The following is a 57671-nucleotide window of genomic DNA, read 5'->3' as shown; positions in this document are numbered from 1 at the left end:
AGGATTTTGTTATTAGGTGCCTTCATAAAGAATTTCGCTGTATCTTCTGAAAGATCTTTTAGCAACACCGCGCCTAAACTGCTTTTATTTAACAATATCGATTTTCGCAAATCAAGTCGAGCACTAACTAAATCGCTAGCGTAGCAACAAACAATTGCCTATCATCCGAGTCAATAATTTTTTCGAATCAATCGTTTCATATTAATGTGACTCAAGTGATTTTCAGGTTCTTCAATCAAGACTACGTCTAAATTCTTGTCGCGGCTCTTCTTAAGAGCAAATTCAGTCTTAATAAAGCACTGCTTACCCTTGCCTTTATTTTCGATGTTTATATCATTTTCCGAAATAGTTAAATCAGTCTCTAAATTTGCTTTTGAACCCGTTTTTATTGCAAATGAATATTCAGCAGGAATTCGATCTTTTAAATCTACAAGTACACCTTTCCTGAAAGCATTTTATATTTCTGTATTCGTTTTGATGCTTGTTTCTTTCTGCAGGAGAGACACTACCACCATACATAGTTTTAACAAAATCCCTTGTAGCATATTCATTACTAATATGAGAATTGTCAATCAATACATGCCGCAAGTATTTTCGGTACCCAACATACCCATTGTCGGCAAAAGTTTTAAAGCTTATTGAATAAAACTCAAACGGAAAAATTGGCTCGTCTTGCCCAATATCTCTTTTTATTTCTCTACTAAAATATCATCTGGCTCACAAACTAGTCGCAATCCATCACAGACAATACCATCTGAATTATTTTTTCCATTCAAATCCACATTGTCTTGCTCGTCCAGATAAAGTTCAACAAATAAATGAGGTAAGTTTTCCAGTTTTCTATCTGAAGTTAAAAATTTTTGAACAACTTCAGCATTAAATAGACTATCCAACCCTACTGTCTCTACCTTTGTCCTACTTCCACTCAAAACAATATCTATTGCGGAAAGAATAGAACTTTTCCCTGATTCATTATCCCCAATGAGCAGGTTTATCTTATCGTCAAGTTCAACAGAAAAATTCTGAAATCTCTTGAAATTATGCAGTTTGATTTTCTTTATAACCGCCATACAATCAACTCCTTTTATATACCACCGACTTGAAAAGGAAATACAGTATCAAAATCCATTATACATCCAACACTCAAGGAGGAAGGCAAAACCTTCCATCTCTTCGTAAAACACTTGCGTTGTGAGTCACATGTCCACGCCCGAGAAAGACCTGACATGTCTCAACAGAAGACTGGCGTTCGGGGATTCATGTCCGCGCGAGGGTGATAGTCGACGAGTGTTACGATGAGACATGTCAGGTCTAAGTAGTTACACCTACGACAAAAAGACAATATCCATCGGGTGGCGTAGAAGTTGCAAGGCATTATCTTTTATTTGAACGATTTCACTTAACTTCACAAAATCCTGGTCGCTAATAATAAATACAGTGGGGTCGCCGTCTTCAAATAGCCCAGCCAACCTCAGGCTTTTATCATTTTCATCGAAATCATAGCGGCTATTTTCGCGCAAGGCATTCCAATAGCCCTGCATGCGCTGGGAGTACCAGGTTTTGGTAATTTTGCGAAAAAGATACGGGTGAATCTCCATCTCGTCCGTAATGTTTTTGAGGTCAGCGATCTTTATCCCTTCAGCTACGCTTCTATCGTACACCCACAGGTTGGGAATTTTACGGGATCTTTCAGCGGCGCTATTTTCAAGGGCTTGTCGCTTTTGAAGTCCGTCCGCCTGGGCACGGCGAACCGCTTCGATCAACTTATCGCGCAGTCGTCCGGCCAGAGTCATGAAGAAGTAGGGATATACCAATCCATATCGGAGTAGTTGATAGTTGACGCTTTTTTCCAAACGATTGGCGAGCATGTCTTTCGTCAACTCAACCCCGTCAGGGTCATCGGTATCGCCGGGAAATACCCAGGCGAGCGGGCGTCCGTTTTTTTCGATATTGCTGGTGACGATGTAGGCTGGAATGTTGTCTGTCTGTTTCTCGTCCAGCCAAATCTCCTGTCCACTTTGTTCAAAACAGGCTTTGGCAACCCAGGTGGTTTTACCGAATTTGCGCCATTGCGCTTTTTTTACGCCCACCAGCCACATAAAGGCTTCGGCGGCGATTCGTCCGATTTCTTCCGGCTGTTTGTAATGACCCGGTTTCGGCTTCCCTTCCTTGTCTTTTTCTTTGGGTTTCAAGTCAGGCGGAGTAGGCAACGGCATGGGGCCAAAGTGCGTTTCCAAAGCATCAATGCCTTCCAAACGCAATTGAACCGCGCCATTTTCCTTGGTCAACTTTTCGGTAAAGAGTTCTTTGTTCTCGTTTTCCAGTCCATCCCACATGGCGGGGTTGGCAGCCTTGAACATCATCGAGTCGCCGTCCGGCGAATATCCCACAACATGCATTGAACCTTTGATCAATAAGTATTTCATTCGATTTCCTCGGTAAAAAAGGGGGTTTATTTGAAACTGCCTTGCTTCGTCTTGTCAGGGAATTTAGAACAGCTTGCAGTGCCCGATTATAGGGTAAAAGTTAAATAACTCAAGTTGCTACCCGCATCTTTTTGAGTCTCTTTGCGGCTCTGCGTCTTGGCGTTAAAACTTGTGCGAATTCTGCAAGGTCGCAGCCCGGATTACCTGCAAACGCTCAGATTTCGTCCTGCATGTTTGGCCTCATATAAACGACGGTCCGCTTCGATAATGTACCAGTCATAATCATGCTCATCCAAGTTTGGTATTGCAGAAAACACCCCCACGCTTAAAGTAACACTATCACTTATGTCTGATCCGGCATGCGGAATAGTCAGTCCATACACCCCGTTGCGGACTTCTTCCGCAATCACACGGGCATCATCCAGGCTTGTGTTTGTCAGGATAATTGCAAACTCCTCGCCGCCATAACGGGCGATCAGATCTGTGCCGCGCCGGCAATGCTGTTTCAACTCCTGTGCCACTTGAACCAAGCATCTATCCCCATGGACATGCCCGTAATGATAGTTATAATTTTTAAAGAAATCGATATCCACCATCATCAAAGTCAAAGGCTCTGCACGCCGGCGGCTTTCTGAAATTGCATACGTCAGGCGTTCGCTAAACTTACGCCGGTTTGCCAGGCTGGTCAGGCTGTCTATGTGCGCCAGATGCTCAAGTTCCTGATTGGCATCCTGTAACAATTGATCGGTCTGCTCGCGCTGTAAAAGCAAAAAACTGCTTCCGCTAATGATCATAAGAAAAAAAGTCGAGACAAAGGTCAGAGTCTGTGAAAATTCATTGGTCATCAATTTATAGTCCGCGTCTAAAAAGGCATTCGTCCCGCGTACCAGCAAAATGAAACAGGAAAACGCATAAATCGCACTGAGCGAATATCGCAGCACGGATTTTTTTGTTTCACGCAAAAAAAAGACCGTCACAGAAAGGAACATCAAGGCCGCAAAAGCGGATGATATATATACATATTGATTTGACTGCCTTGCATACCCGAAAAAGACGGCGATAAAAACACCAACGATGACCGAATAATAGGTCTCCCATTGTCTTTGCGGCTTTTCAACAGAAATGATCGCCAGCGCTTCCAATGCAAAACCGATTAAAAGCAATGAATTTCCGACATGAGCCGAAATTACATCAGGAATGACGCCGCGCAGCGCGAGCAGTATCCAGGCTCCACCCTGGAGCAATTTACCCGTAATGAACTGAAGATAAGCGCGAAAAGAAATGGACTTGCCTGAATAAACAGCCAACAAGCCTGCGGTAAACAGATTCCCAAAGAACAGAAAGAGCAAAACTGTATGCATATCAATTTCAAAAAACGTCATCATAGTCTCGCTTTAACGTGTGGGATTAATATAATTTTCAAGATACGATTTCCTTATAACGTATATATCACACAAAACAAAGGATGGAAACAGCGTTTATGCCTTCCCGCGTTTGCGGTGACGATACGCATGCGCCAGCCCGCCCACTGACGTTTCACGATAGAGTGAAGGCAGTGCATGACCCGTCTCACGCATGACCGAGACCACTTCATCGTACGAGATGCGATGTGTGCCATCGGTGAAGAGCGCATAATCCGCGCTCGCCAGTGATTGCGCAGCGGCGAAGGCATTGCGCTCAATGCATGGAATTTGCACCAGTCCCGCTACGGGATCACAGGTTAAGCCGAGGTTATGTTCCAGTCCCATCTCGGCGGCGTATTCGATCTGGCGCGCAGTGCCGCCCAGCAATTGCGCCGCCGCACCTGCTGCCATCGCGCAGGCAACTCCCACTTCTCCCTGGCAGCCAACTTCCGCTCCAGAGATTGATGCGTTGTGTTTCGCCAGATTGCCGATCAGCCCTGCAGTCGCAAGTGCCCGTAGAATCGAATCATCCGAACACTTTAACGTTTCCTGCAAATAACGCAGCACCGCAGGCACAATTCCGCACGAGCCGCAAGTGGGCGCGGTCACGATCTCGCCGCCGCAGGCATTCTCTTCTGAAACCGCCAGCGCATACGCAGAGACCAACCCCGCGCGCTGAAGCACCTGCCCCGAAAGCATGGTCTTGCGATAGAACGACCACGACTGGCGCGCCAGCCCCAATCCGCCGGGCGGCACACCCTCCGCGTGCAGACCGCGCTCAATCGCCGCCTGCATCACATCCCACACCTTGCGCAGGTATTCCCAGATCTGCTCGCCCTCGCGCGCTTCCACATATTCCCACAACGCCTGCCCCGTCAGTTTGCATTGATCGAGGATCTCATACATTTTGTTAAGGTCATACACTTGCTGCGGCACAGGCAGACTATCGGCATCACGCAACGCGCCGCCGCCCACGCTGTACACTTCCCAACGCCCAAGCGCTTTGCCATTCGCATCCACTGCTGTAAAACGCATCCCATTCGGATGAAACGGAAGTTCCTTCTCCCGCCAGATCACTTCCAATGCACCCGGCGCAAAAACACTTTTGAGCGCCTCATCAGTCAGATGTCCGCGACCCGTGGCCGCCAGACTACCATAAAGTTTTACACGGTACCCCGCCGCCGATGGATAGCGCGCCGAAAAAATTTCAGCCGCACGCCTCGGTCCCATGGTATGGCTGCTCGACGGCCCCACGCCGATTCGATAAAGTTCCTGAATAGATTCCATTTATTGCTCCTGCTTTATTTGTGGATGAAGATCCGCGCTTCAACCTTAACTGTAAGCTGCTCCCCACTGCGGACAGATTCAGCCACTCTGCGATATCCCCGTTTAATCCAACTCTTCCTGTGCTTTTACCCCGGTCACAAACAGGTAACCTTCACTCAACTCATCCACCATCTGCGGGATCAACATCAGGATATTATCGTGATAAACGGACTTCTGCCAAAAGGTCTGCAACACTGCCCGGGCTTCCTCATTGACATGCACATTATCGTCCTCATCAATTAAAAGCATGGCAACCTGATTATCGCGCTCGGTAATCGCGAAGAAATAATCATCCTGATCTTCCTGCTTCGATTTCAGGAATTCGACGATCTCCTCCTGCAACTCTTCCTCAAAAAGCGCCTTCGACATTGCTCCGTCATTGAGTAATGCTCTAATAAGATATTTTTCCGTGGTCATTTTGCTCATAAGAACTCCAATTTTATTTTTTGTCAGTATACAGCAAAACAGTCAGACCACATATAAAAAAAGAAAAAATACTTCAGAGCATTGACAACTCTCAAAAACACGTGTATATACACTCATTATGTTCAAAGAAATGCCAAAAGAAAGTCTTTACGAATTCGCCCGTCAGGCCGTGCCGTGTGCGGATTCAATACCCGACGCGCCACGCCTTGCACCAACACGACAAGGCACGGCTCCCACGGACTCGTCCACGCAGATCTGCTCAACGCTCTGTCCATGCTGGGCGAAGCCTCCATGCAAGATATGTCCATCATGATGGCAATGGACCGGACGACACTCACCCGCAATTTGAGTCCGCTGTTGAAGAAGGGACTGGTCAAGTACGTGGCCGACCGCCCCCCGCCGATTAAGATCACCAAAATCAGCCGAAGAAGCCCGCCCTACTGGCAAAAGCCAGCCATATTGGATAGTTTCCACAACACAACTGCCGCTGCACAACCAGACAAGAAAATCAGGAGCAAATAGAAAATAAAACCAAGACCCAACTGGTTGGACGAAAAGGAATATCCGTTCAAGGATCACTATTTTTCAACCCCGCAAGGTGACATGCACTACGTGGACGAAGGCACCGGCGACCCGATTCGCAGGCACCGGTGAGTACCAGACAAAGCAGTCTGCACGACGCGCATCCCCCCGATTACATGTTGGCCTTCAGATAAACCCGCGAATTCCGCCAATTAATCACGCCAAACATATCGAAGATTTTCTCGATAGTCTGAATCTAAATAACATCACCCTTGTCTTCAACGACTGGGGCGGTCCGCCCGCAAGCTACGCACAAACACCGAAAGACAAGAAGTCACCAAACTTCTGCCGAAATGACATTCCTAATTTCGAAATTTCAGCGGCATGGCGGCGAGCCATCGGCAAATTCATTGCCGAACTTCAATCTCATTGCTAGAGAACTTTCCGAGCGCCACGGCCCCAGAAAAGCCGGCGCTTGTTCACAAACATTATTACATGCCGCACGAAGAGAACAAAAGCGACCGTATTGGCACATGGGTCTTTCCCGGCCAAATCATTGGCTCAACACCCTGGCTGAAAACTCTCTGGGCACAACGCGAAAAAATCAAGCACATCCCCACTGCCATTATCTGGGCGACTCAGATATTGCCTTCAAGAAAGGTGAATTAAAAGTGTGGACTGATCTAATGGAGAATCATACGTTGACCGTTTTAAACAAGATTGGTCACTATCCGCCCGAAGAAGCGCCGGAAGAAATCATAAAGGTATTAAGATGAATCAAACGCAGAAAGCCATCCCGCTGGCGAAAGAACTTGAAAAACGCCAAAAGCATTGAAGCAGAAGTAAGTGTTCACGGCTGGTTGTTCATATTGAAAGGACGTCCATTTTTCAAACATGCCAAAATCAAAATGGAAGTTGCGCGTCCCTTCTCCAAGTTAACTCCCATCGGGAAAACCCAAAACATAACCGGCGTGCTGGATGGGCACGATGTCCGCCTTGAAGATGCAAGCGGAAAAATCATTGAAGAGCGCAAGAACACACGCGGATATTTCCCCGGCGGCAGACGGCTGTTCTATTGGGACGACCTCGACATGTCCTATTTTGCCAACTACGCCTTCTGGAATTATTTCACCCTGCCCGCCCTATTAATGCATGAAGAAATTAACTGGACGGAGATCGAACCGGGCTGGCTTGAAGCGACTTTTCCTGACTCGATCCCCACGCACAATAAAGTGCAGCGCTTCCGCTTTGACCTGAAAACTGGTCTGCTCCATCAGCATGACTACACCGCAGACATTATCAGCAAACTGGCAACCGCTGCCAATGTTGTCCTTGAGCATAAACAGGGATCAGGCTTTGTATATCCATCACGCAGACTGGTCACACCGCGTGCGCCATCCGGTAAACCATTGCCCGCACCGACATTGATAGACATTACCGTGCATGATTTCCAGATCAAATAAAACCAGCCATCACCCGCCCTGAGAGAATCCCCGATGACAGAATCAGCCCGCCGTTTGTAAAGAAGCCTGAGTCGCCATCCGACAAAAGCAGGCATGCCGCAGACAGCCTGTTTTATGCCGTCCAGTTAATCGTCGTTTACGCGGTAATCTGCATCGTCGAGCGCGCTGCCATATGGATACACAGGGCGTTCCTGCTGCCCGCTGCCGTGGAAGATGCCGGAGAAAAGCGGATGAACGCACAGTTCATCATCCTGCCCGAGATTTAATTGATGTGAGACCGTGTACTCAAAATTGCCTTTGATATACACATCTTTTTCCTTGCCGGGAATCACCCTGCCGATGGCGCCGATCTCCAACAGCATTCGTTGAAACTCAAAAAGATTATCACTGCCAAAGACAGCCTTGCCGTGACGGGTGAAAACGCGGTGCAGGTCACCCATTGTAAATTTATGTCCCAGTTCGGGCAGACAGCGTTTGCAGGTTTCTTCGGCGGTGGGAAAGGTTGGCTTGAAGGCCACGAAGATCTCGCCGATCATATATTCTTCCATCTGTCTGACACCGTTCGTAATGCGGTCTTCACTCACAGGGAATGGAGTCAAGCGCTGGGTGCCGCCCGGGCTCTTAAAGATCGAATTCAATAACATCAGGAAATGCCTAGGCAGCAGCTGGGTATGTCTTAAAATATAAGACATGGTCTCTTCCTGATACCCGGCCTGATTGGTTATTTTTTCAGGCAGCACTGCCTGAAAAAGTTTCATGGCATCGGCGCGTTTGGTCAGATCCAGCGGATAGATGGGTTTCAGAAATTCCTGATAATACAAAGCCAGATAAAACATCAAGCGCTGGGCACCGATCAATACCAACTCACCCGCTGTCCATTGGAGTTTGAGCGCGCGCCGGAAATCCTTGTTTGGGTTGGAGGAAATCGTCAGAAATCGGTGATAGATCTCAGCGGGGATACAGAAGCGGATATCCACCACATCCCTCGGCTTGTTCATGGAGCCGACCAGCTTGAGCAGCCCCTGCAGAGAGCGGGAAACAGAATCCATATCGATCTGAAAATCATCCAGTGAATCCATCAGGATCACGAATGTTTTTTTGGATTTTCCGAAACCATCCACGATCACCGATTTCGCGTTATCAAAAGTGATCCGGTCATATCCACGCAAAATCTCAACCGCTCCGCTGTTGGGATTTTTATTCATCGCATCATCCAGCATGGATGCGAGATTTGAAAAGACTTCATCAACATTGTCACTATCGCGGACGTTGACACTGTCCAGATATGCGCTTACTACATACATATCATCTTCCGATAACAACGAAGACTTCTTCACTTCTGAAAAGACGCTGATCCACAACACCGTTTCCCACAGTTCTGAAACCATCTCCGGGAAAACCGCATCCTTTGTCATGCGCTGAATGACGCGTGTCATCTGTCCCAGCACACGCGCAGTTCTAATTTCGGTATAAAAATCATATTGCTTGTCAAAAAACACACTGCGCAGATAATACGTCTTCCCCGACCCTCTGCGCCCGATAATAATGGATGGTCTGTGACGGAGATTCTTGTATGTCCAGTTGTGTTGTTCAAACAATAATTTCAAGGCGCTCAGGTCGCTCGAATCAATATCCACCGAGTCGATCGTGCCAAACGATTCATCTCTGGTAATGTAAGGGCGTATTGTGTTTAACAATGAATAATTCCTTTTTTACAGTTTGCATCCATCAGAAAATTATACAACAAACCACTTTCTTTTCATCGAAATGAAAAAACACCCAAAGGTCATATTCCCCGACAACAAAAAAGGCGGAAGGATGAAAATTCACCCTTCCGCCTTCATCATTCACCCTTTCCCTTACCCTACGTAATCACACCAGTCTTCATATTTCTTGATCTTACCGCGGATCGCATCGTGATACACGTTCTGAATCTCACGTGTGATTCTGCCTGATCTGCCGTCGCCGATCTTGCGAAAATCAATTTCGCTTAAACCGATACATTCAGCAGCGGTTCCACAGACGAAGACTTCATCCGCGATGTAAAGTTGATCGCGTGAAATGGGCTGCTCCAGAATCTTGTAGCCCAAGTCCTGTGCAATGGTATGAATGGAATGACGTGTAATACCTTCCAAAACAGGCGCGGTCGAAGGTGTGATGATCTTGCCATGCCGTATCATAAAAAAGATTCTCGCCCGTACATTCAGCAATATATCCCTGCGGATCAAGCATGATCGCTTCTTCAAATCCCAAACGCTGTGACTCGGTCTTCGCCAGAATACTGTTCACATAATTACCCGCGATCTTGGCTTTGGTCATTGTCACATTTGGATGGTGGCGTGTAAACGATGAAATGTTGGCACGAATGCCTTTTTCCATCGCTTCTTCACCGAGATAGTTACCCCATTCCCAAACCGCAATTGCCAGGCTTGGTCTGCCGCTATCCACATTTAAGTTCCAGCCGCCGCCATCCAAATAGATCAACGGGCGAATATAGCAGTCCTTGAATTCATTGACGCGCACAGTATCGTTAACAGCTTTGCAAACCTCATCCACTGCCCACGGAAATTCGAGAAACCCCACTACACGCGCCGAATCAAACAGACGCTCAATATGTTCCTTCAAACGAAAAACAGCAGGCCCCTTATCCGTGTTATATGCGCGGATTCCTTCAAATACCGCCGCGCCATAATGCAGCGCAGGTGTGAGGAAATGCAGCGTCGCTTTTTCGTACGGCAGCATTTCGCCGTTCATCCAGACGAATTTCGATTCCATGCCCATAACAATTCTCCTTATATCCGTTTAATAATTTCATCCGCCATCTGACGGGTAGTTAACTTGCCGCCGATATCCGCAGTGCGTGCGCCTTCGGTGATGGTTTCATCCACAGCCTTTTCGATCGCAGCGGCTTCAGCTTCCAACTTCAATGAATGACGCAGCAACATCGCAGTCGATAGGATTGTTCCTGTCGGATTGGCAATCCCCTTGCCTGCAATATCTGGAGCGGATCCATGAATCGGTTCGTACAACCCGACGCCTGATTCGCCCAAACTGGCAGAAGGCAACATTCCCATTGATCCTGCCAAAACCGACGCTTCGTCCGTGAGGATATCGCCGAACATATTCTCAGTGACCACCACATCCATCCACGCGGGACCAGTGATCAGCCGCATTGAAGCGGTATCCACCAGCATGTGATCCAACTCCACGTCAGGATTCTCCGCCCCAACTTTTGTCGCGATCTGACGCCACAAACGCGATGATTCTAACACGTTGGCTTTATCCACAGAAGTTACTTTTTTCTTGCGGCCTTTTGCCAGTTTGAAAGCCAGTTCCATCACACGGCGAATTTCATAATCATAATATTCAAGTGTATCCACGGCGCGCTCGCGGCCATCTTTAATATCGCGTCCCTTGGGCCAGCCAAAGTACAAGCCGCCGGTGAGTTCGCGCACCACAAGAATGTCCACGCCTTGTAATTTCTCAGGCTTGAGCGGTGACCATTCCATCAACGCCGGGTGGACTTTGACCGGGCGCAGATTCGCAAACACGCCGAGACCTTTGCGCAAGGCGAGCAGTCCGCGCTCGGGGCGGTCTTTGGCGGCGGGGTCATCCCATTTGGGTCCGCCCACCGCGCCAAGCAAAACCGCATCCGCCGATTGACAATCGGCGAGGGTTTCATCGGTGAGTGATGAGCCATATTTATCTATGGAACATCCGCCCATCAAGCGTTCTTTATATTCAAATGTATGTTTGTATTTACTGGCAATGTGATCCAGCACGCGCACGGCTTCGCCGACCACTTCAGGTCCGATGCCGTCGCCAGGGAGGAGGGTGATTTTTGCTTTCATAAATAATTCCTTGTTGTTTGACGATGGACAGCGGACGATGGACCATACTGGATAGTCAATGGTCTGTCGTCCATCGTCAGATTTTTAGTGCGCCACCATCAGCCCGTATTCCATTGAATCGGCCAGCGCGCGCCATGAGGCTTCGATGATATTTGTACTCGCACCGACAGTGCTCCAGCGGCCTGTGTCGTTGCGTGTGTCGATCAACACGCGGGTAATCGCTTCGGTGCCATGATCTGAATCCAGAATGCGAACTTTGTAATCAGAGAGATGAAATTTTGCAACTTGCGGATAATAACTCACCAACGCTTTACGCAAAGCATTATCCATTGCGTTGACGGGGCCATTGCCATCGGCTGCGGTATGAAATAACTCACCTTTCACTTTTACCTTTACAGTCGCTTCGGCAAAAATTCCACGCCCCTGACGATGTTCCACGTTGACTGAAAAATCGATCAACTCAAATGGAGCTTTGTAGCCGTATTCCTGACGCTTCAACATCATGGTCACAGAGGCTTCGGCGGCTTCAAAGGAGAATCCGCGTGACTCGAGTTCCTTGATGTCATTCAGCACACCAACGACTTCTTCGCCTTCCACTTCCACGCCGTGTTCTTCAGCTTTGCTTAATAAGTTTCCACGGCCTGAAAGATCAGAGACGACCACGCGCATTTTGTTGCCGATTTTTTCCGGCTCAATGTGCTGATACGATTGCGGTGAACGGCGCATGGCGGCAACATGTACGCCGCCTTTATGCGCAAAAGCAGATTTACCCACGAACGGCAAATGTTCATCTGGGGTGATGTTTGCAACTTCCGCAACAAAATGAGACAGGTCGTATAAATGCTCAAGTTTTCCGGCGGGCAGACATTGATGATCCATTTTCAATTCGAGGTCTGAAATGATCGAGCACAGGTTTGCATTTCCGCAGCGCTCCCCTACACCATTGATCGTGCCCTGCACTTGAATTGCGCCTTCCCGCACCGCCACCAACGAGTTGACCACGGCGCACTCGCCGTCGTTATGGGTGTGGATTCCGAAGGGATGAGCCAGCGCAGGTTTTAATTCGCGGACAATGTTCTCCACTTCCCAGGGCAATGTTCCGCCGTTGGTGTCGCACAGGACGACAGTCTCTGCGCCGCCGCGAATTGCGGCTTTCAAAGTTTCGAGCGCGTAGGATGAATCCGCTTTGTAGCCGTCAAAAAAATGTTCGGCATCATAAATCACACGCTTGCCATTGGCTTTAAGATAGGCCACCGATTGTTCGATGATGCGCAGGTTGTCATCATTGGTGGTGAGCAAAACTTCCTTGACGTGCAGAGTCCATGTTTTGCCGAAGATGGTGCAGACGGGCGTATTGGAATCAAGCAGGGCTTTGATATTGGCATCGTCTTCAGGTCCGCCTTTGACGCGGCAGGTGGAACCGAACGCGGCGATGAGTGCATTCTTCCATTGCATATCACGGGCGCGTTCAAAGAACTCAACATCTTTCGGGTTTGAGCCGGGCCAGCCGCCTTCAATGAAAGCTACGCCGATCTCATCGAGTTTTTGCGCGATGCGGATCTTGTCATTGCTTGAAAGCGTGAAGCCTTCAGACTGTGTGCCGTCTCGCAGAGTGGTGTCGTAGATTTGTATTTTTTGCATAAGTATCTTATCTGACCGTGGACCACAGACAATAGACCATGAAAACTTCCATCGTCTGCGGTCTACTGTCTATGGTCGCTGTTCGAAAGCAGCGATGTCTTTTTCAAAACCGAGGATGTAGCCGAGTTCGTCCACGCCGTTTAATAAACAGGTTTTATTGAAGGGATCGATCGGGAAGGTGACAGAACCGCCAGGGAAAGATAATGTCTGGGCCGCCAGATCAACTGTCAGTTCGGCACGAGGCGCTTCTTCCACAAGTTCAAAGAGCATCTTGTGAGTCGCGTCATCCACGATGATGGGGATTAATCCATTCTTCAAAGAGTTGTTGCGGAAGATGTCTGCGAAGGAAGTGGAGATGACAGCGCGGAAGCCGTAACTGGTGAGCGCCCACGGGGCATGTTCGCGGCTCGAACCGCACCCGAAGTTGTCACCAGCCAATAGGATCTGGCAGCCAGCTGATTCAGGTTTGTTGATGATGAAATCCTTTTTGATGGATTTGTCATCGTTATAGCGCCAGTTGAAGAAAAGCGCGTCGGCGAGATTGTTCTTGTCTGTGACTTTCAAGAACTGCGCAGGGATGATCTGATCCGTGTCAATATCGTTGACAGGCAGAGGCATGACGCGCGAGGTAAGTGTTGTAAAGTTTGCCATGGTACTCCAAATGATGAATGATGAATTCAGAATGATGAGTTTTTTATTCTGCGTTCATCATTTTGCATTCTGCATTAAGAAATTGTGCGCGGATCAGTGACTACGCCACTAATGGCTGTTGCTGCCGCAGTGACAGGGCTGGCTAAGAAAGTGCGCCCGCCTTTGCCCTGGCGTCCTTCAAAGTTACGATTGCTTGTTGAAACCGCATATTGACCTGGCTGAAGTTGGTCTCCGTTCATCGCGATACAAAGGGAACAGCCTGCTTCGCGCCATTCTGCACCAGCTTCTTTGAAAATTTTATCGAGGCCTTCCTGCTCGGCTTGCTTCTTCACATCCTGCGAGCCGGGGACAACCATCACACGTGTCGTTTCAGAGACCTTCTGTCCCTTCAACATTGCGGCGGCGAGACGCAGATCGGAGATGCGTGAGTTGGTACAGGAGCCGATGAAGACCACATCAACTTTTTGGCCGAGCAAAGACTGGCCGGGCTGTAAGCCCATGTAATTCAATGCTTTTTCGAAGGCTGCTTTTGTGAAGGTTCAGTGAATGATTCAGTCATGGGGACTCGGTCTGTGATCTTCATGCCCATGCCGGGATTTGTGCCATAGGTGATCATTGGCTCAAGTTCGGATGCCTCAAGCGTGATGGTCTTGTCGTAGACCGCGCCTTCGTCACTGGGTAATGTTTTCCAGTAGGCAACGGCTTTTTCCCATGCTTCGCCTTGCGGAACAAACTCGCGGCCTTTGAGATATTCAAAGGTCACTTCATCGGGTGCGATCATACCAGCGCGGGCGCCGCCTTCAATGGACATGTTGCAGATGGTCATGCGCTGTTCCATTGTTAATCCGCGGATGGCTTCGCCTGTAAATTCAAAGACGTGACCCGTTCCCCCACCGACGCCGATCTTGGCGATGAGTGCGAGAATAATATCCTTGGCTGAAACGCCATTTGCAAGTTTTCCGTTCACGCGGACTTCGTATGTTTTTGGCTTGCGTTGCAACAAACATTGAGAAGCGAGTACGTGCTCCACTTCAGAGGTGCCAATGCCGAAAGCAAGTGCGCCGAATGCGCCATGTGTGGCGGTGTGACTGTCACCGCAGACGATGGTCATGCCGGGCTGGGTGCGTCCGAGTTCGGGCCCGATGACATGCACAATGCCGCGGTGCGGACTGGTCATGCCGTGCAGGGTGATTCCGAATTCAGCGGCGTTGGTTTCCATTTGTTTGATCTGCGCGGCGGCAAGAGCATCAGCAATGGGAACCTCTATCGGCGTGGTAGGAATCGAGTGATCCATTGTCGCCAAAGTTTTATCGGGGCGGCGGACTTTCAGTCCGCGCTGACGCAGGCCTGTGAAGGCTTGCGGTGATGTGACTTCATGCACGAGGTGCAGGTCAATGTAAAGGATTGCGGGAGATTCAGGTTGTTCTGCAACAACGTGGGATTCCCAAATTTTGTCAAAGAGTGTTTTAGGCATAAGGTTAGTTTGGTGACGAGACTTCGGAAGTCTTTTTAGAACCTTCAAGACTTCCGAAGTCTGATCGTAGGAGATTTAACTTTCAGTGGAGTCATCTGCTTCTTGAACAGGAGCAGGTTCGGGCGTGGAAAGAAACGCGCTCATGTCCCAGCCAGCGGGGATGGTTTGCGGTTCGGGAAACGGGTTGTATGCCGAGTTGTAGTCAATGTCTCGATTTTCATCTTGAGTGTTCATCTTATTTTTCCTTTATCCCAACATCACGCCAATATTATCTTTTGCTTTTCCAGTGCCTTCAGTTTGGGCGATGATGAGTTTGTTTAAGGCATTGATATAAGCTTTGGCGCTGGCGACAATGATGTCGGTATCGGCGCCGTGGCCGCCATATACGCGAGTATACGAAACTTCACTTTGCGCATCCATGGTAGTTGAACCATTGTCACCTTGAATACGGACAGTGACTTCGCCAAGGGCATCAATTCCCTCAGTAATGGCATGGATATTGAACTCCAGCAAAGTACACGGCACACTGACGATCGAGTCAATCGCTTTGTAGGTTGCATCCACGGGACCGGTGCCAATGGAAGCCACAGTATGAATGATCCCATCCGGTCCGCGCAAACGGACAGTGGCGGTGGGCATGCCCATTGTGCCGCACGAAACCTGCATACCGTTGAGCAAATACACATCGCGTGGTTTATAGAATTCGTCGGCGATCAAAGCTTCGAGATCAAGATCGGTGATCACCTTTTTGCGGTCAGCCAGATCTTTGAATCGTGCAAACGCCTTATCGAGTTCAACGTCATCCAGCGAATGTCCCATTTCAGCAAGACGGCTGCGTAGCGCATGACGGCCTGAATGTTTTCCCAACACAAGATTGGTATGGCTCACACCCACATCCTCGGGGCGCATGATCTCATAAGTGGTCTGGTGCTTCAACATTCCATCTTGATGAATGCCCGCTTCATGTGCGAAAGCATTCGAACCTACGATGGCTTTATTCGGCTGCACCACAATGCCCGTGTAATTGCTGACGAGTTTACTAATGCGTGAAAGCTGCTGAGTTTCAATTCCTGTTTCAAGTTGGTAAACAGGATGACGCGTCTTCAACGCCATCACAACTTCTTCGAGCGAGGTATTACCCGCGCGTTCGCCAATTCCGTTTACGGTCACTTCAGCCTGACGCGCACCCGCTTGAATGCCAGCCAATGTATTCGCAGTGGCGAGTCCAAGGTCATCGTGGCAATGCACCGAAACTGTGATGCCATCATGCATTCCGGGCGTGTGCTTGATAATGCCATCGATCAATTTATAAAATTCATCGGGCGTGGTGTAGCCCACCGTGTCGGGAATATTCAATGTGGTCGCGCCCGCTTTGATGGCTTCACCCAAAACCACATACAAGAATTCAGGTTCAGAGCGGCCTGCATCTTCAGGGCTAAACTCAACATCATCACATAATGTCTTTGCGTAGGTCACCATTTCAGAAACACGTTGAACCACATCTTCAGGATCCATCTTTAACTTATGTTTCATATGAATGGCAGAAGTTGCAAGGAAGGTATGGATGCGCGGCCTTTGCGCCTCTTTGACAGCTTCCCACGCCTTATCAATATCAGGTTTATTGGCACGCGCCAAACCTGCGATGACGGGAACCTTCGCATCAGGCGTACCGGCAGCTGGTCGGCCAACTTCAACAGCAATTCGTCTGACGGCTTCCAGATCATCCGGCGAAGCGGCAGGAAATCCCGCTTCGATAATGTCCACGCCCAAACGCGCAAGATTGTGCGCCACTTCCAATTTTTCAGCGGAAGTCATGGTCGCGCCCGGAGATTGCTCCCCATCGCGCAGCGTGGTGTCAAAAATTTTTACATAATTATTTGGCATAAAAACTCCTAAAGTTGGTAGACAGGTAAACATGGAGGCCTGCAATTGAAAGCCATTTACATGTTTACGTGCTACATGTTTACTTCACTATTATTTCTTCCAATTCTCAGGGCGTAACGAGCGGACAGCAGCGCCAGCGCGCCACATTTCAGAATCACGGATGGCAGCAAGTTCCACTTCAAGTTTTGCGCGGTAATCAGGCTGACTGTTGGCTTCAAGAGTAATGCGGGCTTCGTTGCCAGTGATTACGCTCTGATATAGATCCTTGAAAACAGGAGCGGTCGCATCGCGGAACTTATCTTTCCAATCCAATGCACCGCGTTGGGCGGTGGTGGAACAGTTGGCATACATCCAATCCATGCCGTTCTTGCCGACGAGGCGAATGAGAGATTGTGTAAGTTCTTCCACGGTTTCGTTGAAGGCTTCGGAGGGGGAATGTCCATTCTTGCGGAGTTCGTTGTACTGCGCTTCCATCACACCCGCGAGAGCGCCCATCAAAATTCCGCGCTCACCTGTCAGATCGGAATGGACTTCATTTTCAAAAGTGGTGGAGAATAAATATCCTGCACCAATGGCGATACCCAAAGCAATGGTGCGTTCCTTGGCACGGCCTGTCGCATCCTGATGGACGGCGAAGCTGGCATTAATGCCTGAGCCTTCGAGGAAGTTATCGCGGACGCTGCGGCCGGAACCCTTGGGCGCAACTAAAGCCACATCCACGTGTGGAGGAGGAATAACACCGGTCTGATCTTTGAATGCGATCGAAAATCCGTGTGAGAAGTAGAGCATATCGCCTTCGTTGAGATGTTCCACGATCTTCGGCCATTGTGAGCGCTGACCGGCATCGGAAAGCAGATATTGAACAACAGTGCCGCGTTCGGTGGCTTCTTCAACATTGAAGAGAGTCTCACCAGGAACCCAGCCGTCTGCAATGGCCTTATCCCAATTGGAAGTCCCTTCGCGCTGACCCACGATGACGTTGATGCCGTTATCGCGCATGTTCATCGCCTGCGCAGGTCCCTGCACACCATAGCCAAGGACGGCTACCACTTCATTCTTTAATACTTCACGCGCCTTATCAAGTGAAAACTCGTCGCGTGTTACCACTTCTTCTACTGTGCCACCAAAATCGATCTTTGCCATGATTATGTTTCTCCTAGTTTTTATTTTTATCAAATTTTAAATTTCATTTTTCAGGAGTAGGCTCTATTCATCCTTCATCCTTCATAATTCATAATTTCCGTTACGGCGCCATCTCCGCCATTTCAGATACATCTTCGTAGCGGCTTCCGGTGACACCCTGCACACGGCGGACGCCATCTGTCAGACCGCGAGTCATCGCGACCTGGCCGGTGCGTACCATTTCCACGATTCCCAGCGGACGCAGAAGTTCGATCATGCCTTCGATCTTATCTTCGGTGCCGGTGATCTCAACGATCACTGAATCAAAGGCCACGTCCACGATATGAGCGCGGAAAATTTCTGCGAGGCCATTAACTTCAGCACGTTTCTCGGGGCCGACCTTTATTTTGATCAGAGCCAGATCACGGGTTACCGAGGGTTGACGCGTGACATCCTGCACATCGATCACGTTGACCAGTCTATATAGATTCGCTTCGATCTTGTGCGCATCCATATCGCCATTGGGACAATCCACAACCACGGTCATGCGCGAGACTTCGGGGTCTTCCGTGCGCCCGACAGCGAGGGATTCAATATTGAAATTACGGCGGCGAAAGAGCGAAGCCACGCGGTTTAACACGCCGGGTTTGTTTTCTACTAATGCTATGAAAGTGTAGTTCATTCGTTCTCCAATTCATGTGTGCTCTTTTCTTTCTTCTTTCCTCTTTCATTCAGTAAAAGAAGAAAGAGGAAAGAAAACGTGAGCAGGCATGCTCTTATTTCTTTGCCGGTCTCTGCAACATCTGATCCAACGCCGCGCCCGCAGGGACCATCGGGTAGACGGCTTCTTCCATTTCCACTTTGAATTCGATCACGGTCGGGCCTTTGATACTGCGCGCCCATGCAATCGCTTCATCCACTTCTTCACGCTTGGTCACACGCCGAGCAGGGACTCCGTGCGCTTCGGCCAGTTTCACAAAATCAGGGGAAAGCATGTTCACAGCAGAGTAACGCTTCTCAAAGAAGAATTCCTGCCACTGACGCACCATGCCGAGGAAGCTGTTATTCATGATCGCAACTTTCACGTTCGCGCCTTCCTGCACAGCGGTGGTGAGTTCGGCGGCGGTCATCTGGAAACCGCCGTCACCTGCCACAGCCCACACTTCCTGTTCTTTGTTGGCAAACCATGCGCCAATCGCAGAAGGTAAACCAAAACCCATTGTGCCCGCGCCGCCGGAAGTGAGCCAGCGATTCGGCTTATCTAGGGCGTAATACTGTGCTGTCCACATTTGATGTTGACCGACGTCCGTGGTGACGATCGCGCCGCCGCCGGTTGCCTTCCAGATATCGCCGATCAAATGCGGCACATACAACTTGCCGTCATCCGGCCAGTTCATAATGCTGCGTGCGTCGGCTTCTGATTTCCATTCGTTGATCTGCTTTTTCCATTCTTCGTGATCGTATTCATCGACCATCGGCACGAGATCTGTCAGAACGGTTTTCAAGTCACCCACCAGCGGAACGTCCACGGCTACGTTCTTGTGAATTTCAGATGGATCAATTTCAACGTGAATTTTCTTGGCATGCGGTGCGTATGTTTTCAACGTGCCTGTCACGCGGTCATCGAAGCGCATACCGAAAGCCAGGATCAGATCAGAATTCTGGATCGCCAGATTGGTATGGACTTCACCATGCATGCCCATCATGCCGAGGCTTAATTCATGTGAAGCAGGGAACGCGCCAAGCCCAAGCAAGGTGCTGGCAACCGGAGTCTGTGTTTTGACCGCGAAGTTCATCAATGCTTCTTCAGCTTTGGAAACCAGCACACCATGTCCGCACAAGATAACCGGGCGCTGCGCCTTCTCGATCAATTTGACCGCGTTCTCCAATGCTTCCTTCGGTGAATGGTCAACGGGTTGATAGCCGGGGAGTTTTACATTTTCAGGATATTCAAATTCGCAAGACTCGACCTGCGCATTCTTACAAATATCGATCAACACCGGGCCAGGACGTCCACTGCGTGCGATGTAAAATGCCTCACGCACAACTTCTGCAATTTCATCGGCACGTGTTACCAGATAATTGTGCTTTGTGATCGGCAATGTAATACCGGTCATATCCACTTCTTGAAACGCATCCCCGCCGATCAGGTGAGCAGCGACCTGTCCCGTAACGAATACTACAGGAACAGAATCCATCATCGCCGTGGCAATACCCGTCACAAGATTTGTCGCGCCCGGGCCTGATGTGCCCATCGCCATCCCCACCTTGCCCGAAGCACGCGCGTACCCATCCGCCATGTGCGCCCCGCCCTGCTCATGCCGTACCAACACATGATGGATCGGATAACTCAACATCGCATCATAGATCGGCATATTCGCCCCGCCTGGATACCCGAAGACCACTTCCACGCCTTCGCGCACCACGCATTCCCATAAAATTTCTGCACCTGTCTTTTTCATTTGCTCTCCTTAATTTGGAGTGTGGCAGCTTACTGTCACATCGCCAGCAAGCTGGCGGACTCCATAGTTAACTTTCTAATACAGCACCAGTATCCGCGCTCGTCACGAAATGCGAATATCGTTTCAACCACTTGGATGTAACTGTGGATTTGAACGGAGGTAATGCATCCAGCCGACTTTGAATCTCCGCGTCACTTAACTTAACGTTGAGACTGCGTGCCACCAAATCAATTTGGATTACATCCCCAGCCTGAATCGCTCCAATCGGACCGCCCGCAGCGGCTTCCGGTGAAACGTGACCGATACATGCGCCGCGAGTCCCGCCGCTGAAACGACCATCGGTGATCAGCGCAACTTTGTCGCCAAGTCCCTGCCCCATGATGGCGGCGGTCGGCGAAAGCATTTCCTGCATACCGGGTCCGCCTTTTGGACCTTCATAACGCACCACAACACAATCACCGGCTTTGACCTTGCCTGCAATAATGCCAGCCATGGCTTCATCTTGTGATTCGAAGATCACAGCCGGACCTTCAAACTTCATCATGGCCGGGCTCACGCCGCCCACTTTTACAACCGAACCCTTGGGTGCGAGATTACCAAACAAAATAGACAAACCGCCGCGTTTGGAATATGCATTTTCATATTTATGAATGACTTCTTCGTCTTTGATCTCACAACCTTGAATCGATTCCCCCAGAGTCTTGCCTGTTACGGTGATGCGGTCCAAATGCAGCATCCCTGTTCCGCGCTGCACTTCGTTCAAGATGGCAGGGATTCCGCCTGCGCGATGCACATCTTCCATGTGCCATTTGCCCGCCGGACTCACTTTACAGATATGCGGCACTTTATCAGCAACGGAATTGATGCGCTCCAACGGATACGGCACACCTGCTTCGTTGGCTAATGCCAGCGTATGCAGCACAGTATTGGATGAACCGCCCATTGCCATGTCCAACGCAAATGCGTCGTCAATGGCTTCGGCGGTGATGATGTCGCGCGGCTTGATGTCGCGTTCGATGAGGGTCATGACCTGAGTGGCAGCACGTCTGGCGATGTCTTCGCGTTCGGGAGTCTTGGCTAATGCAGAGCCGTTATAAGGTAACGCCAGTCCGAGCACTTCCATCAAACAATTCATTGAGTTAGCGGTGAACATACCGGAGCAAGAGCCACAAGATGGGCAGGCGAATTTTTCCAAAATGGATAAGCGCTTCTCGTCGATCTTGCCTGCTGAAAATGCGCCAACGCCTTCAAAGACGGAGATCAGATCAATCGTTTCACCATCAGGAGTCATGCCGGCTTTCATCGCGCCGCCGGAGACAAAGATGGTCGGCACATTGACTCGCATGGCCGCCAATAACATGCCAGGCACGATCTTGTCGCAGTTCGGGATGCAGACCATGGCGTCAAATCTATGAGCTTCGATCATGGTCTCGACGCAGTCAGCAATTAGTTCGCGAGAGGGAAGCGAGTACTTCATCCCCATGTGGCCCATTGCGATTCCGTCATCCACGCCGATGGTGTTGAACTCGAATGGCACTCCGCCCGCCGCGCGGACAGCATCTTTTACCAGTTTGCCGAACTCCTGTAAATGCACATGCCCGGGGACAACATCCACATACGAATTAACAATGGCGACAAACGGCTTGTTGAAATCTTCATCCTGCAAACCCGTGGCACGCAGCAACGCGCGATGCGGGGCTTTCTCATAACCTTTTTTAACTGTATCTGAACGCATAATGCTCCTTTGATTTTAGACCATGGACGATGGACAATTGACGATGTTTGGTGGTCTGTAGTCTATTGTCTGTGATCAGTTCTTAATTGATATAAAAAGAGCCGCCCGTGGTTAGGGCGGCTCTTCGTACTTACTCAGTGATCTACTTCGTTCTCACCGCAGCCATCCTAACCGAAAATTGATCCTTAATAATAAGGACCGCAAGGACTACTACAATAAGGGAGAGGCTGAACAAAGTTGGATTCATGGGCTGTTGATTTCGTCCGATTATAGGCAGATTCGGAAATCCGTCAAGGGCAGTGATGTAGATTTCGGAAAATCAGATCGATCACATTTTGTCGTTTGGGCATCCGCATCTTGTATAAAATCAAGATCTTCCTGCTACAACTTAATATGCGGTTCGATGATCACAGCCACATTGAGAGACCAATCTACCATCTCTTCCGCGCCGATCCGCAGACACTGACTTGCATTGAGGCAGGCGTAAGCGTAGGTAAACTCCAGCACACGTGAAAAGTCGATCTTGAGTGTATCCGCAAGGATCGCAGCATTCGTCAACAACCTGTTTTCGTTGTGGACAAGTTCGGGCATCGCCGGGTTGCACAGTGTATTGGCGCAGTCGTAAGTGCGCTCACCGATCACACCTTTCGGGTCGAAGGCCAGCCAGCCGCGCGGTGACTGGCGGATATTGCGGTGGTGGATGTCACCGTGCAGTACCCGTATCTCGCGCTGGTCAGCGAGCAGCCGCCGCACGAGAGGCGCGCTCCGCACATAGATAGACTCGATCCCGGCCTGCCTGTCTGCTGCTGCTTTGTTGAACAATTCCACAAACCAGCGATCCAGAGTGAACAAACCATCATGCGGTGAATCCTGAGGGGCACTATGAATCTGTTGAATGACTTGCGCAATGACGCGCGTGGCGTTTTCGTCCTCTCCACGTTCAACCCATGTTACGAGTTCGTCACCTGCGGCATATTCCAGCAAGTGCGCGCCATCGTCATATTGCAAAAGACGCACTGCTCCATGACCATCAAAGCAACGCAACGACACCGCGCCGCGCTGCTCATCCGTCTCTGTTGCAGACAGCAGTTTGAGGATCACTGTTTCAGTATTGTATGTAACCGTGTAGATCTGACCGGTCACTGTTTGCGTGAGCAATTGCGGATTTGAAAGACCCCATGTGTTTAGATAGTAGTCCAGTTTATTGTTATACATGATGCCTTATCCTATAAAAGAGAAGTAAATCTTTCATAGATTTTTTACCTTGTTGTGCAAGGGACGTGCCCCCGTTTGCGTGGACTGTCCGCCGGGGCGTGCGTGGACTCTGCTTGGGGACAGGAAAAACTCGAAGCCAGAAAAATGCGCAGGATGCCAGCGTCTCCGTCCGCGCTTTGTTAGCCCGCTTTTCATTTTTTATTTCTTGTAATGTAATGCAACAACACCCGAACGAAACGTTTTTGATCCAACAAGATTTAATGTAAGGTTCTTGACCGATTCGAACAAGCGGGGACCTTTTCCCGCAATGATCGGGTGAACGACAAAGTGATACTCGTCGATGAGATTCCATTCTGCAACTTGCGATGCGATGTTCAGTCCACCAATGGAAATATTTTTTCCTGGCTGTTGTTTTAACTTCATAATCTCTTCTCGAAGATTTGAGTGGAGGAGCGTCGTGTTGTTCCACTCTACGCTCTTCAACGTCGTTGAAAAGACAATCTTTGGCATGGAATCGAATGTACGTGCGAATTCGTTGGTCACTTTCGTTTCCGATTGATTCACTGCGACATTGTGCCAGTATGGATACATCAAGTGATACGTGTTGCGTCCGAGAATTTCAACGCCTGAATCACGCAAGAGCCCAGTGAAGTACTCGTGCAATTCGTCGTCGACGATCCCCATTTCATGGCCGCAGTAGCCGTCTATTGTGATGTTGATGGCAAAAATAACTTTTCTCATTTGTTGTTCTTCTGACATTATTTTAATCCTTTATTAACTGAGGGAAAGAGTGCCCCCCATTCACGTGGACTGTCCGCCCGTAGACTCTGCTTGGGAGCAGAAAAATCGAAGCCAGAGAAGTTCCCGGAAATGGCGCAGAATCATACAAGTCCGCTGCACACTTTGTTGGGCGGCTCTTAATCGAACGGCTTCGATCATTGCTCAAGTTTAGCAGGAGGCACGGTGATTTTGATGCGGGAGATTTTCCATTTGTCATCGAGCTTCTCAAAGGTAGACTCAAACACACCTTGAATATTTCCTTTGTATGAGATTGTGCCTGAAATTCTTGCAACATCACGAATTGGTTTTTCTGTGCTTACAACAGTGGAGAATCTTGAGACTTGAATAAATAGACTCTGGTATCCATCAAATAGCTCATAAGTATCACCTTTTGTCAGTCCCTCAATATCAGAAAGAGAATAGACCTCCTTAAATTCAGGGGAAAAAAGAGCGTAAGCATTTGTAACATCTCTAGCAGCCATATACTTCATATAGTTATCCAAAACGGATGTTATGGCAGCTTCCTCAACTGCTGTTTTCTTAGAACTAATTATTATGTTAGTAATAACAATTGCTAAACATAAAAAAACTATTCCAGCAATAACACCAAAAATTGTCCAGATAGATATTCGTGGTTTTTTTGTTTGCGTGAGACCAGTATCTATTTGAGTAACTGAAGCAGAATTCTCAGGATTTTGTTCTTGTATGGATTGTTTAGGGTCGTCAACCATGCAAATAACTCCTATTGGTATTCAACGAGCGGAGAGAATGTAGCCGCCCAACGGTTTGCGTTACCTGCGCTGGGGCGGGCGGCGGGACGCCGTCCGACTGGAAAAATGCTGAGGCGTAGAAAAAGGCTTGGAATCGCGCCAGACTCCCCAGCGTCGGGTGCACGCTGGGTTATAGCCCGCTCCCAAACGACGGGCGACTGCTCTACTTGCTGCCACCGAACATGAAATTAATCCGCTCACTTCCCTGAGGTTTCATGATTATTTTCAGAATTTGCCTCAGTATATCAAACAGCACAAGGATCACATATCCAAATAATATACCTGTGTAAAGCGCCATGACAAGCCACCAGAGCCCTGATAATTCTTTTCCACCAATGACCTGGCGTTGATATAGCCAATACGGGAATAACAAATATGTACCACACGCCACGACTAATAACATTCGAGCTAGTACAAGCTCAATACTAAAACTTTGCCCTGTTGTGAGCCCGCTCAACAGCGATAGGACGGCGAGAAACACTCCAAATCCATATGTGCATACCAGCCATGAAACGTTGTTGAACATCGAAAGAACATCTTGCATAGGTAGTAAATCCGACTGAGGTGATTGGGTGAATTGAGACATGAAATACCTTCTCTTGGATCTGGCAGTGTGCTTGCATTGCGTGTAAGCCTAGAACACATCTGGCTCTCTGAGCATGAACTGAAGTTATCCGAGCGATCCTGGTGGTGCGGGCTAACGGTTTGCGTTACCCGCGCTGGGGTGGGGACGGCAAAGCCGTCCAACTGGAAAAATGATAAGGCGTAGAAAACTGCTTGAGATTTGCGCAGAATCCCCAGCGTCAGGGCAAGCTTTGTTAGGCGCGTTCACGGAACGCATATAAAGTAAGGCGGAAATACCTATTTTTCAGCCTTCCATAATATTTGGTTGATATGCCCGTCTTGCGACTTTATATTCTCATATGACCTTTGCATGACTTGTTCGAGGATTGGCAACTCCACATCGCCAAGATGCTTGATATAAACACAGTACCCAGTAGTAGTATGTCTACCTAACTTAGCCAGCAATTCAGAGTAGCGTACCGTGCCGTCCATCAGGTAGACGGTTATCTTACCTTTTCTTGGATAAAAGCCAATGACAAAACTGTCGCCTTCACGCCCACTGTCGTATTTGTAATGATAGGAGTCAAATCCAATCGTGCCTACATTCCATAATTTAGGCTTACTTCCACTAATCCCCTGCATGATTTCAACAAGCACTTTGCTATCTTTTAAGGTTTGCTTATCAAGTGAAGCAATAAACTCTTTAACCGAAGTGGTGTTTTGCGTAGACTTGCTTATAGATGAAATGATTGTTTTTGTCATGGGTATTCTCCTTCATGAAATTGTAGAACTTATGTTCTGTATCGTCAAGAAGGAAATAAACAAGATTCTGAGCCTGCGAAGCGCCTAACTATGTTTTACACGGCGGCGTTCTGTATAACACTTTATATACACCATCATAAAATATTTTTTCTTCGTCATTATACTGTCCCTCATGTAAATCCCCCATATCAAAGCCCTTGACCAATCCCCTGCCCTCGCATAGAATACCGCCCAATGAACAACTTTTATTTCGGCACTATGATGACCATGACCACTACCTCCGGTACATTCCGTGAGGCAATTGTGCTTGGTCAAAAGTAACCGAACAAAACGGATACTCAGAACGCACAACGCCTCACGGAAACGTGGGGCGTTTTTGTTATCACAAAGGAGAAGAACATCATGCCGGAAAATAAAACACTTGTAATGAAATTCGGAGGGACATCTGTCGGGTCGGCGGATGCGCTGACGAAGGCGGCTCAGATCGTAAAGGATGCCCGCGCAGACTATGCACGGGTGGTAGTCATCACTTCCGCGATGTCTGGTGTCACCAACTTATTATTGGACTCTGCCGCATCCGCTTCGCAAGGGAAAACTGATTCGCTTCCGAGTGCAGAATCCACGCTGAGAGAAAAACACTTCGCCGCCGCAGATGCGCTCATCAAAGATGAAACACTGCGCGCAGAAACCAAACACGAGATCGACAGTCTGATCCACTCCTTTGTGGAATTATGCAAAGCGATCGCCATTCTCGGCGAAGCCAGTCCGCGTGCCATGGACGCAGCAGCCTCCATCGGCGAGCGGATGAGCGTCCGCTTGCTGGGCGCAGTGATTGAAAGCGCAGGCGTCAGCGCAAAAGCCATCGAGTCGACAGAGTTCGTCGTCACGAATGCCCACTTCCAAAATGCACATCCTGATTTCAAAGCCACAACTGAAAAGACAAGACAGTTATTAAATCCGCTGCTTGATCAGGGCATTGTCCCTGTCACCACAGGCTTCATCGGCGCAACCCCTACAGGCGCGATCACCACCCTCGGGCGCGGCGGCAGTGACTACTCTGCGGCGATCATCGGCGCAGTCCTGCCTGCTGACGATGTCTGGATCTGGACAGATGTAGACGGCATCATGACCACCGATCCGCGCATTGTGAAAGATGCCAAAACATTATCTGAGATCACTTACAGCGAAGTGGCAGAACTGGCCTATTACGGCGCAAAAGTGCTGCACCCCAAAACGATCCGCCCGGTGGTGGATGCCGGCATCGGACTTCGCATTTGCAATACCTTCAACCCGTCACATCCCGGCACACGCCTGATCGCAAACATCCCATCCGACCTGCAGCCTCGCGATGGACAGATCGTCAAAGCGGTGACAGCCATCCGCAATCAAAGATTAGTAACCATCGAAGGGCGTGGTATGCTGGGCGTGCCCGGCGTGGCAGCCCGCGCATTTGGCGCAGTGGCATCCACAAAAACCAGTGTGCCATTAATTACACAGGCTTCCTCGGAACAGTCCATTTGTTTTGCAGTGCCCTCTGAATCAGCCGATTCGGTCATCAACGCATTACAAGTCACATTTGCAAGCGAGATCGAAGACGAAGATATTGACCGCGTCTGGATGACCGAAGATGTTTCGATCATCACTGTTGTCGGCGTGGGAATGCGTCACACCCCCGGCGTGGCAGGACAGGTCTTTACGCAGCTTGGGAACAACAAAGCCAACGTCCTTGCCATCGCACAAGGCTCATCAGAAGTATCCATCAGTATGGTCGTTGCCGCCGCAGATACAGAACTGGCGGTAAGGTCATTGCATGATTTGATAGCAGGAAAGTAAATAAGTAAACAGGGAAACAAGTAAATAGCGCATCACATGTCTACTTGTTTACCTGTCTACAACCAACCAAACAAAAACCATTAAGGAGTCCCATGTCTCAATCTCAAATTCCCGTAGCAATTCTCGGCGCGACAGGTTCTGTCGGCCAGCGCTTTATTTCTTTGTTGGAAAATCATCCGTGGTTCAAGGTCGTTGCTTTGGCGGCGTCTGATCGTTCAGTCGGGCAGACGTATGCACAGGCCGCACGCTGGGTGCTGGATACGCCCATGCCGGAATATGCACGCGATATGATCGTTGTCCCTGCGAGTACGGATGCAGTGCAGGCGAAGATCGTCTTTTCGGCATTGCACACTGAAATTGCAAATGAACTCGAACCCGCCTTCGCAAAAGCCGGCGCGGCGGTCTGCTCGAATGCGTCATCCTATCGGCGCGGAGAGGATGTGCCGTTGCTGCTGCCCGAAATCAACGCGGACCATATTCAACTGGTCAAACAGCAGCGCATTAACAAAGGCTGGAGCGGATGTATCGTCACAAATCCGAATTGCACAAGCACTGGCTTAACGATTGCGCTCAAGGTTTTGGATGATGCCTTTGGCGTGAAGAAAGTATTCATGGTCTCGATGCAGGCGCTTTCTGGTGCGGGCTATCCCGGCGTGCCGTCACTCGATATTATTGACAATATCATTCCCAATGTTGGCAACGGCGGCGAAGAGGAAAAAGTGGAATGGGAACCGCGCAAGATGCTCGGCAAATTTAACGAAAACAAAATTGATCTGGCGGATATTAAATTCAGCGCGCATACCAATCGCGTGGCGGTGATCGATGGTCACACCGTATGTGCCAGCGTGGCATTGGACAATCCCGTTGAACCGGAAGTTGCGATTCAAGCCTTACGCGATTACGCCGCTCCCCTCTCAGCGAGGAATCTGCCTTCGACTCCGCAACCAGTGATCAGCGTCAGAGATGAAGCGGACAGGCCCCAGCCAAGACTCGACCGATTAACAGGAAAAGGCATGACGACAGTGGTCGGCCGCGTGAGGCGGGATCCAATCCTTGATCTTAAATTTGTTGTTCTTTCCCACAACACGATTCGCGGCGCGGCGGGTGCATCGATCTATAATGCTGAATTATTGGTCAATGAAAATCTTTTGTAATAGAGTGTTTAAAATTAACCACAAAGTCACGAAGGCACCAAGTCACAAAGTTTTTTCTCTTGGTGTCTTTGTGGTAAAGAAAACAGACTTTTCAAGAGTACCCGAATGGGTAATGGATAAATTGATCTAATTACTTGACACATTTATAAGCGCCATGATATAAACGGCGAAATTAAATATTCGCTCTTATCCAGAGAGACTGAGGGATCGGCCCTTTGAAGTCTCGGCAACCAGACAATCGTTATGGTGCCAAATCCGACAAATAAGAATGACGGAAAAAAGTCATTCATATCTGGAAGATGAGAGGACGGTATAGACGTATACCTCTTCTTGTACTTTCAGAAGAGGTTATTTTTTTTAAGTGTTTACGTAGACACAAAAAACATCTCTTCTGAAAGGGCGGGTAAACATTATTCAAGAGGAGATATCTTAACATGACCACACTCAAAGATCGTAAATTAGGTTTTGCCACCCGTCAGTTACACGCGGGCTACTCACCAGATGCCACCACTGGCAGCCGCGCCGTGCCGTTGTATCAGACAACGAGCTATCAATTCAAGAGCACCGAACACGCTGCGAATTTGTTCGCGCTCAAAGAGCTGGGAAATATTTACACCCGCTTGATGAACCCGACCACCGATGTGCTTGAACAGCGCATCGCAGCACTCGAAGGCGGCGTTGCAGCATTGGCCGCAAGCTCGGGTCATGCCGCGCAGGCACAGGCAATTTTCACTTTGTGCAGCGCCGGTGACCATATCGTTTCATCATCCCGCTTGTATGGCGGCACATATAATCAGTTTGCTTATTCACTTCCCAAACTTGGAATCGAAGTTACATTCGTTGACCCGAGTGACCCGAAGAATTTTGAAGCGGCCATCAGACCCAACACCAAGATCATTTATGGCGAGACTCTCGGCAACCCTGATATTTCAGTCTTCCCTTTTGAAGAAGTATCCGAGATCGCGAACAAACATAAACTGATCCTGTTCATTGACAATACCTTTGCCACTCCGTATCTCTTCCGCCCGTTCGAATGGGGCGCGCATGTTATCACCCACTCGACCACCAAATTCATCACCGGTAATGGAACTTCCATCGGCGGTATCATTGTGGACGGCGGCAATTACGATTGGAGCAATGGCAAGTTCGAAAACTTCAATACCCCCGATCCTTCATATCACGGCCTGGTCTACTCCTCCATCGCCGCGGCCGGACTTCCCCCGTTTGCGATCAAGGCGCGTGTGCAAGTTCTGCGTGACATCGGCGCCTGCCAGTCACCTTTCAACGCATGGCAGACTTTGCTTGGGCTTGAAACCCTCAACCTGCGCATTGACCGTCACGTGCAGAACACGCAAGCCGTTGCCGAATATCTTGAGAAGCACCCGAAAGTCAGCTGGGTCAAATATCCCGGCCTCAAGAGTCACCCCGATTATGCCCGCGCCAAGAAATACTTACCCAAGGGCGCAGGTGCAATTCTTGGTTTCGGTATCAAAGGCGGCGCAGAAGCAGGCCGCAAGTTCATTGAAAGCCTGCAGCTCTTTAGCCACCTCGCCAACGTAGGTGATGCGCGCAGTCTCGCCATTCACCCAGCCACCACCACCCACAGCCAACTGACCGAAGAACAGCAGGTCACGGCCGGCGTCAGCCCCGATTTCGTCCGCTTGAGCATTGGTCTCGAAGACTTCGAAGACATCAAGTGGGATCTGGATCAAGCGCTCAACGCGTAATGATGAATGCAGATTGATGAATGATGAATAAATCTCTTGCATAGGCCTCGTACTTAGTTTTGCAGGCTTATGCAAGAGAACCTCAAAAGACAGGAAAGCAGCCCCACAAAAAGGCTGCAAGAGCCGGGAAAAAACAAAAAAAGAGAATGAAGAATTAATTTGGGCCCTCGGGGCCCCTGTAAAAACCACCAAGAAAAACCGCTCCGCCTAACATTCATCATTCCGCATTCAACATTCATCATTTGAAAACCCCATGCCCGTAAAAGTTCCCTCCACCCTTCCCGCACGTGCCATTCTTGAAAACGAAAATGTTTTCATCATGGATGAAGAACGCGCACAAGAACAGGATATCCGCCCATTGCAAGTGGCGATCCTGAATCTTATGCCAACCAAGATCGCAACTGAAACGCAAATTTTGCGCCTGCTTTCAAACTCCGCGCTGCAAGTGGAGATCACCCTGCTGCACACCGCCACACACGAATCAAAGAATACCGACGCCGAACATTTACTTAATCATTACGTTACCTTTGATGAAATAAAAGATAAAAAATTTGACGGCCTGATCATCACCGGCGCACCCGTTGAGCAATTGCCATTTAAAGAAGTGGATTATTGGGATGAACTGACGCACATATTGGATTGGTCTGAAACGAATGTTGAATCCAATTTCTATATTTGCTGGGGAGCGCAAGCCGCGCTTTACCATAAATACGGCATCCCGAAATATGACCTGCCCCACAAGATGTTCGGCGTCTACGAGCACCGCATCCTTTCCTCGACCGAAAACCTGCTTCGGGGATTCGATGACATTTTCCTCGCCCCCCACTCCCGCCACACCGAGATCCGCCGCGAAGATGTGGAGAAGGTCAACGAGATTCAAATGCTCGCCGAATCAGATGAAGCCGGCGTGTACATTGTCGGCTCCAAAGATGGACGTCACCTCTTCATCACCGGCCACTCCGAATATGACCCGCTGACTCTCAAAGCCGAATACGACCGCGACATCAACAAGGGACTCCCGATCCACGTCCCGCAAAATTATTATCCCAACAACGACCCAAGCAAAGTGCCCAACGTCCGCTGGCGTGGACATGCAAATCTTTTATACGCAAACTGGTTGAACTACTACGTTTACCAAGCCACAGCCTTTGACCCGAACGATATTCCCAGGCCCATTTCAAAGAGATAAAAGCACAGGAGACATAGGGATATGTCTCCTGTTTTTATACAAGGAACTTTATTATGCCCACACCTCATAAATTTGGCTTCACCACCCGTCAACTGCACGAAGGCTACACCGCAGACCCCGCCACCGGAAGCCAGGCAGTTCCCATTTATCAAACATCCGCCTACGACCTGCAAAGCACGGAACGCGCCGCGCGTCTCTTCGCGCTTCAGGAAGCAGGCAACATCTACACGCGCATCTCCAACCCGACGACAAATGTCTTCGAGAAACGCATGGCCAGTTTAGAGGGCGGAGTGGGCGCGCTGGAAGTCGGTTCAGGTCACGCAGCACAGGCGACAGCCATCCTCACGATTTGCAATGCGGGTGATCACATCGTATCCACATCCACTTTATATGGCGGGACAGTTACTCAATTCAAATATACATTTCCAAGATTGGGAATTAACGTCACACTCGTCGACCCCACCGACCCCGAAAACTTCCGCCGCGCGATTCAGCCCAACACAAAAATTATTTACGGCGAGACCATCAGCAATCCGCTCGGCAACATCTTCCCATTCGACGAAGTTTCAAAGATCGCGCAGGAATTCGGCATTCCGCTCATGATCGATAATACTTTTGCCACGCCTTATTTGTGTCGACCCTTCGAGTATGGCGCGGATATTGTGACTCACTCCACAACAAAATTCATCGGCTCAACAACCCATTGCTTCATGGCAATTTTTACAGGGAGTCAGCACATTATCCCTGCGCATGGAACGTCACGTGGAAAATGCGCAGCGTGTTGCTGCGTTTCTGGAGAATCATCCAAAGGTCAAATGGGTTTCGTACGCCGGTCTCGCCAGTCACCCCGACCATGAGCGCGGAAAAAAATATTTACCAAAAGGCACCGGCGCCGTGTTGGGATTCGGCGTCAAAGGCGGCAGAGAGGCGGGTGCAAAATTTATCGACAACCTGCAAATCTTCAGCCACGTTGCCAATCTCGGCGACACAAAATCGCTCGCCATTCATCCCGCCAGCACCACACACAGTCAACTCTCAGATGAAGAACAAACCGCCGCAGGCGTCAGCCCTGATTTTATCCGCTTGAGCATCGGCCTTGAAGATATCGAAGATATTCTGTGGGATTTAGATCAAGCGCTCAACACTTAAGAGCACATTTCTTAAGTGCAATTAGCCACAGATAAACACAGATGAAAGGGATATTGAAAAGTCTCACAATCCTGTTTTTATCAAAAATCAGTGTTTATCCGTGTTCATCTGTGGTTTAAAAAGAATTAAAAAACACTCTCTAATCCGATAATTTCTTCAAAGCCTCACTCAACACAGTCACCGCTTTTGCATAATCTTCCAAATTAATATGCTCATTCGGCGTATGATCCAACGCCGAATCTCCCGGCCCATACACAACGGCTGGACATTTCCACACCGGCGCGACAATATTCAAATCAGCGGTTCCTGTTTTATAGACGAAACGCGGCTCCCCGCCCTGTGACCTGATTCCGCTTAAGAAAGCTCTCACCAGCGGAGTATTTTCTCACACCCCCAGGCAGGGATGGCAAAGCCGGTTGGGTCAACAACTGCTCCATCCTTTACAATTTCACTTAACTTTATATACCAATCTTCCGGCGAAACTTCCACCGGCAAGCGGACTCCAACTTTCAAGCGTGCCCATTGCTCGAAATCATCAGAGTCTGAATCCATGCCGCGCAGGGTTAATAATAATTTATCAAATACTTTTTGTTTATCCGCATTGAACGAATCGACATAGGCTTTTATCTTCAACCAAACTTCCACAGCCGCTTCTGCTGCTGTCTCTTCACCGCTTGCAGTATGCGCTTGTCCGCGCTTGATGGTCACATTGGCCCACGCGCTTCCTTTATAGCCAAGCGCCATTCTGTCCCATTGATTGGGTTCGCCAATGATCGCAAAGTCAGGTTTATATTGCGTTGCAACAAAACGCGCACCTTCTGAATTGCGCTCTTCTTCTACTGCACCGATCACCGCAAACTGCCAGCCATCCTTCACACCCACTTGAGCCACCGCATCCACAAAACACGCCAGCGGACCTTTCGCATCAACCGAGCCGCGCCCGTATAAAAGGCCATCCTCCACGTGGACAGGAATCTCACCAGGCACTGTATCAATGTGACCCAGCAACATAACCTGCTTCGCCCCTTTCCCCATCACACCGACAGCGTTGCCAGCCTCGTCAACAAAAGCGTCATCGTAGCCAAGTGACTTCATCCGCGCCACCAGCCAATCCACCGCCCCACGCTCCTCCCCCGATGGGCTATATTGCGAAACTAAACCGACCAGAGTATCACTCATTGCAAGTCCTCGACCACGAACCACAGACGATGGACAATTGTCTGTGGTCTATTGTTCATCGTTCGCCGTCTGAGTTAACACTTCGGTTAAAACTTCAACCACATGATCGATCTGTTCATACGAAATCACCAGCGGCGGCAACAAGCAAGATCACGGTCATGCCAGCATTCAAGGCAATGATCTTTTTCTCCTGCAATGTCTTAATATAAGTTGTGACCTTCTGCTTCATTTCAATCCCAATCATCAGTCCCATTCCACGCACTTCACGGATATTTGGTGACTCTATTTTTCTCAATTTCTCAACAAGATAAGCACCCTTCGCCGCAGCTTGACCAGCCAGGTCTTCGTCCTTCATGACATCAAGTGCCGCATTCGCTGCCGCACACGAAAGCGGATTCCCGCCAAAGGTTGAGCCGTGTACGCCTGGGGTTAGATTCTTTACATTCTGTCCGATCAATACCGCGCCCATCGGTACGCCGCCAGCTATTGATTTTGCACAAGTTAATAGATCAGGTGTCACACCAAAATGTTGAATGGCAAACATTTTACCCGTACGGCCAAAGCCCGTTTGGATTTCATCCACGATCAACAATGCGCCGCGCTCATCGCAGATTCTGCGTGCAGCTTGAATATATTCCGCGGTGGCGGGATACACTCCGCCCTCACCTTGCACCACTTCGAGAATTACCGCAGCGGTCTCTTCATTTACGGCTTTCTCCAAAGCTTCGATATTGTTATATGCCACATGCGAAACGCCCGGTAAAAGCGGCTCGAATCCTTCACGATATTTTTTGTTATATGTCGCTGAGAGTGAACCATATGTTCGTCCGTGAAAGGCACGCATGGCTGCGATGAAGTTTTTGCGCCCGGTGGAAATACGCGCAAATTTGAAAGCGGCTTCCACAGACTCTGTCCCTGAGTTGCAGAAAAAGACTCGATCCAAACCCGGAACAAGCGCGGTGATCTTTTCCATCAGTGCGGCGCGTTGATCGTTGGGGAAGGTTTCAAAAAGCGTTATCAGCGTGGATGCCTGCTTATAGATCGCCTCAGCAATTTTCGGGTGAGCGTGACCGAGATTGGCGACGCCATGTCCAGATGAACAATCCAAATATTCCACGCCGTTCTCGTCAAACAACGAAGCACCCTGTCCGCGGACGATGGTTAATGTTTGCTTGGCATATACACCAGAAGTATATTTATTTTCTGTTTCAACAATATTCATAGTTTCTCCAAATTAAATTTAGAATGAAGAATGCAGATTTTTTTATTCCGCACTCTTCATTCTGACTTCTCCATTACGAAAAGTGACTCTGTAAACTTCGATAACTCAATTCTTTTTTGCGGATCGCCTGAATGGCAGCGACCGCCGCCGTCCCTGCAGAGAGCGTGGTTAATAATGGAACATTCATCGCGATGGCCGCAGAACGAATCGCTGCGCCATCACTGTGTGCATGCGGACCCAACGGCGTGTTTAGCACCAGCTGGATCTTTCCGGAACGGATCAAATCTACAATTTGAGTGGAACCATCCATTGCTTTCTCAACGACTTCCACAGCCATGTTTGCTTTCTGACACATGTCCGCAGTACCCGGTGTGGCATAAAGGCGAAAGCCCATGCGATACATATCACGCGCAAATTTCAAACCAGCACTCTTGTCATAATCATTGACCGTAATCAGCACTGCGCCGCTTTGCGGCAAACCTGTACCCGCCGCAATCTGTGATTTTGCAAAAGCGTGTCCAAAGTGAGAAGCATGTCCCATCACTTCACCCGTGGAATGCATTTCAGGACCGAGCAATGAACTTGAGCCGGATAATTTCTTGAACGGCAGGACAGCCTCTTTGACAAAAAATCCGTCTACGCGCGGTTCTTCCAAAATACCAAGACTCTCCAAACTACTGCCCGCCATCACTTGCGCGGCGGCGTATGCAAGATTTAATCCCGTGGCCTTGCTGGCATATGGCACAGTGCGTGAAGCACGCGGATTAACCTCCAGCACGCAGACCACTTCATCTTTCAACGCGAACTGCACGTTCATTAATCCGCGCACACCGAGCGCGAGACCAAGTTGTTCAGTGTATTCGCGCATGATACCAAGATGATATTCACTGACTTTATACGGCGGCAGAACACAAGCCGCATCACCCGAATGGACGCCTGCTTCTTCGATATGTTGCATGATCGCCCCGATAACGACTCGCTCGCCGTCTGCGAGTGCATCCACATCGATCTCGAAAGCGTCTTCCATAAATTTATCGATCAAGATCGGTTGACCAGGAGCCGCCTCAATCGCCTTTTGAATGAATCCTGCCAAATGGGGTTCGAACTCCACTAAAGCCATTGCCCGCCCACCCAACACAAAAGACGGACGCACTAAAACAGGATATCCGATTCTTTCAGCAATAACACGCGCTTCTTCAATGGAGCGTGCGATTCCATTTTCGGGCTGGGGCACATCCAACTCTTTGAGCAGTTTCGCAAACTCTTCGCGGTCTTCAGAGAGTTGAATGGCGTGCGGTGACGTGCCCAGAATTTTCACACCCGCCGCTTCAAGTCCCGCCGCAAGGTTGAGCGGAGTCTGTCCGCCGAATTGGACGATGACGCCGACGGGTTTTTCAAGATCGATCACATTCAAAACATGTTCAAGCGTGAGTGGCTCAAAATATAAACGGTCTGCTGTGTCGTAATCAGTTGAGACAGTTTCAGGATTACAGTTGTACATGATGGTTTCGTAACCCATCTTTGATAAGGCAAATGCAGCCTGACAACAGCAATAATCAAATTCAATCCCCTGACCGATTCGATTCGGCCCGCCGCCGAGGATTAAGATTTTCTGCTTATCGGTCGGGCGGGATTCATCTTCCATTTCGTAGGCGCTGTATAAGTACGGTGTCTGCGATTCGAATTCTGCGGCGCAGGTGTCTACTCTTTGGAACGTAGGTATTATTCCTAATGATTTCCGTAGTTCACGGAAGGATGAATTATGAATTATGAAGGATGAATCTAGAAGGCGGGAGATGTGCGAGTCTGCGAATCCCATTTGTTTGGCGGTTCGGAGAAGGACTTTCAGTTCTGCCTCCTGCCTTCCGCCTTCTGCGTTCTGCGCTCTGAAATTCCTAATTTCTAATTCGCAATTTCTAATTTCCTGCATTTGTGCGAGATACCAGAGATCATAGCCAGTGGCTCGAGCAATCTCTTCGAGCGGAAGTCCCTGTTGAATAGCACGATACACGCGGAATAGTCTGTCAGCGGTAGGGACTTTCAGAGTGGCGAATGTTTCAGGGTCAGCGACCAGTTCTCGGTTAGGCCCCGAAGCGTCGAGTGCGTCCACGCCAATTTCCAAGGGATTGAATCGCTTTGTTCAGGGCTTCGGGAAATGTCCGTCCGAGAGCCATCGCCTCACCCACTGATTTCATCTGCGGACCGAGGATCGAATCCACGCCTGGGAATTTCTCAAACGCCCAGCGCGGAATTTTGACCACGACATAATCAAGCGACGGCTCGAAGGCGGCTTTGGTTTGTTTGGTAATGTCGTTTGTGATTTCATCAAGCGTATAACCGACAGCGACGAGTGCGGCGAGCTTGGCGATGGGGAAGCCCGTGGCTTTGGACGCCAGCGCGGATGACCGACTCACACGCGGATTCATCTCGATGACGACAACGCGCCCGGTTTTGGGATCAACGCCGAATTGCACATTCGAGCCGCCTGTTTCCACACCGACAGCGGTCAGCACGCGATGGGCAATGTCGCGCAAAACTTGATACTCGCGATCGGTGAGCGTTTGCGCAGGCGCGACGGTAATACTGTCGCCAGTGTGTACGCCCATCGGGTCGAGATTTTCGATGGAACACACAACGACAAAATTATCTTTTTTATCGCGCATGACTTCGAGTTCGTATTCCTTCCAACCCATGACAGACTCTTCGAGCCAGGCCTGACCAATTGGCGATTCAGAAATTGCACTGCGCACCGCTTCTTGAAGTTGATCGGGTTCATAAACCCACGACGCGCCCGTGCCGCCCATCGCAAACGAAGCGCGGACTAAAACAGGGTAGCCCGTTTGCTTGATGATCTCTTCAGCTTCGGCCAACGAATATGCCGCACCACCATGCGGAATTGGTATACCAACTTTTTGCATGGTCTCGCGAAACAACATGCGGTCTTCAGCGGCTTTGATGGCGGAAAGATTCGCGCCGATGAGTTGCACGCCATATTTTTCAAGCACGCCATTTTCACTGAGCGCCAGCGCGAGATTTAATCCCGTTTGACCGCCAACAGTCGGAAGCATGGCGTCGGGTCTTTCCTGTGCGATGATGGCTTCCAGTGATTCGAGCGTGAGCGGTTCAATATAAGTTGCGTCTGCAATTTCAGGGTCGGTCATGATCGTGGCAGGGTTCGAGTTGACCAGTACCACGCGATAGCCTTCCGCCTTCAAGGCCTTGACGGCTTGTGTGCCAGAATAATCAAATTCTGCGGCTTGACCAATCACAATAGCTCCGGAACCAGGCACAAGAATTGTATGAATATCTGTACGCTTCATATTATTTATCCCCAATCATTTTGAAAAAATCGCCAAAAATATCATGCGCGTCATGCGGACCCGGCGCAGACTCAGGATGAAACTGCACGCTGAACACGGGCTTGTTCTTCATTCGTATACCTTCCAACGAGTCATCGTTCAAACTCTTGTATGTAATTTCAACTTCACTTGAATTCAAGTCACCAGCAGTAACGCAGTAATTATGATTCTGTGCAGTGATCAACACCTCACCCGATGGCAAATATTGAACGGGATGATTACCGCCGTGATGACCAAATTTGAGGCGATGAGTATCTGCGCCCAACGCACGCCCAATGAGTTGATGACCCAAACAAATACCAAACATTGGCACACCGCTCGCTATCAATCCGCTCACCGCTTCAACAGCGTAAGGCAATCCCGCAGGGTCACCGGGGCCGTTGGATAAAAAGATTCCATCAGGTTTCAACGCCAACACTTCATCCGCAGTCGTATCCGCAGGGACAACGGTCACATTTGCGCCGAATGAAGCAAGGTGGCGAAGAATATTTTCTTTAATCCCGAAATCATAAGCGACGATTGACCATTGACGATTGACCATGTTTTTTCCATCATCCATCGTCTGCAGTCTATGGTCTCCAATCCATTTACTCCCCTCATCCCCCGCCCAGTGATAACTCTCTTCGCACGTCACTTCCTTCACCATGTCGCGTCCATCGAGTCCTGCCCAATCACGCGCCATTTTCAACAACACATCTGCCGATGTACCTTTGGTGGAAAGTGCTGCTTTTTGTGTGCCGCCATCGCGCAGCTTGCGAGTTAGCCAGCGTGTGTCCACGCCGCTGATTCCCGGCACATTATGCTGTGTCAGCCAGTCAGATAAAGAAAGCGCCGAACGCCAGTTCGACACCATCGGACTTAAAGAACGAATGACCGCCGCTGATACCTGCGGTCTCGCAGACTCGTCATCCTCGGTATTAATTCCTACATTCCCAATATGCGAAACGGTAAACAGCACCCCTTGTCCGCGATACGAGGGGTCGGTCAAAATTTCCTGATAGCCCGTCATGCTGGTGTTAAACACCAACTCAAACACGGCGTCGGCTTCCGCGCCGAAGGCCCGCCCCTCGATCACGGTTCCATCTTCCAATACAAGTGTGGCTAGTTTCATAAATGATTTAGATTGTGGGGTTTTTTTTTTCGGCTTTTTTTTTTTTATTTTTTTTTCTTTTTTTTTTTTTTTTGTCTTGGAAGACGGGGCCAACAATCCTCCCCTTTTTTTCTTTTTTTTTTCTTTCGGGGGGGCGGGGGCAGAGAGAGCCTTTTCCACCCTCCCCCCCCCCCCCCCCCCCCGCCCCACCCCCCCACCCCCCGCGGCCTCCCTCCCCCCTTGACACCCCCGGCCCGGGCGCCCTGGGCCGGCCCCCCCCCCCCCCCCCCCCCCCCCCCCCTGGCCCCCGGCCCCAACCCTTTTTTTCTTTTCCTTTTTTTTCGCCTTTTTTTGGGGGTGGTTGGGGGGGAGGGGGCCCGCAGGGGCCTCCCCTTTTGGGCGGTCCCGTTTTTCCTGGTTTTTCTGCCCGGGCGGGGGGCTCCCCAAGGTTTGGGAGGCGCGATTATAATTTATTGTCTATACAACACAAGCGCCATTCATCATTCTACACTCTTCATTCAATAACTGTTCCATTACCAGCCAACGCATTCGAGATCGGATTTTGAATCCGCCCGTCCGCGATGATGACGCGACTCACGCCGCCTTTGAGCGCTTCTTCCGCGCCCAACACTTTCTTCTTCATGCGACCCTGCGCCGCTTCACTCGCCGCCGACAACTGACTCTGCGGCAGTTGCCGAATGAGAGTCGACTCGTCTGGGAAATTCTTCATCAGCCCGGGGACAGCCGTCAGCAGTAACAAATTCTCCGCCTTGAGTGCAGACGCCACCATCGCCGCCGCGCGGTCAGCATCCACATTCAACGCCTCCCCTTTTTCACTGACAGCCACGGGTGCGATCACTGGCAAATAGCCTGCATTCAGCAGCATCAAAAGCAGTTCACTATTCACCATATCGATCTTCCCCGTGTAATCATCACGGATAATTTTGCGCTTGCCATTCTCAATAGATTGCACAGACTCTTTGCGCGTGGCTTGCATCAGTCTTCCATCTAATCCGCACACACCAACCGCATTGACGCCCATCATTTGCAATTGCTCTGTCAACAACGAATTGACTTTGCCATTCACCGCCATCAAAAAGATTTCCAACGTCTTTCTATCGGTATAACGTGACGTATAGCCCGAAGGCGAAGTGATCATCTTCGGCGGCGTGCCAAGACCTTCACCCAGTGCATTCGCCTCCGCAGAACCACCATGCACAAAAACAAGGCGCTTGCCCTGCTTCAACAATTCCACCGCATCCGCACAGATCGCAGAAAAATCCACGCCCTCCGTGCCGCCAAGTTTTACAACAGTAATCGATTCAGCCATAAGTTCTCCATGTCGAAGAAAGAGGAAAGAGGAAAGAAAACTTTCCGATTCCTTTCTTCTTTCCTCTTTCTTAGATCGGATGCAAACCCATAAATTCAAGACCGAGAGTTTCTTCCCACCCCATCATCAAATTCAAACACTGCACCGCAGAACCCGAAGCGCCCTTCATTAGATTATCAATCGCGCAGATAGACACAATGTGACCATTGCTCTCGTCTAGTTCAAATCCCAGATCTGCGTAATTTGAGCCAGCCAAAATCTTCGGCTCAGGCACACGATAAATTCCGCGCTGTTCCTTCACCACGCGCACGAACGGATTTTCGTTCGCCGCCGCTCTATAAGCTTTCCACAAATCTTTTGTCGCCACACCAGGCTTGGCCCTGGCATGAGCCGTCGCTAAAACCCCGCGGACCAAGTCCACAGCGGTCATTGTCAGCGAAACATCCTTAACTCCCATTTCCTGAATCACCTCCGCCGTGTGACGATGACCAAAAGCCGAAAACGTGCGGATCACATTTGCGCGCTCCGAATGCATCGAACCGGAATTCCCTTCCGCGCCGCCTTCTGAAGAACCGACTTTAATTTCAATAATGACTGGAGAAGTTAAATCGATCAATCCCGCTTTGACCAATGGCAGTAGCGCAAGATTGCTCGCCGTGGCATTGCATCCCACCCCACTGATATAACTCGCGCCCGCAATTTCAGCGCGATGAAGTTCGGGCAAGCCATATACAAATTTACTCAACCATTCTGGAGCGGCATGCGCTTCGCCATACCATTGCTCATAAAACGCCGCATCCCGCAGACGAAAATCTGCCGCGAGATCAACGATCTTTGTTCCCAGTTTTGCATACTGCTCAATGTTATGCTGCGCCTGTCCATGCGGCTGGGCGAGGAAAAGCACATCCACCGGCTCCAACTGCGAAGGATCGCTGAATTTCAACTGCGTCTTCTTTCGCAGATTGGGGTGAGTCTGATACACATACTCACCCACACGCGAACGCGAAGTCACCTGCTTGATCTCCACATTCGGATGACCCAACAACAAACGCAATAATTCTCCGCCCCCATAACCAGAACCGCCGATAATAGATACTGTTGTCATCAATAATTGCTCCTATTCAAAACCAGTTATCAGTTTTCAGTTATCAGTTTTCAGTTATCAGTCACTCAAAACACCACCGTGTTTCACTACTGATTACTGTTTACTGATTACTTCTCACTGCTCTTCGCCGCTCTAACCGTATATTCCACGATCTCACCCGCAATATCAATACCGCTCACGGGCTGCATCGTATGGAACTCCATTGTGTGATTAATCTCGTTGACCAGATATCCGCGCTCTGCATGTTCAATAAGGTCAACAGCCAGCACTCCGCCGCCAACAGCCGCAGTTGCTTTCAGGCACATCTCTTCGATCTCAGGTGTGATGGGACATAACTCCCCTTCCCCGCCGCGCGCTGTGTTCGTGATCCAATGCTCAGACTTGCGATACATGGCAGTCAGCACACGGTCACCGATCACAATCGCGCGGATGTCACGTCCGGGTTTCTTAATAAATTCCTGAATATAAAAAACTGAATGCTGCACTGAACCAAGCGTGGCCTTATGTTCAAACACCGCTTCCGCTGCGTCACGGTCATTGATCTTCGCCAGCAGCCGTCCCCACGAACCGACAACAGGCTTCAACACAACCGGATACCCAAACGCTTCGATCGCATCCAGCGCAGCTTCGGGTGTGAATGCCACCACATTGCGCGGCTGCGGCACGCCCGCCTTCGCCAGCATTGCAGACGTGGTTAATTTGTCGCCGCAGATTTCGGCTACCATTGCAGTATTTACAGTTGGCACACCAAACGAATTTAATAATCGCAGAGCATACAATCCGCTCGTGTAACTGATACTGCGCTCAAGCACCGCGTCAAACGCGCGCCACGGTTCGGGATTTTCCAGGTCAAATGAAATCGCGCGGTCATCGAGTCTTTCATAATCAATGCCGCGTTTTTCCATCGCCGCGAAAATCCATTTTTCTTCCACCCGCACACGGGAATAAAGGACGCCTAGTTTCAATCTTCTTTGCATAACATCACCATTGGATGACCACGGACCACGGACGACAGACCATTCCGTCGTCCGTGGTCAATCGTCCACCGTCGGTTATTCCCCCCAATCTTCCTGTTCCATGGGCGCGAGTTGCACAGCGGCAGGTTCAATGGAAGTCACTTCGAGATCAACACCGCAATCAGAGCAAACGATGATCTCACCAGCTTCGGTTCCGGCATCCAATCCAATTTGAGCTTCACATTCAGGGCAGGTAACAGTAGACATTTCTTATTCTCCTTTGATTTTTTGTATTTGATTTTTTACAGATTGGAGACTCGTGCCGCCAATTGCATTTCTTTTTTCAATGGACTTCATCGGATCGAAGACTTGATACACATCCGCTTCAAAAGCCGGACAGAGTACCTGATACGCTTCGAGTGACAGTTCCTCCAACCCGATATTTTTCTCACCAGCCTCGCGGACAGCTTTTCCTGCGATCGCGTGAGTCTCTCGAAACGGAATTCCTTTATCAACTAAATAATCCGCGAGGTCAGTCGCCATCATGAACGAGTCAATTGCGTTTCGCATTCGTTGAGGTTTGGCTGTGATCGTATTGATCGCACCAGCAATGACTGGAAGAATCGCCAGCAATGTATCTGCCGCCGCGAAGACAGGCGCTTTATCTTCCTGTAAATCTTTATCGTAGGTGGATGGCAAGCCTTTGAGCGTGGCGAGCAATCCCGTGAGCATTCCAATGAGTGTGCCAGCCTTACCGCGAGTCAACTCAAACACATCGGGATTCTTTTTCTGCGGCATAAGGCTCGAACCCGTTGAGAAGGCATCCGAGAGTTCGAAGAAACCAAACTCGGCGCTGGTGTACAAAACAATTTGCTCCGAAAGTTTGCTCAAGTGAATACCTGTCATCGTGGCGCAGAATAGGAATTCAGCGGCGAAGTCTCTATCTGAAACAGAGTCGAGGCTGTTGGGAGCGGCCACAGCAAAGCCAAGTGCCTCAGCCAATGCGGCGCGGTCTACGGGCACAGGCGTTCCAGCCAATGCGCCAGAGCCGAGAGGCAAAATTGAAACTCGTTTCACCAAATCAGTGAGTCGTTCACGATCACGTTCGAGCGGATGATAATGACTCAACCACCAATGCGAAAGCAAGATTGGCTGGGCGCGTTGCAAATGAGTGTAGCCGGGCATAATAATTTCACCTGCGAGTTCAGCCTGCGCAAGCAATGCAGATTGAAGAATGCGGAATGCAGAATCTAATTCGGGAATGGCTTGTAACATCCACAGTCTGAAATCGGTGGCGACTTGATCGTTGCGGCTTCTTCCGGTGTGGAGTTTGCCGGCGGTCACACCGATCAACTCGGTGAGGCGGCGCTCAACGGCGGTGTGAATATCTTCATCGGAGGGGACGAAGATAAACTCTCCCGAAGCGAATTCTTTTTTGACGGTATCAAGCCCGAGTGAGATCGAAGCGTGTTCTTCATCCAAAAGAATATTTGCTTTGTGCAACGCATTCGCCCACGCGATGGAACCATCCACATCCTGAATTGCCATGCGCTGATCAACAGGCAGGGATGAGTTTAAGTCCCAGGCTTGATCGTTTAGTTTGGTGGAAAAGCGTCCGCCCCAGAGGGTCATGATTGCTCCTTGAGTGAAGTAAATAAGTAGACAGGTACACAGGTAAACAAGTCTTGTATACGTGTTTCCTTGTTTACGTTTTTACTAATCACGTTTGAATTTCGAATAATCAGGCTTCTGCATATCAAGACCCGAGATCGGCAAACCATTCATCGCGCGGACTTTCATGCTGAGGCCATACAGGCGAATGAAACCCTCGGCGTGACTCTGATCGTAGACATCCTCTTCGCCGAAGGTGGCGAAATCTTCGCGATACAAACTGAACGGAGATTTCTTGCCAGCGGTGATGATGTTGCCCTTGTAAAGTTTGAGGCGCACAACACCAGTGACAGGGCCTTGCGTGGAATTGACGAAGGCATCAATTGCTTCGCGCAATGGCGTGAACCATAAACCGTTGTATGTGACTTCGGCATATTTCACCGCGACCATTTCTTTGAAGTGCATGGTCTCGCGGTCGAGCACAAGTGACTCGAGTTCGCGATGGGCATAGAGCAGAATAGTACCACCCGGAGTTTCATACACGCCGTGAGATTTCATACCCACGAGGCGATTCTCAACGAGGTCCACGCGGCCAATGGCGTGCGCACCGCCGATGACATTAAGTTTTTCAACGATCTTCGCCGCTGAAAGTTTTTCACCATTCACAGCGATCGGATTACCGCTTTCAAACTCGATCTCAACATATTCGCCCTGCTCGGGTGCATTCTCCGGTGAAGTGGAAAGCTGGAACATGGCTTCTTCAGGTTCATTCCACGGATCTTCGAGCAGACCGCCTTCGTGCGAAAGATGCCAAAGATTTGAGTCACGGCTGTAAATGGATTTGATGGTGGCGGTGACGGGTATGTTGTGTTTTGCGGCGTAGGCAATCGCATCTTCGCGTGAGCGGATATCCCACTCGCGCCAGGGAGCGATGATCTTGAGGCGTGGGTCAAGCGCCATAACGGTTAATTCAAAACGGACCTGATCATTCCCCTTGCCGGTTGCGCCGTGTGCAATTGCATCCGCGCCGACTTCGTGAGCTACATCAACAAGATGTTTTGCAATTAAAGGACGGGCCACTGATGTGCCCAATAAATACTTGTGTTCATAAACCGCCCCCGCTTTTAACATTGGAAAAAGATATTCAGCAGCAAACTCTTCTTTCATATCATGGATGATGCACTGACTCGCGCCGCTGTTAATGGCCTTCTGTTCGAGTCCGCGCATGTCTTCATCGCCCTGCCCCACGTCTGCACAAAAGCAGACAACTTCACAGCCGTAGTGCTCTTTCAGCCACGGCACGATCACGGATGTGTCCAGTCCACCGGAATAGGCGAGGACAACTTTCTTGACTTGCGGTTTGGATTGCGGGTTCATGTATTTCTCCTTGGTTTTTGTTTCCGAAGCAAGTTCGGGACTCCAGATAAAATAAAACGGCCATCCGATGAAGGATGGCCGTTTTGGATTGACTTGTGCTTGTTACCTAGCGCACCGTTGCGTTCGTTCCGCCGTCAAAACAAAAAACTCCCAACCTTCTCAAAGAAGTGGGCTTCGGACGACGTGTACGCGGTGCAAAAACTGTATGCATGATGGGCGGTATTTTACCTGAAAAGTGAGTTGAGTCAATGAATTTTTGAAACAAACCTAAAAGAGTACCCAAACGGGTAATACGTCACTGACTCTCAGAACTTAACCACCAAGTCTCCAAGTCACAAAGTTTTTTTCTGTTGCGCCTTATTGTCGTGGTAAAAAAACACAGTGTGTATTTCTGAAATACACACTGTGAAAAGTCCAGAAGCTAGTTACGCAGGTACTGACTTGTAAGCGAGTTCTTTGCCGTTAGGAGTTTCTCAGGCGTACCTTCAAACATTACTTTTCCGCCTTTGCTGCCGCCTTCGGGTCCCATGTCAATGATCCAATCTGCGTTTTTGATGACGTGCAAATTATGCTCAATGACAACGACCGTATTCCCGGTATCCACCAGCCGATTAATGACTTCCATTAAGTGCCCAATATCAGACATGTGCAATCCGGTCGTGGGTTCGTCCATGATATAGATACTGCCATTTTTATGCAGTTCACTCGCAAGTTTTATTCGTTGACATTCTCCACCAGATAATGTGCTCAATGGTTGACCCAAACCCAAATAATCCAAGCCGACATCGCTCATGGCTTGCAGCTTGCGGACGACTTCTTTAATTTCAAAATATTCGAGGGCCTGTTGAACGTTCATCGCCAGCACATCACTAATGGACTTGCCGTTGAGTTTATACGCCAGCACTTCGTCTTTGAATCTTTTACCGCCGCAGACCTCACAGGGTGATTTCACGCTATCGAAAAATGACAACTCGGTGAAGACCACGCCCAATCCCTGACAGTTTTCACACGCACCCTTCGAGTTGAAACTAAACAGCGAAGCCTGCACCTTGTTTGCCGCCGCAAATGCCTTGCGGACATCATCCAGAATGCCCGTGTACGTGGCGGGATTGGAACGGCTGTTGACTCCCACCGCCGATTGATCGATCACAATCGCATCGGGATGTTGGAGTTGGAAAACTTCATTGATGAGCGAACTCTTGCCAGAACCCGCCACACCCGTCACCACGGTCAGCACGCCTGTTGGAATGTTCACACTGACATTTTGTAAATTATTGACTTTCGCATTCTTGATCGGCAGCTTACCCGTTGGCGCGCGGAATGAATCTTTTATCGGGATGGACTGCTTCATATGCCTGCCCGTGATCGTATCTGCTTTGAGCAGGTTTGCATAACTACCTTCGAAGACGATCTCGCCTCCATGCGGACCTGCAAGCGGACCCACATCCACGATATGGTCTGCGGCTTTGATCACGTCTGGGTCATGCTCCACCACGATGACCGTGTTGCCCTTGTCACGCAGTTTCTGCAATAACTCGTTCATGCGATGTACGTCACGCGGATGTAAACCCACACTCGGCTCATCGAAGATATAGATTACATCGCTCAGGCTGCTGCCGAGGTGTTTGACGATCTTTACGCGCTGCGACTCTCCGCCTGATAATGTATCCGTCTCACGGTCGAGGCTCAGGTATTCCAAGCCAATATCCACGAGGTTCTGCAATCGTTCGAGAAGCGCTTTGACAATTGGCTCAGCGGCAGGCGTTTTGATTCCTTTCACAGCTTCGATCAATTCAGGGATTTCCATGCTGGTCAGGTCGGCAATGTTGTAGCCGTTGACCTTGCACTTCAAGATGGTCTTGTTCAACCGCGCACCATTGCATTCGGAACAGGGACCCATCGTCATGAAAGGCTCGATCGCCTTTTGGGTCCGCTCGGATTTGGTTTTTAAATCCTGCTTGATGTACTTGTTGGTAAAGCGGTTGACAATACCTTCGTAGGTCAGATTGAAGTCTTTTGCCCCCATTTTGGTTTTGACCTTGATGGGTTCGCTATATAAAAGGTCGTTCAGTTCCTTTTGAGTGTATTTGGATATTTTCTTATCCGGGTCGAATAAACCCGTATTGATTACATTACTCCAGCCCCAACTTTCCACGGCGTATTCTGGAAACAAAATAGCGCCCTCGTTCAGCGATTTGGATTTGTCCAGAAACTTGTCCATGTCCACATCCAGCTTGCGACCGAGTCCGTTGCAGTTCGGGCACATCCCTTGCGGGTCGTTGAAGCCGAATACGTTGGTGGGTCCCACATGGGGCTGTCCGATGCGCGAAAACATCATGCGTAGGATCGTGTTGATGTCGGTGATCGTGCCCACGGTCGAGTGTGAACCGCCGCCCATCCGCTTCTGATCCACCACGATGGACATGCTCAAGTTCTCGATCGAGTCCGCTTCGGGTTGAGAATACTTTGGCAAAAAATTCCGCACGAACATGCTGAAGTTTTCATTGAGCAGGCGCTGTGACTCAGTCGCGATCGTATCGAACACAATGGACGATTTGCCCGAACCTGAAACGCCTGTGAAAATGGTGATCTTGCGCTTGGGGATGCGCAGCGAGACGTTCTTTAAATTATTCTCGCGCGCGCCGCGAATCTCAATATATTCCTGTGGCATGGTCTCTCCTCTATAGTCTCAATCGAATAAAACAAAACGGGCAGGTAAAAGCAAGGCTGCTTTTGCCCACCCAAAACATAAGTGCGGTTATTTTAGAACACTTTTTCTAGAAGGTCAAGCACGGCTTTTCACGAATAATAACCTTGCTTGCACGCGCCTTTTTTATGGTGTAGTCGTATAATTTGTATATGTGCAAAGCGCATTATACCGAACCCGGGTTGTCCAAATTATAGTGCAGCACGCTGACCTGTTCACATTTACAAGGAAAAAATTCAACAATGACGGGTATCAACAACCAACAAGCACATGATTTCCTGAAGAAATCAATTCTGGCGCTCTCGAACATTCCCGAGGAACTCATCGAGCGCCTATTTTCCATTTGCAAATCAGTCCATTACAAAAAGGGGCAGTTTTTTCTAATGGCAGGGGATATTCCAGAATATGTAGGCTTTAATCTAAATGGAATATTCCGGCTGTACTATGATGATGAAAACGGGAATGACCTGACCAAGGGCTTTTCCACTGCCGGGAAATTCGTCATCTCTTACAGTGCTTTGGCACAACGGCGCCCGTCTTTTTTTACATCGAAGCGCTGGTTGACACCGATGTTTTGCAATTCAACTTCAGCCAATGGATACAGATGGTGGAAGAAGATATCCGCTGGTACCCCTTTCTTTTCAAATTGCTCGAAACGGTATACATCATGAAGGAATTACGCGAAAAATCATTCCTGCTGGATAGCGCCGCAGAGAGATATCTGGCTTTCCAAAGAGATTACCCAAACCTGGAAAACGAGATCAAACTTTATCACATTGCCTCTTTTATTGGCGTCACACCCGAGGCACTAAGCAGGATAAGAAGCAAACAAAAATTGACCTAGGTCAAGGAAATTAAACCTCCGAAGCAGTAAGATACCTGCAACAAAGCAAGATATCAAAACTTCGGAGGTCATCCATGAATAATCAATCACAAAGAGTCGTACTCATTACCGGGGGAAGTTCAGGCATTGGCTTTGAAATGGCGAAACAGATGGTCGCGCAGCATTCTGTTGTTATCATCTGCGGGCGCTCACAGGAAAAGCTGGAGGATGCCAAAAGAAAAGTGCCGCAGTTGGTCACAATTCAATGCGACATCACCAAAGCTGAAGATCGTCTGGCGCTGCACAAACAAATCTCGACGAATTTCAGGGGCTTGAATATGTTGATGAACAATGCGGGCATTGCGAAGCGTTATTTGCTTGCAAAAACAGGGGATTTGGAATCAAGGATAGAAGAAGAATTACAAACCAACTTCCTGGCTCCGGTACTTCTCACACAACTGTTCCTGCCCATGTTGATCGAGAACAAGGGCACGGTGGTCAATGTCTCTTCCGGGCTGGCTTATGTCCCCCTTTCTGTTGAGCCGAGTTATTGCGCCTCCAAGGCGGCATTGCACTCGATGACCCAAAGTATGCGGGTGCAATTTGCAAAATCGGGAATTAAGGTTGTAGAGATTTTCTACCCCTCCGTCGATACGCCATTTCAAGGCGGACACGCGCCCGAAAAATGCCATGAAACCGGAAGATGCAGCAGCCATTGCGCTTCAGGGCTTGAATAGCGGGAAGGAAGAAATTCGCGTAAAAATGGCGGGATTTCTGTTTGCTGTAAGCCGCCTGATGCCGAAACGGGCTTTGAGTCTCATCAACGGATTCATCCCGGATAACGTTGAAGAACTACTGGCACATGCGTAAAGGGGGACAGCATGACAATCAACATTGAACGGAAACGCAACCCGCTCAGCAGTACGCAAATCCAATTCCTCGCAGATATTGTCTTGTTCGTCGGCATTGTCTGGGCGCTGATGCCGCAAGCAACGGGCATTCCCCTGCATGAATGGGGCAGCCTGCTGGTGATCATTCCATTTCTCGTTCACCTTGTGCTGGATTGGCAGTGGATTATCTCCGTCACAAAACGCTTTCTCAAACGACAGCCAGGAGAAGTGCGATTTAACTATTTTTGGAACTGGTTTCAATTTGTGATGATGGTCATCGCCAGTTTTTCAGGAATCCTTATTTCAAACGCGGTGCTGCCAACCCTGGGCATTCCCATTGTTGTTGACCCATTCTGGCTGGAAGTTCACCTTTTCAGCGCCAATTCGGTCATGATTATGCTCGGCGTCCATTTGGCGATGCACTGGCAGTGGATTATCGTCAATTTCAAACGGTATATCCTACATTACGGAACCAAAAACGGAGTTGCAGCATGAATACCCTCAAGCAGGTCCTCACTCCGATGTTGATCATTTTACTGGCAGCAACCATTATGATTTTTGGCTTGACCCTGTTGGATGATACAGAATGGGCAGATAGTTTTCGGGGCGGGCCGTCAGCCCAATCTGTAGACAGGGCGACGGTCAGCGAAGAAAGCGAGTCGTTGGTGGACGGTATTTTTCGCTCCGTGGATGCGTTCCTGAAAGTAGTCCTATTTATGGGCATCCCGGCACTCTTAACTCTGCGCATCCTGCGAACCATCAACCGCAAGCCAAAGAACGTTTTGGATAATCACCAATTAAAAAAGGGGGAGGCGTAATACTACGATGATTTGATGTTGCAGAAGAACTTCCTTTTCAGCACAAGACTTCAACTCACCGCTTTTTTAACGAGTGCGATGATCTTTGCCTCTTCGGCGGAGGTCAACTTGATCAGCGCAAAAGATGCCGCCCACATATTACCTTCGTCAAGTTTTGCATCGGGTTGGAAGCCGAAGGTGGCATACCTTACACCAAACTTGCTTGCAGCCTGAAAGAAGCAAATCACCTTGCCATCCTTGTCCGCATACGCAGGCATACCATACCAGGTTTTCGGCATCAACTCCGGCGCAGCAGCAGTAACGATCTCATGAATCCGCTTCCCCATCGAACGATCCGTTGAGTCTTTCATTCCGGCAATCGCAGCAAGGATGGCTTTTTCACCTTCCGCCCTATCCTTGCCGGCGCGCGCTTCCGCTTTCAATTCCTGGGCGCGAGCCTTCATCGCGGCTTTTTCGTCGGCGGTAAATCCTTCACTTGGCTTCTTGGTTGGTTTTTTCGCATCTGCCTTGGGGTTCATAAAAAATCTCCTTATCTGACTTTGGTTTATTTTGACACTTGCATAAAAACGATTTTATCTTTATAATAAAGATACTTCAAAATAAAGGTAATGTCAAGGGTATATTTCTATGACCAAATCCACAAAGACAGATTTGAAAAACGAGCCCTGATGGCAGTCAGGGATTATGGTGTTAATCTGACACAATTCCGCAACGCCATGAGTGAATGGGCCGGACTCAACGTAACCGATATGGAATGCCTCAGACTGCTATTCCAAAAAGGCATTGCGACACCGTCTGAACTTTCCAGATTTACAGGGCTTACATCAGGCGCAACCACCGCCATGCTCGATCGGCTCGAAAAGCTGGCTTAATTGAGCGCAAACCCAATCCTGATGACCGCCGCGGAACTTTGATCGCTCCTGCACCATCGAGTGCAGAAAAAGCCGCGTCATGGTTTGAGTCAGCGAGAAAGGCTCAAGATGAATTGATCTCAAGTTATTCTAAAAGTGATCTGGAAATCATCGCTGATGTTTTTGAACGCTTTGCCAAACTATGGGACGATGAACGTAAAAAAGTTCAAAAGCACCCATAGCATTTCCGATCAGTTTCCAGTTGTGATTGCACCTGCGCGTTCGTAATTCACAACAATGACGCCATTCGGGGAGATTATACTTTCCGTCACTTTGAATGCCATCGGAAGTGTACCGTCAGCAAACAACCGCTTTCCGCTACCCAAGGTTATCGGATATATCATCAGCCAGAATACATCGACCAGATCATGCTTGATAAGCGCCTGAATGAGATTACTGCTTCCCCACACATGTAAATCCGGGCCTGGCTGTTGCTTGATTTTGGCAACTTTTTCTGCAACATCTCCGCTTAAAAACACGGACGGCTGCCATTCACTAGACGTTATAGTATTCGAGGCAACGAACTTGGTCGCCGAGTTGGCGCCCGGCCATATATCCCCATGCTGCGGCCAATACGGCGCCCAAATATCAAAAGTCTTGCGTCCTAACAACAGATCGAACGGCATGTTCATTTGTTTTCTCAGAGCCGTTCCAAGAGTCGCATCGGAATATGGCGCTATCCACCCGCCATGTGCGAAGCCGCTGTCGGTATCTTCATCCGGTCCGCCCGGAGCTTGTATGACACCATCCAGGGAGATATGCTCAAGCACAACAATTTTTCTTGTGACTGAATTCGTTGTTTTATCTTTGGACATTTGGATCCTCTTTGTAGTTTGATTCGTTGTATTTAAAATATGCGTTCTGCCATCACTTGCATCATCACTCGTTGTTATACGCTTTCTTCAAGTCAGCAACGATGATCTTTTTCATCTTCAACATGGCCTGCATCACCCGCCCGGATTTTTCAGGGTCGGGGTCACCCATCAACTCACCCAACTGCTTCGGCACAATCTGCCACGACAGGCCATACTTATCCTTGCACCAACTACACATCGACTCTTCTCCCCCATCCGCAGTCAACGCATTCCAAAAATAATCCACTTCTGCCTGGTCTTCGCAATTAACTAACCTCAAAACCACCTCATTGAACTTGAACTGCGGCCCCGCATTCATCCCCATGAACTCCTGTCCATCAAGCTCGAACGCAACGGTGAAGGCTTTTCCGTCCGGCCCGCGTGAGACAGAATTTACCTTCGAATTCTTAAACAATGAGACATAGAAATTCATCGCCTCTTCAGCCTGACTATCGAACCATAAGAACGGGGTGATCTTTTTCATTTTAAAATTCTCCTTTTCATTTTGGAATCCATCAGCTTGCTGATGGATAGACAATAACTAGAGTTTATCTATTTTCCGTTGACGGATTTCGCCCTGGCGTCTTTCAAATTTTCCGCGATCCGAAACTTAATAAATTTCTCAATCAATTTGATGGGCATCGGTTTATCGAGGGGAAAGTTAAGCGAACTTTTCGCCGAACGATATTGCTCGATCTGCTTTTGAAACGCTTCATTCCCCGCCGGTATCGGATACATTTCGATATGATTTTTCCACGCTGAAAAATGGATGAAGTACTCGCCGTTTACCTTGAAGGCGGGCATGTTGTAACTGATCTGCCCATCGGCATTCGGAACCTGTTCCTTAATGGTTGCGATGATTTCCCCCATCGCTTTTTGCGCATCTTCAGAAAGAGTTGAAAGATATTCTTCAATGGAAGTAAATTTCATACTAAACCAGCCTTTTCATCTACTTCAAAGATTCCAAAGGTATTGCCTTCGGTGTCGATGAAGTATCCCTGCCAGCATCTGCCGGGAACCGGGAATTTTTCCAACGCAACCTGCCCACCATTGGACAGAATCTTCGCGGCAGTCGCATCAAAGCTTTCTACTTCCAACGAGCAGATGAACGCATTCGTCCCCTGTCCAAGAGACGGAGCCTTCACCGGGCGTTGAAGGCAGCCGCCGCGCGAGCCGCCGGTTTCGATATCGTAATATTCGATAGGCACGCCGGGGTTGCGGCTCATCTTCCAGCCAAAAACAGTCTGGTAGAACTTCACCGCACGCCCCACATCGTCAACGTGGATCTCAAAAAAGATATAACCATGATTCATGAGCGGTTCCTTTGTCAGATTAACGAACAGGTTCGTAGCGCTGATACAGCACACCCGTAGGAAGAGGCGCAGATTCAATCAACTTGAGGCGCACATATTTTCCATCCGGAAATAATTTCTTGCCGTTGCCAAATATCAATGGATAAACATGCAGAACAAATTCATCCACCAGATCATTTTCGATGAGGGTATGCATCAACACACTACTGCCATCCGAAAGAATATTTTTGCCCGGTTGGTTCTTGAGTTTACGAACTTCTTCGACGACATTGCTGCTGATGATGGTGGAGTTGCTCCAGGCCGCTGAAGATTTCAGCGTGGTGGAAACAACATATTTTTTGACATTGCCAAATGGATTTTCTTCGGGTGGCAAAGGCTCAAAGGCATCGCCGTGGGTCTTCCATGTTTTGCGCCCGAGCAAAGAGTATCGGCGGTCTCCATAGCTTGCGAGAAGCGCATCCCGATGTCATCGTGCCAGAAGGGAATAGTCCAGCCGCCGTGAGTGAAGCCGCCATCGGTATCTTCATCCACGCCGCCGGGGGCCTGGATGACACCATCCAAAGAAATGAATTGATGTACGATCAGTTTTCGCATGAGAACTCCTATTGTAGATAAATTTTGTCCTATTTTAGAACATATTTTCTGATTTTACAAGTGGGAGTCTTAATCAAAAAATCTCCGCCCACCGAACAGACGGAGATTTTTTGATTACCGTTGAAACGCGGATACGACCCCAACACCCGCAGCATCACTGCATATTCCCCCAAATGGTCCAGCGCACGCTGCACAGTTTCATCTTGCACGGAACCGATCAGATCAATATAAAAAAGATATTCCCATGGACTTCCCTGCAACGGGCGCGACTCGATCTTTGTCAGGTCGATATCACGCAGGGCGAAAACGCTCATTGCTTTGAACAACGACCCGGGGACATTTTTCAGCGTAAAGACGATGGAAGTCTTCGCTTCGCCCGTCGGGACAATTGATTCTCGTCCGACAGCAAGAAAGCGCGTATAGTTTTCCGCGTTATCTTCGATGCCCTCCTGAAGAATTTGCATCCCATATAATTCCGCTGCCCGCTTCGACGCAATTGCCGCCACGTCCCGCGCACCCGACTCTTTGAGCATCTTTACACTTCCCGCTGTATCGTAGACCTGCTCCGCTTTGATATTGTGACTGCGCAAATATCCGGCGCATTGTCCCAACGCCTGCGGATGACTGATGGCCTTTTTGATATCTTCCATCTTCACGCCCGGGTTGACGATCAAGCAGTGTTGCACACGCAGAAAGTGCTCCCCCACAATATGCAGATCATGCCGCAAAAGCAGATCATAATTTTGATGAATGCTGCCCGCCAGTGAATTTTCAATGGGAGCCAGCGCCGCGTCACTTTTGCCGCTGACAACTGAATCAAACATCACATCAAACGATTCGCACGGAATGGTCTCCACATTCCCAAAATAATTAAAAACAGCCTGCTCGCTATACGCACCGGGTTCGCCTTGGAAAGATACTTTCATTGAAGCTCCTGAGTTCTCGTTGAACGTCAAACGTTGAAAGTCAAGTGACGTTCGACGTTTGACGATTTTTTGAATTATTGTCGTTCCGCCCACTCAACGATCTTCCTGAATCCTGCTTCCACATCTTCATCAGAAGCAGCGATCGTCATGCGGATGAAACCTTCACCCTCTTCACCAAAAGCAGAGCCGGGAACTAACCCCACACCTGCTTCATCTAAAATCTTTTCGCACATTTCAATGGACGACATATTCAATGCGCGCAGATCAAGGAAGAAATAAAATGCACCCTGCGGCGGAATGACTTTTACTTTGTCACTTTCCAATTCGTGCGATAAACGCAAAACCAGTTGACGACGGCGGCCGTAGGCGGCGCGCATCTCAGCAGTGACATCTTGAATCGCGGGGTCGGTCAATGCGAAGGTTGCGGCTTTTTGAATGAAGGGAGCCACACAAGTAATGGAGTTTTGACCTGCTTTCAATGCGTTCTCAATCACATGTGCAGGCGCAGCGAGATAGCCAACGCGCCAACCCGTCATAGCATACGATTTGGACAGGCTGTTGACCAGCAACGTTCTTTCTTTTGCGCCTTCAATCGCCGCTGCAGAAGTTGGCTTCTCTTCATAATATAAACTTCCATAGACTTCATCGCTGACGATCCACAGGTTATGTTGGGCTGCGAAGTCTTGTAGTTTTTGCAGATATTCCCGGGTGGGATATGCGCCTGTTGGGTTCGATGGGTAATTCAAAACGATGACGCGGGTTTTGGGAGTCAACGCTTTCAGCCATGAGTCAAAATGAGGGATGAATCCATTTTCGGCGGGGGCAGGGACGCGGATCACATTTCCGCGCAGCATGATCGCCATATTGGAGTGAGTCGCCCAGGAAGGATCGGGGATGAGGACGTCGTCACCGGGGTTCAAGACAGATTGCATGGCGAGATAATAAGCGTGGATGCCGCCATGCGTGATCAAAATTTCAGAGGCGGGGTTGTAGGAAACTCCTTCGTCACGAATCAGCTTGGATGCCACAGCAGCTCTCAGGTCCGGGTAGCCGCGTGATGGACCGTAGTGAGTGAGG

At 49.3% G+C, this 57671-nt stretch carries 57 protein-coding genes, 3 pseudogenes and 1 riboswitch (2 of these 61 cut by a window edge); of the genes and pseudogenes, 15 read left to right on the top strand and 45 right to left on the bottom strand.

Features of this window, described 5'->3' with window-relative positions; genetic code table 11:
- The 6 genes from IPL71_RS03050 to IPL71_RS03025 all read right to left on the bottom strand — a co-directional run.
- Positions 1–65, bottom strand: partial view of a TOPRIM nucleotidyl transferase/hydrolase domain-containing protein gene (locus tag IPL71_RS03050; RefSeq protein WP_345318716.1) — the start only. Its footprint begins 493 nt before the window's first position; the window shows 65 of its 558 coding nt (coding positions 1–65); the start codon lies at positions 63–65; its stop codon lies off the left edge, out of view.
- A 624-nt stretch (positions 66–689) separates the two neighbouring features.
- A complete protein-coding gene (locus IPL71_RS03045; protein ID WP_345318714.1) occupies positions 690–1070 on the bottom strand; it encodes an AAA family ATPase in 381 nt (126 codons plus the stop codon).
- A 255-nt stretch (positions 1071–1325) separates the two neighbouring features.
- Positions 1326–2426: a hypothetical protein gene (locus IPL71_RS03040; RefSeq protein WP_345318712.1), complete on the bottom strand. Its 1101-nt coding sequence runs from the start codon at positions 2424–2426 to the stop codon at positions 1326–1328.
- A gap of 200 nt (positions 2427–2626) precedes the next feature.
- Positions 2627–3811 (bottom strand): GGDEF domain-containing protein, encoded by a 1185-nt coding sequence (locus tag IPL71_RS03035; RefSeq protein WP_345318710.1) that lies wholly within the window; start codon positions 3809–3811, stop codon positions 2627–2629.
- Positions 3812–3904: 93 nt separating this feature from the next.
- Positions 3905–5116, bottom strand: a complete 1212-nt coding sequence (locus tag IPL71_RS03030) for an L-serine ammonia-lyase (RefSeq protein WP_345318708.1) — start codon at positions 5114–5116, stop codon at positions 3905–3907.
- A 102-nt stretch (positions 5117–5218) separates the two neighbouring features.
- Positions 5219–5581, bottom strand: coding sequence for a hypothetical protein (locus IPL71_RS03025; protein WP_345318706.1), 363 nt, complete (start codon positions 5579–5581; stop codon positions 5219–5221).
- Positions 5582–5755: 174 nt separating this feature from the next.
- On the opposite strand from IPL71_RS03025, the gene IPL71_RS03020 reads away from it, so the two are divergent.
- The 3 genes from IPL71_RS03020 (at position 5756) to IPL71_RS03010 (ending at position 7566) form a co-directional block, all read left to right on the top strand.
- The gene (locus IPL71_RS03020) at positions 5756–6103 is read left to right on the top strand and encodes a hypothetical protein (protein ID WP_345318704.1); all 348 of its coding nucleotides are present in this window, start codon (positions 5756–5758) and stop codon (positions 6101–6103) included.
- A 353-nt stretch (positions 6104–6456) separates the two neighbouring features.
- Positions 6457–6879, top strand: a complete 423-nt coding sequence (locus tag IPL71_RS03015; protein ID WP_345318702.1) for an alpha/beta fold hydrolase — start codon at positions 6457–6459, stop codon at positions 6877–6879.
- Positions 6880–6915: 36 nt separating this feature from the next.
- Positions 6916–7566, top strand: coding sequence for a hypothetical protein (locus IPL71_RS03010; protein ID WP_345318700.1), 651 nt, complete (start codon positions 6916–6918; stop codon positions 7564–7566).
- Positions 7567–7691: 125 nt separating this feature from the next.
- Here IPL71_RS03010 and IPL71_RS03005 read toward each other — a convergent pair whose 3' ends face one another.
- From IPL71_RS03005 to IPL71_RS02920, 18 genes and pseudogenes are all read right to left on the bottom strand, one after another.
- Positions 7692–9263 carry a P-loop ATPase, Sll1717 family gene (locus tag IPL71_RS03005; protein WP_345318698.1) on the bottom strand — a complete coding sequence of 524 codons (1572 nt, stop codon included), beginning with the start codon at positions 9261–9263 and terminating at the stop codon, positions 7692–7694.
- Between the two features lie 162 nt (positions 9264–9425).
- Positions 9426–9701, bottom strand: a complete 276-nt coding sequence (locus IPL71_RS03000) for an aminotransferase class IV (RefSeq protein ID WP_345318696.1) — start codon at positions 9699–9701, stop codon at positions 9426–9428.
- Positions 9598–10341, bottom strand: a complete 744-nt coding sequence (ilvE, locus tag IPL71_RS02995) for a branched-chain-amino-acid transaminase (RefSeq protein ID WP_345318694.1) — start codon at positions 10339–10341, stop codon at positions 9598–9600. Before ilvE ends, IPL71_RS03000 begins: the two co-directional genes overlap by 104 nt.
- 17 nt (positions 10342–10358) lie before the next feature.
- Positions 10359–11417, bottom strand: coding sequence for a 3-isopropylmalate dehydrogenase (gene leuB / locus IPL71_RS02990; RefSeq protein ID WP_345318692.1), 1059 nt, complete (start codon positions 11415–11417; stop codon positions 10359–10361).
- 84 nt (positions 11418–11501) lie between these two features.
- Entirely contained in the window at positions 11502–13058 is a 1557-nt protein-coding gene (gene cimA / locus IPL71_RS02985; RefSeq protein ID WP_345318690.1) for a citramalate synthase, read from the bottom strand.
- 69 nt (positions 13059–13127) lie between these two features.
- Positions 13128–13709, bottom strand: coding sequence for a 3-isopropylmalate dehydratase small subunit (gene leuD / locus IPL71_RS02980; RefSeq protein ID WP_345318688.1), 582 nt, complete (start codon positions 13707–13709; stop codon positions 13128–13130).
- 74 nt (positions 13710–13783) lie between these two features.
- Positions 13784–15183: pseudogene (gene leuC, locus IPL71_RS02975) on the bottom strand (3-isopropylmalate dehydratase large subunit).
- Between the two features lie 75 nt (positions 15184–15258).
- On the bottom strand, positions 15259–15417 hold the full coding sequence (locus IPL71_RS02970; RefSeq protein WP_345318686.1) for a hypothetical protein: 159 nt from the start codon (positions 15415–15417) through the stop codon (positions 15259–15261).
- A 12-nt stretch (positions 15418–15429) separates the two neighbouring features.
- Positions 15430–17067, bottom strand: coding sequence for a 2-isopropylmalate synthase (locus tag IPL71_RS02965; RefSeq protein WP_345318684.1), 1638 nt, complete (start codon positions 17065–17067; stop codon positions 15430–15432).
- 90 nt (positions 17068–17157) lie between these two features.
- The gene (gene ilvC, locus IPL71_RS02960; protein ID WP_345318682.1) at positions 17158–18210 is read right to left on the bottom strand and encodes a ketol-acid reductoisomerase; all 1053 of its coding nucleotides are present in this window, start codon (positions 18208–18210) and stop codon (positions 17158–17160) included.
- Between the two features lie 100 nt (positions 18211–18310).
- Positions 18311–18871, bottom strand: a complete 561-nt coding sequence (ilvN, locus tag IPL71_RS02955; RefSeq protein WP_345318680.1) for an acetolactate synthase small subunit — start codon at positions 18869–18871, stop codon at positions 18311–18313.
- Between the two features lie 94 nt (positions 18872–18965).
- Positions 18966–20651 carry a biosynthetic-type acetolactate synthase large subunit gene (ilvB, locus tag IPL71_RS02950; protein ID WP_345318678.1) on the bottom strand — a complete coding sequence of 562 codons (1686 nt, stop codon included), beginning with the start codon at positions 20649–20651 and terminating at the stop codon, positions 18966–18968.
- Positions 20652–20718: 67 nt separating this feature from the next.
- Positions 20719–22386 (bottom strand): dihydroxy-acid dehydratase, encoded by a 1668-nt coding sequence (ilvD, locus tag IPL71_RS02945; protein WP_345318676.1) that lies wholly within the window; start codon positions 22384–22386, stop codon positions 20719–20721.
- Between the two features lie 381 nt (positions 22387–22767).
- Positions 22768–23601 carry an aminoglycoside phosphotransferase family protein gene (locus IPL71_RS02940; protein WP_345318674.1) on the bottom strand — a complete coding sequence of 278 codons (834 nt, stop codon included), beginning with the start codon at positions 23599–23601 and terminating at the stop codon, positions 22768–22770.
- 198 nt (positions 23602–23799) lie between these two features.
- On the bottom strand, positions 23800–24342 hold the full coding sequence (locus IPL71_RS02935; RefSeq protein WP_345318805.1) for a dihydrofolate reductase family protein: 543 nt from the start codon (positions 24340–24342) through the stop codon (positions 23800–23802).
- Between the two features lie 194 nt (positions 24343–24536).
- Positions 24537–25112 (bottom strand): nuclear transport factor 2 family protein, encoded by a 576-nt coding sequence (locus IPL71_RS02930; protein ID WP_345318672.1) that lies wholly within the window; start codon positions 25110–25112, stop codon positions 24537–24539.
- Between the two features lie 202 nt (positions 25113–25314).
- On the bottom strand, positions 25315–25737 hold the full coding sequence (locus tag IPL71_RS02925) for a hypothetical protein (protein WP_345318670.1): 423 nt from the start codon (positions 25735–25737) through the stop codon (positions 25315–25317).
- Between the two features lie 275 nt (positions 25738–26012).
- Positions 26013–26477, bottom strand: coding sequence for a DUF1801 domain-containing protein (locus IPL71_RS02920; RefSeq protein ID WP_345318668.1), 465 nt, complete (start codon positions 26475–26477; stop codon positions 26013–26015).
- A gap of 402 nt (positions 26478–26879) precedes the next feature.
- On the opposite strand from IPL71_RS02920, the gene IPL71_RS02915 reads away from it, so the two are divergent.
- The 5 genes and pseudogenes from IPL71_RS02915 to IPL71_RS02895 all read left to right on the top strand — a co-directional run bounded on the left by IPL71_RS02915 (position 26880) and on the right by IPL71_RS02895 (position 33529).
- Positions 26880–28310 carry an aspartate kinase gene (locus IPL71_RS02915; RefSeq protein WP_345318666.1) on the top strand — a complete coding sequence of 477 codons (1431 nt, stop codon included), beginning with the start codon at positions 26880–26882 and terminating at the stop codon, positions 28308–28310.
- 92 nt (positions 28311–28402) lie between these two features.
- Positions 28403–29464: an aspartate-semialdehyde dehydrogenase gene (gene asd, locus IPL71_RS02910; protein ID WP_345318664.1), complete on the top strand. Its 1062-nt coding sequence runs from the start codon at positions 28403–28405 to the stop codon at positions 29462–29464.
- 183 nt (positions 29465–29647) lie between these two features.
- Positions 29648–29770, top strand: a riboswitch (SAM riboswitch).
- A 128-nt stretch (positions 29771–29898) separates the two neighbouring features.
- Positions 29899–31191, top strand: a complete 1293-nt coding sequence (locus IPL71_RS02905) for an O-acetylhomoserine aminocarboxypropyltransferase/cysteine synthase family protein (protein WP_345318662.1) — start codon at positions 29899–29901, stop codon at positions 31189–31191.
- A gap of 253 nt (positions 31192–31444) precedes the next feature.
- Positions 31445–32380 carry a homoserine O-acetyltransferase MetA gene (gene metA, locus IPL71_RS02900; RefSeq protein ID WP_345318660.1) on the top strand — a complete coding sequence of 312 codons (936 nt, stop codon included), beginning with the start codon at positions 31445–31447 and terminating at the stop codon, positions 32378–32380.
- A 53-nt stretch (positions 32381–32433) separates the two neighbouring features.
- A pseudogene (locus tag IPL71_RS02895) lies at positions 32434–33529 on the top strand (O-acetylhomoserine aminocarboxypropyltransferase/cysteine synthase family protein).
- A gap of 139 nt (positions 33530–33668) precedes the next feature.
- Here the strand turns inward: IPL71_RS02895 and IPL71_RS02890 are convergent.
- The 12 genes and pseudogenes from IPL71_RS02890 to IPL71_RS02830 form a co-directional block, all read right to left on the bottom strand.
- Complete coding sequence (locus IPL71_RS02890) at positions 33669–33899, bottom strand: M20/M25/M40 family metallo-hydrolase (protein WP_345318659.1); 231 nt, start codon at positions 33897–33899, stop codon at positions 33669–33671.
- Positions 33896–34708 carry a M20/M25/M40 family metallo-hydrolase gene (locus tag IPL71_RS02885; protein ID WP_345318657.1) on the bottom strand — a complete coding sequence of 271 codons (813 nt, stop codon included), beginning with the start codon at positions 34706–34708 and terminating at the stop codon, positions 33896–33898. The genes IPL71_RS02890 and IPL71_RS02885 overlap by 4 nt, the downstream gene beginning before the upstream one ends.
- A 115-nt stretch (positions 34709–34823) precedes the next feature.
- Positions 34824–35930 carry an aspartate aminotransferase family protein gene (locus tag IPL71_RS02880; protein ID WP_345318655.1) on the bottom strand — a complete coding sequence of 369 codons (1107 nt, stop codon included), beginning with the start codon at positions 35928–35930 and terminating at the stop codon, positions 34824–34826.
- A gap of 73 nt (positions 35931–36003) precedes the next feature.
- A pseudogene (gene carB / locus IPL71_RS25735) lies at positions 36004–39250 on the bottom strand (carbamoyl-phosphate synthase large subunit).
- 1 nt (position 39251) lies between these two features.
- Positions 39252–40400: a glutamine-hydrolyzing carbamoyl-phosphate synthase small subunit gene (carA, locus tag IPL71_RS02865; protein WP_345318649.1), complete on the bottom strand. Its 1149-nt coding sequence runs from the start codon at positions 40398–40400 to the stop codon at positions 39252–39254.
- A 493-nt stretch (positions 40401–40893) separates the two neighbouring features.
- Complete coding sequence (locus IPL71_RS02860; RefSeq protein WP_345318803.1) at positions 40894–41697, bottom strand: [LysW]-aminoadipate kinase; 804 nt, start codon at positions 41695–41697, stop codon at positions 40894–40896.
- Between the two features lie 82 nt (positions 41698–41779).
- Complete coding sequence (gene argC, locus IPL71_RS02855) at positions 41780–42817, bottom strand: N-acetyl-gamma-glutamyl-phosphate reductase (RefSeq protein ID WP_345318647.1); 1038 nt, start codon at positions 42815–42817, stop codon at positions 41780–41782.
- A gap of 104 nt (positions 42818–42921) precedes the next feature.
- Positions 42922–43791, bottom strand: a complete 870-nt coding sequence (gene lysX / locus IPL71_RS02850; protein WP_345318645.1) for a lysine biosynthesis protein LysX — start codon at positions 43789–43791, stop codon at positions 42922–42924.
- A 75-nt stretch (positions 43792–43866) separates the two neighbouring features.
- Positions 43867–44037, bottom strand: a complete 171-nt coding sequence (lysW, locus tag IPL71_RS02845) for a lysine biosynthesis protein LysW (RefSeq protein ID WP_345318644.1) — start codon at positions 44035–44037, stop codon at positions 43867–43869.
- A gap of 3 nt (positions 44038–44040) precedes the next feature.
- Positions 44041–45402 (bottom strand): argininosuccinate lyase, encoded by a 1362-nt coding sequence (argH, locus tag IPL71_RS02840; protein WP_345318643.1) that lies wholly within the window; start codon positions 45400–45402, stop codon positions 44041–44043.
- 84 nt (positions 45403–45486) lie between these two features.
- The gene (locus IPL71_RS02835; RefSeq protein WP_345318642.1) at positions 45487–46758 is read right to left on the bottom strand and encodes an argininosuccinate synthase; all 1272 of its coding nucleotides are present in this window, start codon (positions 46756–46758) and stop codon (positions 45487–45489) included.
- A gap of 421 nt (positions 46759–47179) precedes the next feature.
- Positions 47180–49429, bottom strand: a complete 2250-nt coding sequence (locus IPL71_RS02830) for an ATP-binding cassette domain-containing protein (RefSeq protein WP_345318640.1) — start codon at positions 49427–49429, stop codon at positions 47180–47182.
- A 640-nt stretch (positions 49430–50069) separates the two neighbouring features.
- On the opposite strand from IPL71_RS02830, the gene IPL71_RS02825 reads away from it, so the two are divergent.
- The 5 genes from IPL71_RS02825 to IPL71_RS02805 all read left to right on the top strand — a co-directional run bounded on the left by IPL71_RS02825 (position 50070) and on the right by IPL71_RS02805 (position 51996).
- Positions 50070–50309, top strand: coding sequence for a cyclic nucleotide-binding domain-containing protein (locus tag IPL71_RS02825; RefSeq protein ID WP_345318638.1), 240 nt, complete (start codon positions 50070–50072; stop codon positions 50307–50309).
- A 74-nt stretch (positions 50310–50383) separates the two neighbouring features.
- Positions 50384–51025, top strand: coding sequence for an SDR family oxidoreductase (locus tag IPL71_RS02820; RefSeq protein WP_345318636.1), 642 nt, complete (start codon positions 50384–50386; stop codon positions 51023–51025).
- Positions 50979–51158, top strand: coding sequence for a hypothetical protein (locus tag IPL71_RS02815; RefSeq protein WP_345318633.1), 180 nt, complete (start codon positions 50979–50981; stop codon positions 51156–51158). The genes IPL71_RS02820 and IPL71_RS02815 overlap by 47 nt, the downstream gene beginning before the upstream one ends.
- A gap of 11 nt (positions 51159–51169) precedes the next feature.
- Entirely contained in the window at positions 51170–51673 is a 504-nt protein-coding gene (locus tag IPL71_RS02810) for a DUF4405 domain-containing protein (RefSeq protein WP_345318631.1), read from the top strand.
- A complete protein-coding gene (locus IPL71_RS02805) occupies positions 51670–51996 on the top strand; it encodes a hypothetical protein (protein ID WP_345318629.1) in 327 nt (108 codons plus the stop codon). The genes IPL71_RS02810 and IPL71_RS02805 overlap by 4 nt, the downstream gene beginning before the upstream one ends.
- Before the next feature lie 50 nt (positions 51997–52046).
- On the opposite strand, the gene IPL71_RS02800 is transcribed toward IPL71_RS02805, so the two are convergent.
- Positions 52047–52514, bottom strand: a complete 468-nt coding sequence (locus tag IPL71_RS02800) for a hypothetical protein (protein ID WP_345318627.1) — start codon at positions 52512–52514, stop codon at positions 52047–52049.
- 150 nt (positions 52515–52664) lie between these two features.
- Here IPL71_RS02800 and IPL71_RS02795 point away from each other — a divergent pair, with 150 nt between their 5' ends.
- Positions 52665–52868, top strand: coding sequence for a MarR family transcriptional regulator (locus IPL71_RS02795; RefSeq protein WP_345318625.1), 204 nt, complete (start codon positions 52665–52667; stop codon positions 52866–52868).
- A gap of 38 nt (positions 52869–52906) precedes the next feature.
- Positions 52907–53089 carry a hypothetical protein gene (locus IPL71_RS02790; RefSeq protein ID WP_345318623.1) on the top strand — a complete coding sequence of 61 codons (183 nt, stop codon included), beginning with the start codon at positions 52907–52909 and terminating at the stop codon, positions 53087–53089.
- Positions 53090–53098: 9 nt separating this feature from the next.
- Here IPL71_RS02790 and IPL71_RS02785 read toward each other — a convergent pair whose 3' ends face one another.
- The 8 genes from IPL71_RS02785 to IPL71_RS02750 form a co-directional block, all read right to left on the bottom strand.
- Positions 53099–53722 (bottom strand): dihydrofolate reductase family protein, encoded by a 624-nt coding sequence (locus tag IPL71_RS02785; protein ID WP_345318621.1) that lies wholly within the window; start codon positions 53720–53722, stop codon positions 53099–53101.
- A gap of 64 nt (positions 53723–53786) precedes the next feature.
- Positions 53787–54245 carry a VOC family protein gene (locus tag IPL71_RS02780; protein WP_345318619.1) on the bottom strand — a complete coding sequence of 153 codons (459 nt, stop codon included), beginning with the start codon at positions 54243–54245 and terminating at the stop codon, positions 53787–53789.
- Between the two features lie 68 nt (positions 54246–54313).
- A complete protein-coding gene (locus tag IPL71_RS02775) occupies positions 54314–54691 on the bottom strand; it encodes an iron chaperone (RefSeq protein WP_345318616.1) in 378 nt (125 codons plus the stop codon).
- Positions 54688–55074 (bottom strand): VOC family protein, encoded by a 387-nt coding sequence (locus IPL71_RS02770; RefSeq protein ID WP_345318614.1) that lies wholly within the window; start codon positions 55072–55074, stop codon positions 54688–54690. The genes IPL71_RS02775 and IPL71_RS02770 overlap by 4 nt, the downstream gene beginning before the upstream one ends.
- 19 nt (positions 55075–55093) lie before the next feature.
- Complete coding sequence (locus IPL71_RS02765) at positions 55094–55447, bottom strand: dihydrofolate reductase family protein (protein WP_345318612.1); 354 nt, start codon at positions 55445–55447, stop codon at positions 55094–55096.
- The gene (locus IPL71_RS02760; protein WP_345318610.1) at positions 55387–55668 is read right to left on the bottom strand and encodes a dihydrofolate reductase family protein; all 282 of its coding nucleotides are present in this window, start codon (positions 55666–55668) and stop codon (positions 55387–55389) included. Before IPL71_RS02760 ends, IPL71_RS02765 begins: the two co-directional genes overlap by 61 nt.
- Positions 55669–55697: 29 nt before the next feature.
- On the bottom strand, positions 55698–56594 hold the full coding sequence (pheA, locus tag IPL71_RS02755) for a prephenate dehydratase (RefSeq protein WP_345318608.1): 897 nt from the start codon (positions 56592–56594) through the stop codon (positions 55698–55700).
- 74 nt (positions 56595–56668) lie between these two features.
- Positions 56669–57671 carry the 3' portion of a pyridoxal phosphate-dependent aminotransferase gene (locus tag IPL71_RS02750; RefSeq protein WP_345318606.1) on the bottom strand. Its footprint extends 179 nt past the window's final position, so the window shows 1003 of its 1182 coding nt (coding positions 180–1182); its start codon lies off the right edge, out of view; it ends in the stop codon at positions 56669–56671.

The organism is Candidatus Villigracilis proximus (assembly GCF_016717045.1).
Classification (GTDB): Bacteria; Chloroflexota; Anaerolineae; order Anaerolineales; family Villigracilaceae; genus Villigracilis; species Villigracilis proximus.
Note: the sequence above shows the minus strand (reverse complement) of the source record. Positions and strands in the feature narration are given on the sequence as shown.

Bases quoted from the DNA above. Each gene is read 5' to 3' on its own strand.
- IPL71_RS03045 (WP_345318714.1), bottom strand. From the start codon at position 1,070: ATGGCGGTTATAAAGAAAATCAAACTGCATAATTTCAAGAGATTTCAG.
- IPL71_RS03040 (WP_345318712.1), bottom strand. From the start codon at position 2,426: ATGAAATACTTATTGATCAAAGGTTCAATGCATGTTGTGGGATATTCG.
- IPL71_RS03035 (WP_345318710.1), bottom strand. From the start codon at position 3,811: ATGATGACGTTTTTTGAAATTGATATGCATACAGTTTTGCTCTTTCTG.
- IPL71_RS03030 (WP_345318708.1), bottom strand. From the start codon at position 5,116: ATGGAATCTATTCAGGAACTTTATCGAATCGGCGTGGGGCCGTCGAGC.
- IPL71_RS03025 (WP_345318706.1), bottom strand. From the start codon at position 5,581: ATGAGCAAAATGACCACGGAAAAATATCTTATTAGAGCATTACTCAAT.
- IPL71_RS03015 (WP_345318702.1), top strand. From the start codon at position 6,457: ATGACATTCCTAATTTCGAAATTTCAGCGGCATGGCGGCGAGCCATCG.
- ilvE (WP_345318694.1), bottom strand. From the start codon at position 10,341: ATGGAATCGAAATTCGTCTGGATGAACGGCGAAATGCTGCCGTACGAA.
- leuB (WP_345318692.1), bottom strand. From the start codon at position 11,417: ATGAAAGCAAAAATCACCCTCCTCCCTGGCGACGGCATCGGACCTGAA.
- cimA (WP_345318690.1), bottom strand. From the start codon at position 13,058: ATGCAAAAAATACAAATCTACGACACCACTCTGCGAGACGGCACACAG.
- leuD (WP_345318688.1), bottom strand. From the start codon at position 13,709: ATGGCAAACTTTACAACACTTACCTCGCGCGTCATGCCTCTGCCTGTC.
- IPL71_RS02970 (WP_345318686.1), bottom strand. From the start codon at position 15,417: ATGAACACTCAAGATGAAAATCGAGACATTGACTACAACTCGGCATAC.
- IPL71_RS02965 (WP_345318684.1), bottom strand. From the start codon at position 17,067: ATGCCAAATAATTATGTAAAAATTTTTGACACCACGCTGCGCGATGGG.
- ilvC (WP_345318682.1), bottom strand. From the start codon at position 18,210: ATGGCAAAGATCGATTTTGGTGGCACAGTAGAAGAAGTGGTAACACGC.
- ilvN (WP_345318680.1), bottom strand. From the start codon at position 18,871: ATGAACTACACTTTCATAGCATTAGTAGAAAACAAACCCGGCGTGTTA.
- ilvB (WP_345318678.1), bottom strand. From the start codon at position 20,651: ATGAAAAAGACAGGTGCAGAAATTTTATGGGAATGCGTGGTGCGCGAA.
- ilvD (WP_345318676.1), bottom strand. From the start codon at position 22,386: ATGCGTTCAGATACAGTTAAAAAAGGTTATGAGAAAGCCCCGCATCGC.
- IPL71_RS02940 (WP_345318674.1), bottom strand. From the start codon at position 23,601: ATGTATAACAATAAACTGGACTACTATCTAAACACATGGGGTCTTTCA.
- IPL71_RS02935 (WP_345318805.1), bottom strand. From the start codon at position 24,342: ATGAGAAAAGTTATTTTTGCCATCAACATCACAATAGACGGCTACTGC.
- IPL71_RS02930 (WP_345318672.1), bottom strand. From the start codon at position 25,112: ATGGTTGACGACCCTAAACAATCCATACAAGAACAAAATCCTGAGAAT.
- IPL71_RS02925 (WP_345318670.1), bottom strand. From the start codon at position 25,737: ATGTCTCAATTCACCCAATCACCTCAGTCGGATTTACTACCTATGCAA.
- IPL71_RS02920 (WP_345318668.1), bottom strand. From the start codon at position 26,477: ATGACAAAAACAATCATTTCATCTATAAGCAAGTCTACGCAAAACACC.
- IPL71_RS02915 (WP_345318666.1), top strand. From the start codon at position 26,880: ATGCCGGAAAATAAAACACTTGTAATGAAATTCGGAGGGACATCTGTC.
- asd (WP_345318664.1), top strand. From the start codon at position 28,403: ATGTCTCAATCTCAAATTCCCGTAGCAATTCTCGGCGCGACAGGTTCT.
- IPL71_RS02905 (WP_345318662.1), top strand. From the start codon at position 29,899: ATGACCACACTCAAAGATCGTAAATTAGGTTTTGCCACCCGTCAGTTA.
- metA (WP_345318660.1), top strand. From the start codon at position 31,445: ATGCCCGTAAAAGTTCCCTCCACCCTTCCCGCACGTGCCATTCTTGAA.
- IPL71_RS02885 (WP_345318657.1), bottom strand. From the start codon at position 34,708: ATGAGTGATACTCTGGTCGGTTTAGTTTCGCAATATAGCCCATCGGGG.
- IPL71_RS02880 (WP_345318655.1), bottom strand. From the start codon at position 35,930: ATGAATATTGTTGAAACAGAAAATAAATATACTTCTGGTGTATATGCC.
- carA (WP_345318649.1), bottom strand. From the start codon at position 40,400: ATGAAACTAGCCACACTTGTATTGGAAGATGGAACCGTGATCGAGGGG.
- lysX (WP_345318645.1), bottom strand. From the start codon at position 43,791: ATGCAAAGAAGATTGAAACTAGGCGTCCTTTATTCCCGTGTGCGGGTG.
- lysW (WP_345318644.1), bottom strand. From the start codon at position 44,037: ATGTCTACTGTTACCTGCCCTGAATGTGAAGCTCAAATTGGATTGGAT.
- argH (WP_345318643.1), bottom strand. From the start codon at position 45,402: ATGACCCTCTGGGGCGGACGCTTTTCCACCAAACTAAACGATCAAGCC.
- IPL71_RS02835 (WP_345318642.1), bottom strand. From the start codon at position 46,758: ATGAACCCGCAATCCAAACCGCAAGTCAAGAAAGTTGTCCTCGCCTAT.
- IPL71_RS02830 (WP_345318640.1), bottom strand. From the start codon at position 49,429: ATGCCACAGGAATATATTGAGATTCGCGGCGCGCGCGAGAATAATTTA.
- IPL71_RS02825 (WP_345318638.1), top strand. From the start codon at position 50,070: ATGGTGGAAGAAGATATCCGCTGGTACCCCTTTCTTTTCAAATTGCTC.
- IPL71_RS02820 (WP_345318636.1), top strand. From the start codon at position 50,384: ATGAATAATCAATCACAAAGAGTCGTACTCATTACCGGGGGAAGTTCA.
- IPL71_RS02815 (WP_345318633.1), top strand. From the start codon at position 50,979: ATGAAACCGGAAGATGCAGCAGCCATTGCGCTTCAGGGCTTGAATAGC.
- IPL71_RS02810 (WP_345318631.1), top strand. From the start codon at position 51,170: ATGACAATCAACATTGAACGGAAACGCAACCCGCTCAGCAGTACGCAA.
- IPL71_RS02805 (WP_345318629.1), top strand. From the start codon at position 51,670: ATGAATACCCTCAAGCAGGTCCTCACTCCGATGTTGATCATTTTACTG.
- IPL71_RS02800 (WP_345318627.1), bottom strand. From the start codon at position 52,514: ATGAACCCCAAGGCAGATGCGAAAAAACCAACCAAGAAGCCAAGTGAA.
- IPL71_RS02795 (WP_345318625.1), top strand. From the start codon at position 52,665: ATGGCAGTCAGGGATTATGGTGTTAATCTGACACAATTCCGCAACGCC.
- IPL71_RS02785 (WP_345318621.1), bottom strand. From the start codon at position 53,722: ATGTCCAAAGATAAAACAACGAATTCAGTCACAAGAAAAATTGTTGTG.
- IPL71_RS02780 (WP_345318619.1), bottom strand. From the start codon at position 54,245: ATGAAAAAGATCACCCCGTTCTTATGGTTCGATAGTCAGGCTGAAGAG.
- IPL71_RS02775 (WP_345318616.1), bottom strand. From the start codon at position 54,691: ATGAAATTTACTTCCATTGAAGAATATCTTTCAACTCTTTCTGAAGAT.
- IPL71_RS02770 (WP_345318614.1), bottom strand. From the start codon at position 55,074: ATGAATCATGGTTATATCTTTTTTGAGATCCACGTTGACGATGTGGGG.
- IPL71_RS02760 (WP_345318610.1), bottom strand. From the start codon at position 55,668: ATGCGAAAACTGATCGTACATCAATTCATTTCTTTGGATGGTGTCATC.
- pheA (WP_345318608.1), bottom strand. From the start codon at position 56,594: ATGAAAGTATCTTTCCAAGGCGAACCCGGTGCGTATAGCGAGCAGGCT.